The following is a 57,671-nucleotide window of genomic DNA, read 5'->3' on the forward strand; positions in this document are numbered from 1 at the left end:
TCAATCTTTGTCGGTAAGTCGATATATTTCAAAAATCGCTGATATATTTGAAGTTGTGGTCGATCTATTCAAAAAATCGCTCGTATAATTTCATTTACCAAGGTACAGTTCATCAAAAGAGAAGAGGATGTCGCCATTCAAATTTTTGAATAGGTGACATCCTTTTCTTTTTGTATATAAATTATCGTCCAAACTTCACAACGAAATCTCCATCCACTTTCTCCATCTCATATCCACGATACCCCTCCGAAAGTAACGCTTGCTTTTCACTAACATCACTCATCGGAATATCTTTAATATCCGTCCAATTTCTTTCTTTATCCTCACGCAATTCCTTCACAAAAACATACCGCATACTACCGCCATACTTCTCCTTCAGCGCAGCAATTTCCATCCCTTGCGCAAATTTATCCTTTAAACTAGGAATGTTAAAAGGTGCAACGGTGCAGCAAACGTAATCGTATTTGCCATCTTCTTTTTGTAACTTGTCCATGATGACGTTTGCTAATATTTTTTGCATCCCATTTCCTCGGCAGTTCGGATGAACGTTTGAGATTTCTTGATAGATGACGCGGTGTAGTTCACTTTCTGATAGGCCAATATCAAGTCCTAAATGTTCGTCGTCGATAGGAGGGACGAGTAGGGCACGAAATGCGATGAGTTCGTTTTCGATAAAAGCACCGATCATCATGCCGTTTCCTTCTAGAATGTATTGAAATTCTTCTTGTGAAAGTGGTTGTAAACGACCTTTATCTTCTAATGCTTCAACTATAACGTTTTGTAATGATAAAATTTGTTCCATATGTTCTAAAGATAGTAATGTAACGTGAAATGGATCGTTATTTTGTTTTAATGTTCCTTCGTATAGAACTGTCATGTGTTAGTCCTCCTTTAGCGTACAACGTCTTGAAAGACGGTTAGTTCTTGTAATGTATCTTCATTTATTTCAATGCCTAGTCCCGGCTTTTCGTTTAAGCGAATGAATGGTACGTCGTAATGTAAGTTTCCGATATCCTTCGTGAATTTTAACGGACCTGTAAGTTCAACACTTGTAATGATTTTTTTTGAGAAAGCGACGTGGAAACCAGCGGAAGAGGCAACGGATGATTCGACCATTGATCCAACTTGGCATTCAATTCCTGCCATTTCTGCTTGATGAGCGAGTTTTACTGCTGGATATATGCCGCCGCATTTCATCAGTTTTATATTTACTTTATCAGCTGCGTCTAATTTAATAATTTGGCGCATTTCACGAGAACCTTTTAATCCTTCATCAATCATAAGTGGAAGGTCTGCTTTAGAACGAATATGAGCCATTGCGTCAATATCGTCTGCGACCACAGGTTGTTCAATCCAATCGATGTTTAAATGTCCTAATGAACGAAGTGCTGTTAATGTGTTTGCGCTATTTTTCCAGCCTTGGTTTACATCGACGCGAATCGCGATATCATCCCCTACACGTTCACGTACAGCTTCAATTCGTTTTACATCTTCTTTTACATTTGTACCGACTTTCATTTTGAAAGATTGGTAACCTTTCTGAATCATAGAGGCAGCTTCCTCAGCCATGTCTTCAGGATCGGCGATACTTAAAACGTGAGTGACAGGGAACTCTTCATGATAGCGCCCGCCAATTAATTGATATACAGGTTGATTTAATTTTTTGCCCATTATATCAAAACAAGCGATATCAATTGCAGCTTTCGCTGTTGGAACACCGTAAATTGTATTGTCCATCATATCGTGTATTTTTTCGATATTCATTGGATTTTGTCCGATAAGAGTAGGAGCTAGCGTATGTTTTAAAGTATGGAAAGTACTTTCCCATGATTCGCCTGTAACGTGATCATCAGCAACACCTTCACCGTAACCGATAATGCCTTCGTCTGTTTCCATTTTGACGATAATAGAAGGCATATCAGAATAAGAACCATAACTAATAACAAACGGATTGCGAAGTGGTAAACGAATTGCGTAAAGATGAATAGCTGTAATTTTCATTGAATAAAGACCCCTTCCTGTTTACAATAGTTTTGTACATTTGATATAGTTGACGTTAAATAGTCGTTAATTAATAATAAGGAGTTAGAGAAAATGATGATAAAAATTGCAGTTGTCGGTTCAAAAGAGTTTATAAAGAATCTTTTACCTATTGCGCATAAACTAGAAGAAATAGAAATTGATCCATATATTTACCTTCATCCGGCAGAATCTTCTGAACTATTAAAGCGTTTAAAGCCTTGCGATGTCATCTTTTTCTCAGGTGCTTTACCTTATTATATGGCAAAAGAAATAAGAGAACAATTACGAATTCCAAGTACGTACTTGCAGCAAGACGAGACAACTGTCGCATCTTCACTTCTTTCTGTCATGTACCATCAAAGTATTCAGCCACATAAAATTTCAATCGATTTAGTAGACCGCTCGTTTATTACGAATGTGTTCCATGATATCGGTATAAAAGAAAGTCCACAAGTGTTGGATTATGAAAATATGCTGTGGAGTAAAGATGAAATAAATAGAGTCATTGATTTTCATGTAGCTAAATATCAATCTGGAGCAGCTCATTTAGCTTTAACTAGTATTCACGCTGTCTACGACGAACTTCAAAAAATAGGTGTTCCTTCAGAGCGTATGATAGATCCGACACAATCAATTATACAAGGGTTAAAAGGTGCAAAAATAAAAGCTGAGTTAGCAAAAAGCCATTCAGCTACTGTTGGTGCTTGTATTATATCCTTTATAGAGTTACAAGAAAGCTCGCTTGAACAATTAAATGTGATTTCGAAAGAATTACGTGGTTCATTTAAACAAGTTGACGAAATGACATTTATTTTGTATACAACTCGTGGTGATATTGAATCGAGTATAAAAACAAATATGATAGCTCGTTTATTTACGAATATAGAAGGAGCGGTATCTATTGGATTTGGTTACGGAAAAACAGTAAATGAAGCGGAACAAAATGCAAAAATCGCTAAAGGTTTCGCAAAGAATAATCCGATAGAACGCTGTTTTTATATACTAACAAGTGATAAAAAATTATTTGGTCCGTTCCCGAAAGAGCAGAGAGTACAAAGTTTGAAAAATGATAACCCTGAATTAATGAAAATAGCGAAGGAAACGAAGCTTAGTCCTGCAAACTTGTCAAAAATTATTCAATTTAGTCAATCACATCCGTCATTGAAGTTTACAGCGGCAGATCTTTCTGAATACTTACAAGTGACTCGGCGATCAACAGAAAGGTTATTAAAGAAACTAGTTGATTATGGGTATGCTCATATTTGCGGCGAGGAAATGCCCTATCAACAAGGACGTCCTCGCGCAATATATGAGCTGAATTTACCGATGTATTCGTTTCAAAAATTTTAAGCTTCTAGTTGAGCTTTCTGTTTTTTCAGTAGTTCTGCTTTTTCAATGTCTGATAGTTTCGTAATTGTGAGACCCGTTATACCGTAAATGATTGAGATAATAGGTACGATGAAATTCAATATAGCATAAGGAGCATATTCGAATGCGCCAACTCCAAGTGTTGCGAGTATAAATACACCACATGTATTCCAAGGTACGAAAACAGAAGTTAATGTTCCACCATCTTCTAATGCTCTGGATAAGTTTTTAGAATGTAGTCCTTTTTCTGTGTATGCATTTGCATACATTCTTGAAGGAACAACAATCGAAATATATTGTTCAGAGCAAGTAAGGTTTGTTGCAAAGCAAGATGCGATAGTAGAAGCGATAAGTCCTTTTGCTGATGTCGCTAATTTCAAAATTTGATTTACAATTGCACGGAGAATACCAGTATGTTCTAGTACTCCGCCGAACGTCATAGCGACAATGGTCATAGAAACTGTGTTCATCATCGAATCCAAGCCACCGCGGTTAAATAGTTCGTCTACTAGCTTGTTTCCAGTGTCTATGACAAATCCATTTTGGAGTGCGCCGACAGCTGATGAGACAGAACCACCTTGAATAAAGACTTGTGATAAAAATCCTAAAATAATACCGACGAGAATAGCTGGTATAGCAGGAACCTTTTTAGCGACCAATACCATAACGACTACGGGTATGATTAATAGGAAAGGCGAGATAACAAAATTTTGTTGCAATACTTGTAATGTTTGATCGATGCTTTTTGCATCAATATTGTTATCGCCGAAGTTTCTTCCTAAGAAAGCATAAACGATAAGAGTAATAATTAAACCTGGAATTGTAGTAAATAACATATGACGAATATGTGTGAATAAATCTGTATTTGTTAATCCTGCGGCTAAGTTTGTCGTGTCTGAAAGCGGTGACATTTTATCGCCGAAATAAGAACCGGAAATTATAGCACCGGCAACCATTGGAGCTGGAATTCCCATACTTAGACCAATTCCCATTCCTGCAACACCAATTGTCCCCATTGTAGACCAAGAGCTACCAATAGCTAATGCAACAATAGAACAAATAATTGTAATTGAAACTAAAAATAGTGATGGAGTTAAAAGATTTAAACCGTAATAAATCATTGTTGCGACGATTCCGCCGCCAATCCAAGCACCGATCGTTAAACCTACAAGAATAATGATAACGATAGCGGGTAATGCGAGGCGAATTCCTTTATACATTGCTTCTTCAATGTCGTTCCATTTATAACCGTAACGCCAGGCAACGATAGAAGCAACGGTTGTACCGATAATAAGTGGGACGTGAGGGCTTTGTTTTAATACAACAATTGTAACCATCATAACTGCAACTGTAACGATAACAGGGATCATTGCTACGCCAAAAGGTATTTCTTTTTTCATAAACTGCCTCCTCATTATGCATGTTTGTATTTTTAGAATTGTCGCAAAATAGACGTTATTAAATTATAATAACTAAAAACTGATATGAGCGTCAATAAAAAACAGAAAATAAGGAATGTTCTATCGTTATGAAGTGAGTGGAAATAAGTTGTCGATCGTATTTAAAAATAAACAATTGACTTTTTTCTTAAAATTCAATATGTTCATAAAAACATCTGTTTTTCATAAGTATAATTAACCTGAATGGTTTTGGAATTTGGGAAGGAGAATGTAGCTTTGAAAACATTAGAACTACAAGAGCGTTTAACTGAAATTTTTCAGCATTTACATGAAAACCCTGAAGTGAGTTGGAAAGAGTATGAAACGACAGCGTATATTACTAACTTTTTAAAAGAAGAAGGAATTTCATATAAAATATTTGATGATTGCCCAGGCGTGATTGCTGAAATCGGAAGCGGGAATCCAGTTATTGCGATTCGTGCCGATATGGATGCACTTTGGCAAGAAGTGGACGGAGAGTTTAAAGCGAATCATTCATGTGGTCACGATGCTCATATGACAATTGTGATGGGGCTTATTTTACAATTGAAAAATATGAGATGGGATAGCGGTACTGTTAGATTTATTTTTCAGCCGGCAGAGGAAAAAGGAAATGGTTCTTTAAAGATGGTAGAGAAGGGTGCTGTGGATGATGCGGATTTCCTATTCGGTGTTCATTTAAGGCCGATTGAAGAACTGCCTTTGAAACAAGCCGCCCCATCTATTCGTCACGGAGCAGCAGGATTTTTAGAAGGGGTGATTCACGGAGATGATGCACATGGGGCACGCCCGCATCAAGGGATAAATGCAATTGATGTCATCACGATGATTAATATTGGATTGAAAAATATATGGCTACCACCGCAGACGTCGTATTCTGTTAAGATGACGAGATGTCAAGCTGGTGGTGATAATCTAAATATTATTCCAGGTAACGGCCATTTTAGTTTAGATGTAAGAGCAGAAAATAACATATTACTAAATGAATTAAAGCAAAAAATAGAGCAAGTAATTCAGTCAGCTGAATCAATGGGATCTAAACTTTCTTATGAGTGGATTGATCTTGCACCAGGAGCTGAAGTGTCAGAAGAAGCTGAGCGCTTTATGCGTAAAGGTATTCTTGAAGTGTATGGGGAAGAGGGATGTACTGGACCATTGTATACGACAGGAAGCGATGATTTCCATTACTACACAGTGAAGAGACCACATTTAAAAGCTGTCATGCTTGGACTAGGGGCAAACCTACAACCTGGATTACACCATCCGTATATGAAGTTTGATCATTCTTGCATAATGGATGGAGTAGAAATATTGAAACAAACTGTATTGAAAGTATTAGAAAACAGGGGCTAGAAAGCTCCTGTTTTTTTGTAGGAATTTGTCGTTAAGTCAATATATTCGATTTTGCGACGATATAATTTCACGTACCAATCAATTTGATAAAAATGAGCATTCAGTACGTGGTGTATAATAATAGTAATATTTCTTAATGGGAGCAAACGAATGAACGAACAATATTACGATGCTGTATTACATATAAAAACTGTCGGTGAGCAAAAGGGCTTTAATAAATCTATGCATTATCACCGTTATGAACCGACGCCATATAGCGGATTAGATGAACTATTAAATCAATATGAAATAAGAAGTAGCGACCGAGTTGTAGACTTTGGATGCGGAAAAGGACGATTAAACTTTTACATGCATCATAAGTGTGGTGCTTCAGCGGTTGGAATTGAAATGAATGAAGAGTTTTATAAAGAAGCAATGGATAATCTAGAGCGCTATGCACGAAAGGTAAGAAACAGTAAGGATAAAATTGGGTTTGAATGTTGTTTAGCGCAGGAATATGAGATTGATCCACGTGATAATCGGTTTTATTTCTTCAATCCATTTTCTGTACAAGTATTTATGAACGTAGTAAATAATATTTTACTTTCGGTAGAAGAGGCGGAGAGAGAAGTCGATATTATTTTATACTATCCTTCTGAAGATTATATTTTCTTCTTAGAGAATCAGACAGCGTTTGAGCTGAAGAGGGAAGTAAGGTTGCCTGGGGCTTATGAGAAGAATGGGAATGAGAGGTTTTTAGTTTATAGATTGGAGTGTTAATGTATGGGGGCTTGGGGAGTAGCGATATTGTCAGATGATATTGCTAAAGATATTCAGTTAATTTATAAGGATTTGTTAGGAAATGAATATTCAAATGAAGAAGCAAGTAGGATTGTAATTGAGGAATACCAGACTGAACTAGATGATGAAGAGATTATTGTTTTTTGGCTAGCATTTGCTTGCATACAATGGAAGTTAGGAAGACTTCAAGAGAATGTTAAACTTGAGGCATTGCAAATAATAGAGAGTGGTGCAGATTTATCCCGCTGGGAGGATGAACCTAAATTACAGAGAAAACGTGAAGTAGTGTTAAATAAACTTAGAGAACAGTTACATTCTCCGCAGCCACAAGCTAAAAAAGTACCGAAGAGATTTATAGCGAATACTTCTTTAAAAGCAGGTGATGCTGTTAGTTACGAATTAGTATCGGGGAATTATATTATTCTGAAAGTCATTGAGATTATTGAGGAATGGTATGGGGATCGATATCCTCTATTTGAAATATGTGATTGGGAAGGGAAAGAGATTCCTTCAAAAGAACAAATTGAACAATTAGACTTAAAGAAAAGGATTTATGAAGATGGAAAGCAGGAAATAATGAAGCTAGCTATTTATCCTTCAGGAAAAAGAGATAACTCAGCCGAAAGAATACAAGTAGTAGCAGAAGATGTAAATATAGTATTGGATATAGAACCACCGTATGCTTTAATATGTTGGAAGGAATTTGACGACCATTTGCATACAATGTAATAAAAAAGAGGCGCTACCTATTGGTAGCGCCTCTTTTACTCATGTCTATATAATTAGTTACGGATTAAGTAATCAAATGCGCCTAAAGCTGCGTTTGCACCTGAACCCATAGAGATGATGATTTGTTTGTACGGATTATTTGTACAGTCACCTGCAGCAAACACTCCTGGTACGTTTGTAGCGCCGTGCTTGTCTGTTACGATTTCACCGCGAGCGCGTTCAACTGTTTCGCCTAACCAGTCTGTGTTTGGCACAAGACCGATTTGTACGAATACACCTTGTAATTCAACGTGATGAACTTCTTCAGTTTCACGATCGATGTAAGAAATACCGTTTACTTTATCAGTACCAGTGATTTCTTTCGTTTGAACGTTTTTCAGAACAGTTACGTTTGGTAAGCTGTTAAGACGCTCTTGTAATACAGCATCAGCTTTTAATTCTGGCATGAATTCAAGAACAGTTACGTGCTTAACAATACCTGCTAAGTCGATAGCTGCTTCAATACCAGAGTTACCTCCGCCGATAACTGCTACGTCTTTTCCGATGAATAATGGACCGTCACAGTGTGGGCAGTATGCTACACCTTTATTTTTGAACTCAGCTTCACCTGGTACGCCAACGTTACGCCAGCGAGCACCTGTAGAAACGATTACGCTCTTACTTTTCAGAATAGCGCCGTTTTCAAGTTCCACTTCAATAAGTTCTTTTTTCTCTAAACGTTTTGCACGTTGTAGATTCATTACATCGATGTCGTATTCTTTAACGTGCTCTTCAAGACTTGCTACTAGCTTAGGTCCTTCAGTGCGTTTTACGCTGATGAAGTTCTCAATGCCCATAGTATCCATTACTTGACCACCGAAGCGCTCAGCAACGATACCAGTGCGGATGCCTTTACGTGCTGCATAAATTGCTGCACTTGCACCAGCAGGGCCGCCACCAACAACAAGAACATCGTATGGATCTTTATCAGAAAGCTCTGATGCATCTGGACCGTTACCCATTTTAGCTAAAATTTCTTCAAGTGTCATACGACCGCTTCCGAAAGATTCGCCGTTTAGGAAAACTGTTGGTACTGCCATGATGTCTTTACTTTCTACTTCCTCTTTGAATGCAGCGCCATCAATCATAGTATGTGTAATACCAGAGTTTAGAACGCTCATTACGTTAAGAGCTTGTACAACATCAGGACAGTTATGACAACTTAGGCTGATATAAGACTCAAAATGATATTCGCCTTGAATGTTTTTAATTTGATCGATTAATTTTTGTTCAACTTTTGGAGCGCGTCCACTTACTTGTAGTAAAGCTAACACTAATGAAGTAAATTCGTGTCCTAATGGAATACCAGCGAATACGACACCAGTGTCTTCACCAGGGCGGTTTACGCTAAAGCTTGGTGTTCTCTCTAATTCAACTTTTTCTACTGTAATCTTAGATGACATAGTAGCTAATTCGTCTACTAGAGCTAACATATCTTTAGATACGTCGTCGTCTCCAGCGCTTACTTTAAGTAAAATATCGTTCTCCATTAACTGAAGGTATTGGGATAGTTGTGTTTTTATATCTGCATCTAGTATCATTTTGATCGAACTCCTTAGATTTTGCCTACAAGGTCAAGGCTTGGTTTAAGTGTTGCAGAACCCTCTTGCCATTTAGCTGGGCAAACTTCACCTGGGTTGTTACGTACGTATTGAGCAGCTTTAATTTTGTTAACAAGGATGCTTGCGTCACGGCCGATACCGTCAGCATTGATTTCCATAGATTGGATAACGCCGTCTGGATCGATGATGAATGTACCACGAGCAGCAAGACCTTCTTCTTCCATTAAAACGTTGAAGTTTGTAGTGATTGTGCGAGTTGGGTCACCAATCATAATGTATTCGATTTTGCCGATAGTTTCTGAGCTATCATGCCATGCTTTGTGAGTGAAGTGAGTGTCTGTAGATACAGAGTATACTTCAACGCCTAAATCTTTTAGAGTTGCATATTGGTTTTGTAAGTCTTCAAGTTCAGTTGGACAAACGAATGTGAAGTCTGCTGGGTAGAAACAAACTACGCTCCATTTTCCTTTTAAACTTTCGTCAGTAACTTGGATAAATTCTCCATTATGGTAAGCATTAGCTTTAAACGGTTTTACTTCTGTGCCGATTAATAACATATTAAAATTCCTCCTAAAGGTTGGTTTTGAGCATCGGAAATTAGTTTGCTCATAAAATATATTTTTTAATTAACTATAATAATTCTAATTCGATATTAATTATCATATAGAAGTGGTTATTTTGTCAAGAGAATAAACCAACTTTATACCAATTTAATTAATATTTATTCTCAATTAAGGCTGCTAGGGAATTAAAAGGTAATTTTTAAGTCATAAATTTTCAATGAGTGTTTGAAAGAGTAGTGTGTATGTTAGAGATATGGTGTAAGTATAAATTCTTAGGAAGGAAATATTTCTTAGAAGTTGTAGATTTGAAAAGGAACTGCTTACTTCTATTTTACAAAGAATTGTGCAATAAATAAAACAAAATGTATCGGAATCTTTGTGAACAATTATTGTCATCATAAATATATATAATAAGAAGTATATTGCAATGAGAAATAGAAACATTGACGCTCATTTCTAACAAGATATAATAAAAGCGAGATATGTATTGCAATAGAGAAGATATAGTATAGATTGAAAAAATTTCAGTCTATTATTTTTTTATGGATTTTAGAAAACGTTTACATTTAGTATGGAGGGGAAACCATGTCTAAGTTCACGAAGTATTTTTTAATGGAAGCTAAAGATGTGATTGCATATGTGCAAGAGAAATTACCTAAGTTCGAACATGCAAAGGGGCTAAAGTGTAAAGAAATAGGCGATGGTAATTTAAATTATGTATTCCGCGTTTGGGATGAACAGAAGAGCATTTCTGTCATTGTAAAACAAGCTGGGGATACAGCGCGTATTTCAGATGAGTTTAAGTTGTCGACGAATCGAATTCGTATAGAATCAGATGTTTTGCGACTAGAAGGAGAGTTAGCATCAGGACTCGTGCCAAATGTATATTTGTTTGATAGTGTGATGAATTGTTGCGTGATGGAAGATTTATCAGATCACACAATATTGCGTACAGCACTCATAAATCATCAAATGTTTCCGAGGCTTGCTGATGATTTAACTACTTTTATGGTAAACACTCTTCTATTAACATCAGATGTTGTAATGAATCATAAAGAGAAGAAGGAACTCGTGAAGAATTATATAAATCCTGAGTTATGTGAGATTACAGAGGACCTCGTATATTCAGAGCCGTTTACAAATCATAATAAACGCAACGAATTGTTTCAATTAAACGAAGGATGGATTAGAGAGCATATTTATATTGATAAAGAGCTTCGTATGGAAGTAGCAAAACTTAAGTTTTCTTTTATGACGAATGCACAAGCGCTGCTTCACGGTGATTTACATACTGGTTCTGTTTTTGTAAAAAGTGATTCTACAAAGGTTATTGATCCGGAGTTTGCTTTTTATGGACCTATGGGATATGACGTTGGGAATGTAATGGCGAATTTAATATTTGCATGGGTGAATGCAGATGCAGTGATGCAATTTGGTATGGAGAAAGATACATATATGAACTGGCTAGAATCTACCATGATAGATGTAATTGAGTTATTTAAGAAGAAGTTCTTAGATGCTTGGGATATTCATGTGACAGAGGTTATGGCGAAGGAAGAAGGATTTAACCAAGTTTATTTACAATTTGTATTAGAGGATACAGCTGCAGTGACGGGTCTTGAGTTAATTCGCCGTATTGTCGGTCTAGCGAAGGTAAAGGATATTACTTGTATTGAGAATGATGCAGCGCGTGCTAGAGCGGAGCGAATTTGTCTTCAGGCAGCGAAGAAGTTTATTTTACAAGCGAATCGATATAAAACAGGTAGCAGCTTTGTAGAAACGTTAAGAAAACAAATGCATAGTGCGCAGTAAGGGGAGAAGATGATGGCAGAGCAATTAATACCAATTCAGTGGAAAGATGATGCTTTAGTGTTGTTGGATCAAACGGTATTGCCGAACGAAGTAGTCTATGAATCTTTTAAAACGGCTGAGGGTGTTTGGGATGCGATTCAAGTAATGAAAGTACGAGGAGCTCCGGCAATAGGGGTTTCAGCAGCCTATGGTGTGTATTTAGGGGTAAAGGAAGTTGCTGAAAGTTCGGCGGAAGAATTCATAGAAGAAGTAAAAAAGGTATGTGCATATTTAGCAACATCAAGACCGACGGCAGTAAATTTATTTTGGGCACTTGAAAGAATGGAAAGTGTAGCGAAAGAGAATGCTCACTTATCAAATGCGCAGTTGAAAGATAGATTATTAGAAGAAGCAAAAGAGATTCATAGAGAAGATGAAGCAATTAACCGTCAAATTGGAGAACACGCATTAACATTATTCCGTGATGGCATGGGAGTATTAACGCATTGTAATGCAGGGGCGTTAGCAACGACGAAGTACGGTACTGCGACAGCTCCAATGTACTTAGCGAAAGAAAAAGGATGGGACTTAAAAATCTATTCGGATGAAACACGCCCTAGATTACAAGGTTCAACGTTAACAGCATTAGAACTACAGCGAGCGGGAATCGATGTAACGGTCATTACAGATAATATGGCAGCAATGGTCATGTCACAAGGGAAAATTGATGCGGTAATAGTTGGATGTGACCGCGTAGCAGCAAACGGTGATGTAGCAAATAAAATTGGAACATTAGGCGTATCTATTTTAGCTAAATACTACAACATTCCGTTTTATGTAGCAGCACCAACGCCGACAATTGATTTGAAAACATCGACAGGAAAAGAAATTCCAATTGAAGAAAGAGATGCTTCTGAAGTGATCAATCGTTTCGGACAATATTCTGCTCCGAAAGAAAGTAAAGTATATAATCCGGCATTTGATGTTACGCCATATGAAAATGTAACAGCGATTATTACGGAAAAAGGGATTGTGGAAGCACCGTTTACGGAGAACTTAAAAAAGCTATTTTAGTAAGTAGATATATAGTCAGTCATCATAAGCTTCATACTTAGGGGGATGTATATGTTATTACAAAACGAAAGAGAAGAAATTGTAGCGTATGGAAAGAAAATGATCTCCAGTGGTTTAACAAAGGGGACTGGGGGTAATATTAGTATTTTTAATCGTGAACAAGGGCTTGTTGCAATTAGCCCAAGCGGTTTAGATTATTATGAAACGAAGCCTGAAGATGTAGTTATATTGAATTTAGATGGTGAAGTGATAGAAGGAGAGAGAAGACCATCAAGCGAGCTCGATATGCACCTTATTTATTATAGAAATCGTGAAGATATAAATGCGCTTGTGCACACACATTCTCCTTATGCGAAGACAATTGCATCATTAGGATGGGAACTTCCTGCTGTGTCATATTTAATTGCTTTTGCAGGTCCGAATGTTCGCTGTGCACCGTATGAAACATTTGGTACGAAGCAATTAGCAGAGGCAGCTTTTGAAGGAATGATTGATCGTCGTGCAGTATTACTTGCGAATCATGGTTTAATGGCTGGTGCAAATAATATAAAAATGGCGTTTACTATTGCAGAAGAAATTGAGTTTTGTGCTCAAATTTATTATCAAACGAAAAGCGTCGGCGAACCAAAGCTACTGCCAGAAGACGAGATGGAGAATTTGGCGAAGAAGTTTGAAGGGTATGGGCAGCAGTAAAATGAAAACACCCTCAAGAAAAAATCTTGAGGGTGTTTCTTTACGCTTTCTTAAGCAACAAATACATAAAGTAAGGTGCACCAATTAAGGCGACGACAATGCCTGCTGGAATACCGCTAGGTTCGACGATGTTTCGTCCAATTGTGTCTGCTAGTAGTAATAGCCATCCGCCTATTAAAACGGCGATTGGCATGAATATTTGATGTCTTGGTCCGACTAAAGATTTTGCGATGTGAGGAGCCATTAGTCCAATAAAGCTAATTCCTCCTGTTACGGAAACTGCTGCAGCTGCAAGCGCAACGGCTGCAATTAATAAGTATCTTCGTTCTTTTTCAATTTCAATGCCGACACCAATTGCGACAGGTTCGTTTAATGCTAGAATGTTTAATCGATTTGCTTTATAGAAAACAAATGGGATTAATACGATTAACCATGGAAGCATTGCGTAAACGAAGATCCAATCATCTCCCCAAATGTTTCCGGCTATCCATTTTGCAATAAAGTCGACTTTCATACGATCTGCTGATGAAATAAGAACAATCATTGCTCCAGATAGTGCAAATGAAAATCCGATACCGGTTAATGTTAATCGTATTGGCTGAAGTCCTGTGGATTTGCTATATGAAAATACGTAAATTAGAACAGCGGTAAGGAAAGCACCGATAAACCCAACGACTGGTAGTAAGTAAAGAAACGAACCAACGTCAATTGGAAAATATAAAAAGAAGATGGAAACTGCAACACCAGCTCCAGCGTTGATTCCAAGAATACCAGGTTCAGCTAAATCGTTACGTGTAATACCTTGCAGGATAGCACCAGATAAAGCGAGCGCCATACCAGCTAATAATGTAATGACAATTCTAGGTAGTCGTAAAGAATATAAAACAAACTCCTCTTTAAATGTACCTTGTCCCATTAGTGTTGGGAGTAATCGATCATAAGATAAAGATGCTGAACCGAGCCCCATTCCAACTACAATGGTTGTAATGGTCAGTATAAGTAAAGCGAGTATGATAATACGTTGTTTTCTTAGAATAGATTGCATCATGAGAAAGTTCTTCCTCCTTTACGAACGATAAATAGGAAGACCGGTAATCCTACAATAGCGACAATTGCAGCAACTGGCGTTTCGTACGGAGCGTTAATTGTACGCCCAATTGTATCTGCGAGTAGCATAAAGGACGCACCAGCGATTGCTGACATCGGTATGACAAAACGATAGTCTGGTCCAACGATTGGACGAACCATATGAGGTATCATTAAGCCGATAAATGCCATGTTTCCGACAAGCGCTACGGAAGCACCTGCAAGCAAGATAATAATGATAAACAAAATTGTTTTAATAACAATAATTTTTTGACCGAGTCCAACAGCAACTTCTTCACTGAAACTAAGGACTGTCAATTTCCTTGCAAGTAAGATAGCGAGAAATATACTTATTGAAATAACCGGAATAATAATTTTTAATTGGCTCCAAGTAGTTCCAATTACGCCTCCAGCCGTCCAAAGTGATACATCTTGTGAAATTTTAAAGTAAATGCCAACACCTTCTGAGATTGCAAGTAGAAACGCTGAAACTGCAGCACCTGCTAATACAATTCGAAGAGGGGAAAGTCCACCTTTTTTCACCATGCCAATTCCAAATACCATAATTGCTCCTACCGCAGCCCCGATAAAACAAGCTAATGTTAAGTACAGATAGCTTATGGAAGGGTTGAAAGCAAGTGTTAGTGCAAGTGCAGCATTTGCGCCACCAGTTAAGCCTAGTAATCCAGGATCAGCAAGTGGATTTCGAGTTAATCCTTGCATAATTGCCCCAGAAACGGCAAGTCCAGCTCCGACAAATATGGCAGCAACTTCACGTGGCAAACGTATTTCGCGAATAATAGATATTTTGTCTCCTTTAGCGGAGGAAGTGAGTGCTAACCATACGTCTTTTATAGAAGTATCTGCAGCACCTAATACCATTGCAACCATAAAAATAAGAAAGAATGCAATTATGCTCAAAATTAGTTTGTATGTAAAAGCCATGGAACGTGGATTGTTGTGATCTTTCGTCATTTGTTTCACATCTTTTCTTTTCATAGAATAAAGGAAGAGGAATTCTTAAATTAAGAATTCCTCATGTTTGTATTATTGACCAAGAAAGCTCTTCTTGAAGAAGTCTAGTTGGAAATCTAATGTAAGTGGATCATTGAAATAGAATTCCATCATGTTTGCTTCATATACACGATTATTTTTTACTGCTGGAATGTTTTTATATGATTCTGTCTCTTGGAATGAGTTATCAGTATCTTTATTTTTACTTACGATTAAGTAATCACCAGCAAACTCAGGTAATACCTCAGTAGATAATGCGTAGTAACCTTCTTTTAATGCTTTTTCTTTTACTTTTTCAGGCATTTTTAATTTCATTTCTTGGTAAAGAATTTCTGTTCCACGGCCCCAGTTTTCGCCGTATACGTAAAGCTGTTTGTTGAAGTTTTCAACAACAGAAACTGTTGCATCTTCACCAATCTTCGCTTTAATGTCTTTTCCAGCTGTTTGTGCGCGTTTCTTGAAATCATCAACCCAAGTTTTTGCTTCTTTTTCTTTATTTAATAATTTACCGATTTCTAAGTGTTGTGTTAAGTAATCAACTTTTCCGTAAGTGTATGTTACAGTAGGAGCGATTTTCTTTAATTTATCAACATTTTTAATATTGGATAAACCAATGATTAAATCTGGATTTAATTCTGCAATCTTTTCAACATTCTCATCTGATACTTCCGCAACATTTTTAAGCTTGCTATCGAAACGTGGGTTTTGTTTAGACCATGAATCTACCCCAACAAGATTTACACCTAATGACATTACGTTACCAGCGAATGATGATAGGACAACAACACGTTGTGGATTTGCTGGAACTTCAACTTTACCATTTTCAGATTGGTATGTAATTGTTTCTGATTTCTTACCTTTTGCGTCGTTCTTCTTGTCTGTTGAACCATTGCTACAAGCACTCATAACAAGGACGAACAGAACTGTTAGTGAAATAAATAATTTTTTCATCGTCTTTCTCCTTTTGATAGATGATATGTGATATACAATAAATTGTTTAGCTTTGATCTTTTGAAAAAGTGGTAATACAAAGGTCGTATTAACAATCTTGAACTTGAGATTTTACCATATAGTATTCACCATAGTAATAGAAGAAGATGTAATCTCACAGTTACTAATAATTAACATATTGATAATGATTATCAATATTGATTCTTTAAATAATATAATTTTATATAGGTGTATTGTCAATAGTAATTTTGATTGTAAATTTCTTAAAAACAAGTTATATTTTATTGAGAATGATAATCAATTGTTAATAGCTGAGGAGTGGGCACGAATGAATCGAGAAGAATTATTTGATGTAACTGTGATAGGTGGAGGACCTGCAGGGCTTTATTCGGCTTTTTATAGTGGACTAAGAGAGATGAAAACGAAAATAATAGAATTTCAACCACAGTTAGGTGGTAAAATACATGTTTATCCGGAGAAAATGATCTGGGATATTGGCGGGTTATTACCGGTTACTGGCGAGAAATTAATCGAGCAACTTGTACAGCAAGGATTAACATTTCAGCCTGAAGTTGTATTGAATACAAAAATAGAATCAATTATTCGTAATGAAGATGGTATTTTTACGTTGAAAACAAGCAATGGAGAAGAACATTTTTCAAAAACAGTGATCGTCGCAACTGGGAGTGGTATATTGAATCCACAAAAGTTGTCAATTGAAGGTGCGGAGAGATTCGAAGTCTCGAATTTAAATTATACAGTTAAATCGTTAAAACGTTTCAAAGATAAAACGGTAATTATTTCAGGTGGAGGGAACTCTGCAATTGATTGGGCGAATGAATTAGAACCAATCGCGAAAAAAGTTTATTTAACATATAGAAAAGAAGAATTATCTGGTCACGAGGCACAAGTCAAACAACTTATGAATAGTTCAGCAGAATGTTTCTTTAATACATCGATTACAAAATTAATTGCTGGTGATAACCATGAAACGATTGAATATGTAGAATTAACAAATCATGAAACGGGAGAGGTTTCTCAGTTATCTATCGATGAAGTTATTATTAATCATGGATATGAACGTGACATTACATTATTGGAAAATAGTGAGCTAGATGTCGCAATTGTAGATAATTACTTTATTGCAGGGAATGCAAATAGTGAATCCTCGGTAGACGGATTATATGCTGCTGGAGATATTTTAAAGCATGACGGAAAATTACATTTAATTGCAGGGGCATTCCAAGATGCTGGAAATGCTGTGAATAAAGCGAAACAATTTATTCAACCAGATGCAAGTGAGTATGGTATGGTTTCTTCTCATAATGAGGTATTTAAGAAGAGAAATCGAGAATTGATTAAGCAGATGATGAAATAATAAGGTGAACTTTAATCAGCGGGGGATCCATCCCCCCACTGATTATTAGCCATCATCAATCGGGCTTTTACGGGCAGCCCGACTCCCACCTAACTCCCTCGCATTCGCTGGATTTTGAGATGGGAGTCTTACTGCCCACAAATAGCGGGATAAAGGAACAAGTATACCCCCATTCACTTCTCTATTCGTATGGACGAGAGAGGTAAATGGGGGTTTTCCTGTTTATTATATCTGCAATCATTATCATGACACCGGTTTCATTAGTTCATGTGACATGAACGTTTTATTTGTAATCTCTCTAGAAAACAATGAATCTAGGTTTGGTTTATGCTGTCCCTTTTGCCTGTTCATTCGGAAATGGCATATTTAGTATAGAAGCAATGTATTGTTTTCCATGTTTTCGAGCTAGTGATTCTAATATTTGGCGAACGCGTTTTGTAAGATGGCCTTGTTTTTTTATAGCTTCACAATATGCATCATAGAAAACGTATTTCGCCCAAAGGAAATCATCTTGTTGGAATAAGAAATGATTTTTGTACCATTCGCCAATTGTATGATAGCAATTGCTTTCATGTACTGCTGCACTTTGTGAAAGAATACGATCGGATAAAGACTTAGATAGATGAGAAATTGTGTTCTCTGTTTCAACTCGTAATGTTTTTTCTAACATTGTAATGATGTGACGAGTAGCCATATGTTAACTCTCCTTTGTGTAAATGGGTAATACCATTCTATATTTTTAAAAAATACTTACTATATTATTATACAATATATGGAATGCATCTACCTGCTTTTTAATTTGTATTTACAAAATCTTTTTTATTTGTTTACAAAAATAAAGTAAGATACAGTATATATATGAAAAAACTATAAAGGAATGAACACATTGTATATAACGATAGAAGAGGCTGCGGAATATTTGAATTTACCCAAATCGTATGTTGAAGATTTAATTCAGCAAAAGAAAGTTCGTGCACTGTTTGATGGAGAGCAATATTTATTAAACAAGGAACAGTTTAATACACATTTAGAACAAATGGAGAAATATAAGCAATTAGTGGAAGAAATATTAAATGAGCCAATTCCGGAAGATATGGATGTTAAAGACGAAGATTAAATTTATGAAAATCCCCCGTATTAAGATATGCAGAAATGTATCTTAATACGGGGGATTTTTGTATGAAGATATGAAAAAATCACCCAAAATCCTAGAGTTAATTTAAGGGAAAGAAGATTTTATAGGGATTCGTACTATTAGTTAAAAGCATATTTTTTCATAGCGGGGACAAACATAGCGAACATAACCTGTACAGATACATGTACTATCAGTGCAAAAGCTTATAAATTAATGGAAGGGGTTTTCTCGTGAGTTTATTTCATTGTGATTTTTTGCAAGATTTAATTGGATCTTATGTAAGAGTAAACAGAGGTGGACCAGAATCTCAAAAAGGGACAATAGTATCAGTATATTATGAGGAAGTTTTAATTTTAGGGAAAAACTTCAACATGGAAGTTGGTTTTCTTTATCGAATTAATGAGTATACAACAGATTTAATTAGACAGAACTTAGATAATGTAGAAGATTTATGGAACTGGAATCGTAAAGTATTCAATCCAGCGGAAGAAGAGATTGCAGGAGAAGGTCTAGTCGGTGTGTTACTCGTTTATGAAAATAACGAGACATACATGTATAATGTAATGAATAGTAGCCAAGTTTTTCAAAAATATAAAACAAATGCGACATACTTCCAAGTAGGGTGTGGAATTTATGCAGGCTTGTGTAGTTTATTGTTAGATACTTTTGGACAAGGCGCCTATTATGTTGAAGAATTATTATTAAATACTGAAAGTAAGTATGGGGAATATTTAAATTTATATATGAAGGATATTGTAGTAGGACATAATAATTTTACAGATGGATTGCTACACGATAGGGTAAGGTGGATATAAATTGTGATTGAAAAGGAAGGAGCTGTATCTTCTTCCTTTTAGTATTAGAAGGTTATATATTGCTCTGAAAGCAATTTCATACGTATAATTTAAGGGGATAACATGTGAAATGTCATTTTTGTATTGATCAAGAGGAGTTTTTATATGAACAAATACAAGAGCTTGATTTATGAAGAAAGAGAAGCTTTAAAAGTATTTATATTATTATTCTATATTATATTCTTTTTATATGACGCTATATATTATTTTGTATATCCTGCTATGAACATTAATGGAACAGCGGTAGGTTGGCCAAAAGGCAGCCTTGGGATAGGCGTATATATATTTGTAATAGCATTATTTCCTATTTCAATATATCTTCAAAAAAGAGGCTATGTATATTCTATAAAATATTTATTTTTATTTGGGTACATGTTCATTAATCTTATTAATAATTTAATGATTTATTTGCGAACGGATAGAGCTTTTGAACATGGTAGTATGGTAGAAATGTTATTAATTTTATTTGCACCAGTTTTCGTGAACAGAAAATATTTTTATTTAGTTTCCTTTAGTGTAATTGGAAAGTATGTACTTTTTACATTGATATTACAAGATTTAAAAGTTGTGATTCCGCTTGTCTTATGTATATTCTATTTCATTATTTCACATTCTTTGTTAAAACGATTTCAATCTTATGTAAGAACAGTGTTTGAAATGATGAACAATATGAAAGAGACGGAAAATTTAGCTGTAATTGGGACAATGTCTACAACAATTGCGCATGAAATCCGAAATCCATTAACGGCTTTGAAAGGGTTTACGCAAATGCAAAAAGAAAGAAACCCTGAAGATATGATTAGCTATGAAATAATGCTACAAGAGATTGAGAGAATCAACGGTTTTGTTAGCGAATTGATGTTATTAGGAAAACCGAAACCAACAAATTATGAATGGTGTAACATACGGGAAATCCTTTTATATGTTGTGCAGTTAATGGAAAGTTATGCGAGTCAATATAAGGTGAAAGTTTATTTGCAAGGAGATGGAAATTTACCCGTTATAAACGGTGATGATAAACAATTAAAACAAGTGTTGTTAAATATTATTAAAAACGGAATAGAATCAATGCCCGAAGGTGGGGACATTCATATTCGGGCATATGAAAAAACTAAGGGGTATTTGTGTATTTCTGTCGAGGATCAAGGTTTAGGGATAGAGAAGGAGAAGCTAGAGAAGATTGGAAAGGCTTTTTACACAACAAAGGAGAATGGTACAGGACTTGGTTTAATGATTACATATAAAATTATTAAAGAACATCAAGGGAGTATCACCGTTCAAAGTAGTATGGGTGTGGGAACGAAGGTGGAAATTTATTTACCGACAGTGTAGAGAAACAGAAGAAAGTATTTTTCAGAAAAGTGTTCTTGTTGTGTAAATATAAACATTTTATAAAATGTTTCAAGAAGGGTTTTTTTTATAAAATACTTCGTTTATAATGGAGGAAAATATCGACATGAGATTGGTTGCTCATGTAGCGGTTCGGTAGTGTTATGAAAAGAAAAGAAGGGGTGCACGCGCATCCTTTTTTCTATGCGGATATTATGAAAGAGGTGGTATGATGGAATTAACATTAAATTCGACTGTATGTTTACACACGATTCAATTTCGAAAAGAGAAATTGAATTATATTGTAAAAGATACAATTACAGGAGAAACATATGAAATGCCGCCACTTTGGATTGATGCACTAGCAATGATGCGTGACGGTTTTTTATTGGGAGAAATTGAGGAGAAATTAAAAGAAGAGTATCCGACCGAAGAAGTAAATATGGTAGCATTTACGAGGCAATTGTTAGAGCTAGAGCTGGTCGAAATGGTGGATGGAGAAGAGATAGCTTGTACAAAGAAGAAAGATAAAGATTATTTAGCTTGGTTACGCCCAAGAGTGGAACAATTCTTTTTAAACTTAAATAAAAAATATAAAAGCAAAGGTCAAAAATGATCTTTGCTTTTTTTGTAGGCGTGTTTAAAAAATAACAGCGAATGCTCTTGCGAAAGCACCGTCACTATCTTTAATTTTTAAAGGTGCTGCTGAGAAAAAGAAACGTTTCGCTTTAATAGCATCTAGATTTGTTAAGTTTTCAATTAAGTAAATGTTATTCCCTAGTAATATGTGGTGAATCGGTGATGTTTCTGTCGTTACCTCATCAGGAGAAATAAAATCTAAACCGACTGATTTTACTTTTAATTGAACCAGTTCTTCAGCTAATTCTTCGGAAAGATAAAACGCTTCTTTCTCATAAGCTGCTGTATTCCACTTATTAGATAGATTGGAATGGAAAATGACAATATCATCTTCTTTTATATCGGTATTATGCAATACTTCCTTAGGTAACTTTCTCTCTTGGATATGAGTTACATCGATAAGAACGGCCTCACCTACAAATTGTTTTAGGGGTAATTGATCAATGGTGGTTGCACCTGAAATGAAATGCGCAGGGGCATCGCAATGTGTACCTACATGAACGACAGAATGAAAATCTGTAACTTGATAGCCCGTCTCTTCAACGTTTGTAATTGCTTCTAGTTGGATTTTTGGTGTTCCAGGAAATTGAGACATATTGTTTTCAAATGTTTGTGATAGGTCGATTACTTTCATTTTAAATACCTCCAATATATGTTTTAAAATATAAAAAACTCATCTTTCATAATCAAGAAAGATGAGTTTTGCACACAATGGTTAAGTTTTATCTTTCAAAATGCATTGCATTTTGCAGGAATTAGCACCTATTCAGTTTGTATAAACTGAGGTTGCTGGGCTTCAAAGGGCCGGTCCCTCTGCCTCTCTTGATAAAGATATATTCAGTTTTAATATTTCGATTTTTTTAATAATTAAATTGTAATTCATTTCCTTTTTTAGTGCAATACAAAATAGGTATTCACCCAAATAAGGTGGCTCGCATATTGTAGCTTATGTAAATAGAATGCTGCGAAGGAGTGAGTGCAGTGACAGGTAATGTATTGAATTATTATGCTGGTGGAAATACAGCTAGGGGATTTCATAATTTATACGAAGAGAATTTAAAAGGGCTAGACAGGTTGTTTATTTTAAAGGGTGGTCCAGGAACTGGGAAATCTTCTTTAATAAAGGCAATAGGTCGTGAATGGGTTGAAAAGGGATATGATATTGAACTTTTACATTGTTCTTCTGATAATAAGTCAGTTGATGGAGTGATTATCCCAAAATTAAAAGTAGGAATTGTTGATGGAACATCACCGCATGTTATTGAGCCTAAAATGCCAGGGGTTGTGGAAGAGTATATTAATTTAGGAGTTGCTTGGGACTCAGATAAATTAAGAAAGCAGAAGTTAGAAATTGAACGATTTGTATCAGAAGCGAGCAAGGCTTTCCAATCTGCTTACGGATGTTTTCAAGAGGCATTAGTTATACACGATGAGTGGGAGAAAATATATATTAATAATATTGATTTTAACAAAGCAAATGGACTAACAGATCAATTGATTCAGAAATTATTTACAGATAAAAAGGGGAAACAATCGATTGTGAAACATCGGTTTTTAGGAGCTGCTACACCGAAAGGAGCAGTTGATTTCGTTCCTAATTTAACAGAAGGATTACCACATCGTTATTTTATAAAAGGACGCCCTGGCTCTGGAAAATCAACAATGCTCAAAAAGTTAGCGCAGGCAGCAGAAGAAAAAGGGTTTGAAGTTGAAGTATATCATTGCGGATTTGATCCGAATAGTCTTGATATGGTTATTGTAAGAGAATTAGGATTTGCAATTTTTGATAGTACCGCACCACATGAATATTTTCCAAGTCGCGTGGGTGATGAGATTATAGATATGTACGCTCTTATTGTTACACCGGGGACGGATGAAAAATATGCTAAAGAAATTCGTGACGTTTCCATTCAATATAAGGCAAAAATGAATGAGGCGATGTCTTTCTTGGCAAAAGCGAAATCAGTTCGTGATAAATTAGAACGAATTTATATTGCTGCTATGGATTTTTCAAAAGTGGATGCATATAAAGAGGAAATTCAAAAAGAGTTTGAACGAATTACCGCTACTGTAATTGAAAAGAGAAAGTAGGATTTATTGAACTGTCAGAAAATTTCTGACAGTTATTTTAGTATGTAGTAAAATTGGTAATATATTTGTCGAATTTCCAAGGAAATAATCAAAAAATGGGGATGGTATGAAATGAGAGGGAAAATTGAATTAGAGCTAGAAAGAATTGAGCAAGAGAATGATGTGAAAATTTTATTTGCAGTGGAATCAGGGAGTCGTGCTTGGGGATTTCCATCGAAAGATAGTGATTATGATGTTAGGTTTGTTTATATACATCCAGTAGAATGGTATTTATCAATTCATGATAAACGAGATGTAATTGAATATCCGATTAGTGATGATTTAGATATAAGTGGCTGGGATATTAAAAAGGCATTGCAACTATTCGCGAAGTCAAATCCAGCTTTACTTGAGTGGATTCGATCACCAATTTTTTATTCGAAAAACTCTAATTTTCCAGAGCAGCTTCAGCAAATGAGTGAAAAGAATTTTGATCCAAAGGCAACGATATATCATTACTTACATATGGCTTCAAAAAATTATCGTGAATTTTTGCAAGGCGAGAATGTAAAGTTGAAAAAGTACTTTTATGTATTACGTCCTATTTTAGCTTGTCAATGGCTAGAAGAGAAAGGGACATTACCTCCAGTAGAATTTGACCGATTAATTACAGAACTATCTATAGAACGTAGTGTATTGAATGAGATTGAGAAATTGTTAGTAAAGAAAAAAGCAGGTACGGAATTAGATGTTGGATTGAAAATTCAGGTGTTAAATCAATTTTTAGAAGAACAAATTGATTATTATCAGCAATACGTGAAAGGGATTGAAAAGGGGTTAGGGATTGATATTGAGAGTTTGAATACACTATTTAGAAACATGTTGTTTGAAGTATACCAAAAAGAGCACAAATAAATTTGTGCTCTTTTCTATCCCACGATTTGTGGGAGCCTACTGCCCGTAAACGCCTAATTGGTGTGGGCTAATAATCAGCTGGGGATGCACCCCACCACTGATTAAAGGTTCACTTTATTTTGTAGGAATAAAGAAAACAGATATAGCTGCGATAAGACCTGCAAAGGAGAATAAGTAAAAATTCCACGCCAAGTCATATTGCATTGTCATAATAATACCGACAAGAATAGGGCCAGCAATCGCACCAACTCGGCCAAGTCCAAGTCCCCATCCTAAGGAGGTAGCTCGTATATGTGATGGGAAGTATTGTGTTACATAAGCATTTAATATTTGAGTAATACCGACTGATCCAATTCCAGCAAGACCAATTAAAAGATAAATGATTGTAACAGATGGTTGAATTGTTAGCAGTCCAATACATATGGCTGCCATAAGATAGGAGATGCTAATAACAATTTTTGCTCCTATACGATCGGCAATTGCCCCGGCAAATAATGCGCCGATAGCTGCAGTAATATTTAGCATAAGTAGAAATGATAAACTAGATCCAAGAGGATATCCTGCCTGGCGCATCATCTGTGGTAGCCAAGTATTTAAACCATAGATTAAAAACATTCCCATTATATAAGTAATCCAAAAAAGTAGCGTTGCTTTTATGTATTCTTTTGAGAATAACGTAAGAAATCCATTTTTCTTTTGTATATTAGATGGTGTTTCAGGAATTTCATCTTTTACATGGAATTCAATTTGAAAGCGATTAAGAATTTTGTTCACTTCTTCTTGTCGATTCCGTGATAATAAAAATTGAATGGACTCAGGTAAATAACGAATAATGAAAGGAATGAGGAGTAGCGGAATCATTCCGATGCCAAACATAATTCTCCATCCGAAATTTTCTAGCATAAACATGGATAAAATAGCACCTAACACGATACCTAAAGGATAGCCGGTAAACATCAGAGCGTAAATAAAAGATTGCCGTTTTTTTGGTGAATATTCAACAGTAAGTGCTGAAGCCGTTGGGATAACACCGCCTAATCCGATTCCTCCGATAAATCGAGATAACCCAAATAATTCAGGAGAAGGAGCAATTGCAGCTAAGCCCATTGTGATAGAAAAAAGAGCTAAACAGCATATAAGTGTCCACTTTCGTCCAATTAAATCTGTAATGGTTCCGACTAGAATAGCGCCAATAAACATCCCAAATAGAGCATAGCTGGCCATTGTTCCAGCTTGAGCTGGTGATAGGGCCCAGCTGTTGTCTTCTAGAAGCTCTGGCAGAACAGCGCCGTAAATACCTAAATCATATCCGTCAGCTAGAATGGCGAGCCAACAAATAAAAACAACAAGTTTTGTAATAGAGCTTGAAAAGATAGTTTCTGTAGATTCTAGATGAGGTGGAGCAGAAGGTTGCATAGTATTCACCCCTTTTATTCGTAGATGAATATATTATTTTATTTAATGTTAATATTCCCCTGCTTGTGTCGAAATTTATATGAAAAGGTGTCATGAAAAACAAAGAAGTTCAACAGGATTCTTGTTGAACTTCTTTGTTTTTTTACTCGTTATCAACTCGTTTTAATGGTTGATCTGCTGGCCCTTCCATAACGTCGCCATCAATTGAAAAACGAGAACCGTGGCAAGGGCAATCCCAAGTACAATCACCATTATTCCATTCAACTTCACAGCCGAGGTGTGTACAAGTCGTGTCGACGATATGTAATTTTCCTTCTTTATCTTTATAGGCACCTGCTCGTTTGCCGTTGACATGTACAACAGATCCCTCACCAACTTCAAGATCTTCTGGTTTACGTAATGCGGTTTCAATTTTCCCTTCAATTAAATGTTTAGCAACATCAATGTTTTGAGAAAGGAATGTTTTTATATCTGGATTTGCATGAAAGCGTGAGGGTGCAAACAGCTCTTTATATGGGCTGTGGATTTTTAGAATGGAATCCTTCAGTAAATGAGCTGCAGCAGTTCCTGTTGTCATTCCCCATTTGCGATATCCAGTTGCAACAAATATATTTGGATTTCTTTCGTTAATATGTCCGATATAAGGGAGCTTGTCTAGCGTAATTAAATCTTGCGCTGACCATCTATAGGGAACTTCATCTACTCCAAAAGTTGCTTCAGCAAAAGAATAGAGTGCTCCATAATGAAGCATCGTATTTATTCCCTGTCCCGTTTTATGGCTCTCTCCGCCAATCAAAATCAACTTTTCTCCATTGTTTGTTATATAGCGTAAGGAGCGTTTTGGATCATCAATACTTAAATACATACCACCTAGATAATCTGTTTTTGCTTTTATTGCAAGAGCATAGGAGCGTTCTGCGTACATTCTCGTAAAGAAAAAGCTATTCGCATCATAAAAAGGAAAATGAGAACAAGAGACGACATATTCACAAGTGATGCGATGCCCCTCCTTTGTAATTACTTGTGGATAATCTCCTTTTTCCACATCCATAGCTGTTGTTTGTTCATAAACTTTGCCACCCATCTCCACAAACTTTTCTAAAAGTGTTTTCAAATAAAGGAGGGGATGGAATTGCGCTTGATTTTTCATTACAAGTGCAGATTGTACTGGAATAGGAATCGATAGAGATTGAACATAGTCACAAGGTATATTTAATTTTTGATAAGCTTCATATTCTTTCGATAAATTTCTTAAACCGTTATCAGTAGTTGTATATAAGTATGAATCTTCATTTGAAAAATTACAGTCGATTTTATATGTTTGCACAGTGTCATTTATGAATTGTAGAGCGTGATTATTTGATTCGTAGTAAAGCCTGGCTTTTTCCACACCGAAATGATTTATTAATTCGTCGTAAATAAGATCATGTTGTGCTGTTACTTTTGCTGTTGTATGCCCAGTTGTTCCATTTAAAATAAGACCAGAATCAATTAAAACAACGTCGATGCCTTCTTTTGCAAGTAAATAGGCAGTAGTAATACCTGTAATACCAGCACCGATAACAGCAACTGCTGTCTTTATATTTTCGGATAAATGAGGAAAAGTAGGAATTTGAGTAGATTCAATCCAATAGGATGATGGTAACTGCGGAAACGTGTCATCTATCATTTGTGAAACCTCCTAAATTAGAACAATTTTCCTTTTAATATTTCCATCTTATATGGAATTCATGTATGTTGTTTTAGTAGCGTTCTATTTTATTAAAAGAAAGATAAAATTATTTTAATATAATTATTTTGATGGGGCATTATGAAGAAGTGGGATTTATAGAAAACTAAATTCAAGTGATTCCGTTTGTTGATTACATAGAGAGTTTTTGAATAAGATAGTGTCCATGGCGTTTAAGAAGATGCATATATATAGTGGATAAATCCTTATGAAATCTATACTTTTTCTTTAGTGAAATAAAGTATGATTATAAAAATATAACCAACTTTTATTACTAGGTCATAAAAGTTGTTGACAATATAGAAATTCTATTGTTATGATTCATCATGTGGAAAGGTTGATAGAGAGTAAAAAGAGAAATGTTTTTCATTGATAATAAAAGCGGAAAAATAAGTGACGATAGAGTGAGTATATTTTCCTTATGAATAAATGCTTTTTTGATCACCTAGTAAAATCAATCTGGAAGCAAGAATTGATATATGCAAGTTTGCGCAGGGCGCGGCATAAGAAAGGGGCAAAAGGATGAAGGAGCTTCATACGTTTGGGTGGTATGCAGCGCGTGTATCACCACATTTGCCGAAAAAAGCATTTAAACCAGTTCCTACTCGTTTATTTGGTGGACTGGCTTATTTACTTGTGGCATTGGCTGGTTTAATAACGATCGGTGTATTTGAATTGAATGTGTGGGTAAATCTAGGAATTGCAATTGTTCTTGGATTATGTTTTGCTTCACTTGGATTTTTAGGACATGAAATTTTACACGGAACAGTTGTAAGAAAGGCATGGCTGCGTGATTTTTTAGGTGCGATAGCATTTATGCCATTATCAACTGGTCCAAAACTTTGGAGAAAGTGGCATAATGCAACGCATCATGTTCACACACAGCATGAAGAGAATGATCCAGATGCATGGCCAACACTTGAGAAACTTAAAAAGAGTAAGTTTTTGAGTTGGGTATATCGCATGCCTCTTCATGTACGTTCATTCTTTAGTTTTCTGTCACTAACAATTCAATTTACGTTACATTCGACTCGAATGTTCTTTCATTTTATAAAGGAATTTAAGTCATCCAATCAAAAATCTGTATGGCTACAACTTCTTTTGCCTTGGACAGTTTGGATTAGTTTATTATTTATTATGGGACCTGCAAAGTGGTTATTTGCATACGTGATTCCGTTGTTAATTGCTAACTTTATTGTAATGGCATATATCGCAACGAATCACCGCTTAAATCCAATTGTTCCAGTAAATGATCCTTTAGCAAACTGTTTATCAGTAACAGTGCCGCGCTGGGTAGATGTTTTGCATTTCAATTTCTCATACCATACGGAACATCATCTGTTTCCTGCTATGAGTTCTAAATACTATCCGTTAGTAAAAGAGAAAATTAAAGAAATGTGGCCGGAACGTTATCACGAAATGCCGATGACAAAAGCATTGGGAGCACTTTGGAATACACCACGTGTGTATTATCAAGGAAGTGAATTAGTTGATCCGCATAGGGAGCATTTCTATGGTTCTTTAGGAAATGGATTGGACCCTCATAATATTTCATATCGTGAGGATCATATAGAGGAAAAAGAGAGTGTTAAAAAAGTAAATCAGTAAAAGTTGATATATTTTGCAGTGAAAAAGCAAGCCATCTCAGGCTTGCTTTTTTTTATAAAGAAACTTCTTTTTTATTCTTTGTATGGACTTGGATAGAATTTGTCTCTTTGCGCTGTAATCGTTTTTCTAAAAGGTTAACAAAGTAAGTAAATAGGAGAACAAGTACGAGATAATATAAACCAACGATTACATAAGTATCTAATTGTTGAAAGTTACCTGCAGCAATGGATAAACTAGATCCCCATAATTCGGACATTCCTACGTAAGCAACAAGTGAGGAATCTTTCAATCCAATAATAAATTGATTACCTAGAGGAGGAAGAGATAGACGAAATGCTTGTGGTAATATAATTCGGCGCATTGCTAAAGGGTAAGGCATGCCTAAAGAGCGAGCAGCTTCTAATTGTCCACGGTCAACGGATTGAATGGATCCACGGAAAATTTCGGTAATATATGCACCGTTATGAATTGCTAAAGCAATTGCTCCTGCCCAAAAAGGGGTGAACACAACAACAGATGTAATACCAAAATAGAGAATTGCGATTTGAACAATTAAAGGTGTACCACGAATAATGGCGATGTAGACATGAGCGATACTATTTAGAATTTTATTGTTAGAGATTCGAAAGAAAGCAAATAGTAATCCAATTAATGAACCGAGTACTAGGGAAGTTAATGTTAATTGTAATGTGACAATAGTAGCTTTTAAGAGTGTGGGGTAGGTAGAGATAAAAATTTCAAACATGCGTTTCACCTCATAGTGTATAGATTTTAGTAGGGAATGAAATACCCCACATAAAAAGTGGGGCATGATCTATGGAATCTTTGAATAGTTAACCTACTTCGTTTTTGCCTCTTCTCCAAGAATATTACGTCCAAACCATTTTTTACTAATTTTTTCGTACGTACCATCTTTAATGATTTCATCTAAAGCTTTATTTACTTTCTCAACCATTTCTTTATCATCTTTGCGAATAGCAATTCCCATTTCATCAAGATTTAATGGTTTTCCAGCTTCTTTTATATTTGATCTACCTTCTTTAATCATTCGAAGACCAACCATTTGATCAGTGATTACTGCGTCAACACGCCCAGGCTCTAAGTCCATAAGAGCGGTAATATCACTATCGTATTCTGTAATTTGATCTGTATGTTTTGCAACAAGGGTTTTAAAGGTACTAGCTTTTACAACACCAATTTTCTTTCCTTTCAAATCTTCTGGAGAAGAGATAGATGTATTCTTTTTAGCTACGAAAATCTGGGCGCCAGAGCGATAATATGGGTTTGAGAAACTAACAGCTTTTAATCGTTCTTCTGTAATAGCCATACTTCCTAATATCACATCATATTTTTTTGATTGTAGACCTTGAATTAGCGTTTCCCATGGATTTGTAATAGGAGCGGGTTTCATTCCCATCTTTTTCGCGAGCGCCTCACCTATTTCTACATCAAATCCGACAAGTTTTCCGTCATTTTCTTTATAGTTAAAAGGTTTGTATAATCCACTCATCGCATAACGAAATTCCTTTTCACCATTTGATGAAGTAGTCGAGCTTTCCTTACTACAGGCTCCTAGTATGAAGGATGTACATAGTGTAATACTCGCAACAATGGTTAATAGTTTTCTTTTCATAAAACCCCTCCTATATATTGATCATACGGATGGTTTTAAGTATGTTATCGAGATATTTTATTTGGACAATTAGTTGTGCACCGTATGAATGTATTTCTTTACGTTTGAAATAGAAGTTACATTATAAAACGTTACGTAAAAATTGCTTTGCTCGTTCATGTGATGGAGCTGAAAAGAATTGCGCTGGCGGAGCATCCTCTACAATTTTCCCGTCATCCATAAAGATGACGCGATCAGCTACATCTCTTGCGAAATTCATTTCATGAGTAACAATAACCATTGTCATTCCTTCTTCAGCAAGTTCTTTCATAACTTGCAATACTTCTCCAACGAGTTCAGGGTCTAAGGCTGAGGTAGGTTCATCAAATAGCATAATTTTAGGATTCATAGCAAGAGCTCGCGCAATCGCAACGCGTTGTTTTTGACCACCTGAAAGTAGGTGAGGAGTTACATCCGCCTTATCTTGTAGGCCGACTTTTTGTAGGAGTTGATTACCAACATCCTTCGCGTCTGCTGTCTCCAATTTTTTTACGTGAATAGGTGCTTCTATGATGTTTTCTAGTGAGGTCATATGAGGAAAGAGGTTAAAGTGCTGAAAAACCATACCGACATTTTCACGGACTTTGTTTAAATTTGAATGCTTTGGATCAATTCGTTCACCTTGTAAATGAATTTCACCTTCATCGTACATTTCTAAAAAGTTAAGACAGCGAAGTAATGTACTTTTGCCGGAACCACTGGCACCGATTAAAACAACAACTTCTTTTTCTTTTACTTCTAAATCAATTCCTTTTAAAACATCAAGTGAACCAAATGATTTTACTAGATTTCGAACTTGAATCATACAACCCCCCCAGTCAAAAATATATTTACAAATGTTGCCCCTTATTTCTGTTATTAGTCATAAATTGTCAGAATCCTTTATTTTTTTGGCGAAATTTGATATTCAAGGAAATTATGATTTTAAAAATTTTTATATCTTTCTATAGCGAAAATATGGATAACATAGGTATTACTTATATTGCTTAAAATAAGGGGGAAAGAAGAGATGGAAAAAGAAAGGAAAACATTTTCCTTTGATTTACGTATACAGCTTATGCTATTTACGACATTTTTAGCTTTCATTACATATTCAACAAGCTTATTTTTTATTTACGTTATATATGATTATTTTTAAATTTATGTAAGTCTAACTGTTTATAATATTATCGTTATGTTATTAGGTATGGTCTGGAATTTTAGCATATGGAGCAGCGATCTTTTTAATTAAACCACTTCGGAAGTTGGAAGAAGCTGCAAGGAAAGCGGCTGAGGGTGATATTCGGGAAGATGTCACATTGCAAAAAACGGAAGATGAAATTAAGTCTTTAAGTGTTTCATTTAATAGGATGCTAGGAAATGTAAGAGGTATGGTAAAAAATATTGATACTACATTTCCGTATACAAATAATCAAGTTCAGCAAATTAGAAAACAAACAGGAGAAGTGACGAAGCAAGCGCAAGGTGTATCTGAGACACTTGCAGAAATTTCTTCCGGCGCTGAGCAATCGGCAGCATCGATTCATGCCATTGTTTCTACTTTAGATACAACGACTTCTATTGCGAGTGAAGTAGAAGAAAAAGCAAAGCGGTCTGACGGATTGTCTTCAGAAATGGTTCAAGCTTTAGGTCAAAGTACACGTGTCTTTACTTCTTTAATTCAAGGTATTCAAACATTGGCGAGAGAAAATGAAGATTCGATGGAAAATGTACAGAAATTAGAAGGGCGAATGAAACAAGTTGAACACATCGTTTCTGTTGTGAGTGAGATTGCTAGCCAAACAAATTTATTAGCACTCAACGCTTCTATTGAGGTAGCTCGAGCAGGAGAGCATGGAAGGGGTTTTGCGGTTGTAGCAGAAGAAGTAGGTAAACTTGCTGATGAAAGTGATCATTCTGCGAGAAACATATCGCAGTTATTACGGAATATGCAAGATGAAGTACAGCATACAGCAAGTCGCATTGAAAATGACAGAGCAGGTGAAGACAGCTAAAGAAGAGGTAAAACGCGGAGAAGCTACAGAATTAATTTTAAAAGAAATGTCATCAAGTGTTATGGAAGTAGCCGATGCAACTAAGCAAATTAGTAGTTACATGAATGAACAAGTGAATCACATTTATCAAACAGGAGCACAAACAAAGGCTGTAGCAGCAATTGCGGAAGAAACGTCAGCTGGTTCACAAGAAGTGGCACGTGTGATGGGGCAATAGTCTAAAAATATGATAGCAATCGATCAATTATTAAAAGACTTAGAGAAGCAATTAGCGGATTTAAAACAAACAATTGAACGGTTTTCAATGTAAAAGAGAAGAACAGAATGCTGTTCTTCTCTTTTTTTAGCTAGATTTAATATCTACAGTTAAAAAGTATAAACTATGAACGTTTCCGCAACATTCTTTTCTGTCCCTTTCGGATGAAAATTATAGCGAGCTATAATATTAAAAGGGGTGTCTTTTATGAAAAAAGAAAAAAGACAACGATTAATTAAACAATTTGTAAAGGAGTATGAAATAGAGAAGCAAGAAAGATTAGTAGAATTGTTAGCAAAAAAAGATGTATTAGTAACACAAGCTACAGTTTCTCGAGATATTCGTGAGTTGAATTTAACGAAGGTACCTTCTCAAGAAGGATTAATGATATATAAATTTTTCTCAGAAGAGCATTTACAAACCGATATAAAGTTAAAGAAAAAATTACGAGAGGTTGTTGTAAAAATTGATTGTGTAGATCAATTAATGGTTATTAAAACATTACCTGGTAATGCACATGTTATTGGTGTTTTGTTTGATGAGCTAGATTGGAAAGAAAAAATAGGATGTATATGTGGAAATGATACATGCCTTATAATTTCTCAGTCGAAATCAGATAGGGAGATTTTAGAAGAAAGGTTAAATTTAATTATGTAGATGCAAAATCCTGTTTTTAATAAAAATTAAAAACAGGATTTTTGTTTAAATACGGAAGTTAAATATTCAACATATATGCGTAATATATGTATTTTTTATTGAAAAATCGGGATGAAGTGTTATAAAAATACAAATTCATATGATTTTAAAAAAATAACTTGTTTAATATTTCACAATGATAATGTGGATGCTTTCACAAAGATAAAAGCGTGTAGCATTTATTATGTACTTGTAAGACATCAAACATATTTAAAAGGAGGTACAACAAATGAAGCATCCGATACATGTTACTTCAGAAATTGGGGAATTACAAACGGTTTTATTAAAACGACCTGGTAAAGAAGTGGAAAACTTAACGCCAGATTATTTGCAACAATTATTATTTGACGATATTCCATACTTACCAATTATTCAAAAAGAGCATGATTATTTTGCACAAACTTTACGCAATCGGGGTGTTGAAGTTCTTTATTTAGAAAAACTAGCTGCTGAGGCGTTAGTAGATAAAAAACTTCGAGAAGAATTTGTTGATCGTATTTTACAAGAAGGACAGGCTGACGTAAATGTAGCACATCAAACTTTAAAAGAATATTTACTTTCCTTTTCAAATGAAGAATTAATTCAAAAAATTATGGGTGGTGTACGGAAAAACGAAATTGAAACAAGTAAGAAAACACATTTATACGAGTTAATGGAAGATCACTATCCATTTTACTTAGACCCAATGCCTAATTTATATTTTACTCGTGATCCAGCAGCTGCCATGAGTGATGGCTTAACGATAAATAAGATGAGAGAACCGGCACGTAGACGTGAATCATTGTTCATGGAGTACATTATTAAATATCATCCAAGATTTGCAAATCACAATGTGCCAATTTGGCTAGATCGTGATTATAAGTTTCCAATTGAAGGTGGCGACGAGCTAATTTTAAATGAGGAAACAATTGCAATTGGAGTATCTGCCCGCACTTCAGCTAAAGCAATTGAACGTTTAGCTAAAAATCTCTTTAGTCGACAAAATAAAATTAAGAAAGTGTTAGCAATAGAAATTCCAAAATGCCGAGCATTTATGCATTTAGATACAGTATTTACAATGGTCGATTATGACAAATTTACAATTCATCCGGCCATTCAAGGACCGAAAGGAAATATGAATATTTATATTTTAGAAAAAGGCTCAGATGAAGAAACTCTTAAAATTACACATCGTACTTCTTTAATGGAAGCATTAAAAGAGGTATTAGGCTTAAGTGAATTAGTTCTTATCCCTTGTGGAGGAGGAGATGTAATTGCTTCTGCTCGTGAACAATGGAATGATGGATCGAATACATTAGCGATTGCGCCGGGAGTAGTTGTTACATATGATCGCAACTATGTATCCAATGCTTTATTACGGGAACATGGTATAGAAGTTATTGAGGTGCTAAGTTCGGAATTGTCTCGTGGTCGTGGGGGTCCACGTTGCATGAGTATGCCGATTGTTCGTAAAGATATTTAGTATAAATAACGGAGAAAGCAGGGATGAATTATGTTAACGACTAGACCTAATTTAAAAGGAAGAAGTTTTCTAGCTGAAAAAGATTTTACACAAGAAGAATTATTATATTTTCTAGATTTAGCAGCAGAATTAAAAGAGAAAAAGAAAAATGGTATCCCACATCGTTATTTAGAAGGAAAAAATGTAGCGCTCTTATTTGAAAAAACTTCAACTCGTACACGATGTGCATTTACAGTAGCATGTACAGATTTAGGTGCAAACCCTGAATATTTAGGGAAAGGTGATATTCAGCTTGGGAAGAAAGAATCTGTAGAAGATACAGCAAAAGTATTAGGGCGCATGTTTGACGGAATTGAGTTCCGTGGATTTACTCATGAAACTGTAGAATCTTTAGCAGAAAATTCTGGTGTGCCAGTGTGGAATGGTTTAACAGATATGTGGCATCCAACACAAACACTCGCAGATTTATTAACTATTAGAGAACATGTAGGAAAGTTAAAAAATGTAAAGCTTGTTTATGTTGGAGATGGACGAAATAATGTCGCTAATAGCTTACTAGTTGGTGGAGCAATTATTGGAATGGAAGTACGTATTTGTACACCAGAATCTTTATGGCCAGAACAGGAAGTAATTGATTTAGCAAAAAAATATAACGAACGGGTAATGGTAACAAGTAATGTTAAAGAAGCTGTTGAGGGTGCGGATGTAATCTATACAGATGTATGGGTATCTATGGGGGAAGAAGAAAAATTTGCTGAACGTGTTGAGTTATTGAAACCTTATCAAGTAAATATGCAAATGATTAAAGAAACAGGAAATGAAAATATGATTTTCTTACATTGTTTACCTGCATTCCATGATGTTGAAACGATGTATGGTGAGGAAGTTTATGAAAAGTATGGGTTGAAAGAAATGGAGGTAACTGACGAAGTATTCCGCAGTAAACATTCAAAAGTATTTGATCAGGCTGAAAATAGAATGCATACAATTAAAGCTGTTATGGCAGCTACTTTAGGAAACATGGAGTAGAGAAGAAAGGGGATTTTCCTTTCTTCTTTCCCCTCCTTTAGGCACTATCATTCACTATTGCGTTAGTATTGTTATTGCAATTAAAGAGAGGTGAGTGGAATGGGTGAAGATAAGAAATTAGGATTGTTTACTTTAACGGCTCTTGTAGTTGGTTCTATGATCGGTGGTGGGGCATTTAATTTAGCAAGTGATATGGCAAAAGGTGCTGGTGCCGGAGCGATTATTATTGGTTGGATTATAACAGGAATTGGAATGATTGCGCTTGGATTATCTTTTCAAAATCTAACTGTAAAACGGCCAGATTTAGATGGTGGTATTTTTAGTTATGCAAAAGCAGGATTTGGTAATTTCATGGGGTTTAATAGTGCGTGGGGATATTGGCTATCTGCTTGGCTTGGTAATGTAGCTTACGGCACATTATTGTTTTCTTCATTAGGGTATTTCTTCCCAATTTTTGAAGGCGGTCAAAATGTAGCATCAATTATTGGTGCAAGCGTATTATTATGGTGTGTTCACATGTTAATTTTACGTGGAGTTCAATCAGCAGCACTTGTGAATTTAGTAACTACAATCGCAAAATTAGTACCTGTATTTGTATTTATTGTTATAGGAATCTTTGCGTTTCATATTGATACGTTCCTAGATGGATTTTGGGGACAAGCTGGTTCTTTTTCATGGGGGGCGGTTGGCAGTCAAGTTAAAAGTACAATGCTTGTAACTCTGTGGGTGTTCATTGGGGTAGAAGGAGCTGTTGTTTTATCTAGTCGTGCAAAAAGTAGAAGTGATGTAGGAAAAGCGACGGTTATTGGCTTAATTGGTACACTCATCATTTACATTTTAATTACATTATTGTCTCTTGGACTTATGCAACAAGCAGATATTGCTAATTTGAAAAGTCCAGCTATGGCTTATTTATTTGAAAGCGTTGTTGGAAAATGGGGTGCTATCTTTATTAATTTAGGTTTAGTCATATCTGTATTAGGTGCTTGGTTAGGATGGACTTTACTTGCTTCTGAAATTCCGTATTTAGCTGCTAAAGACGGAGTATTTCCAAAATGGTTTGCAAAAGAAAATAAAAATAAGGCGCCCGTAAATTCATTATGGATAACAAATGGTTTGATTCAAATGTTCTTATTGACATTCGTTGTTTCCGATCAAGCTTATAATTTTGCATTTTCTCTAGCATCCTCTGCTATTTTAATCCCATATGCTTTTTCAGCATTTTATCAACTGAAGCATAGCTTAAAGTCTGAAGAAGTAGATCGAAATAAAAATATAATAATTGGTTTGATAGCAAGTATTTATGGCGTGTGGTTAGTTTATGCAGCTGGTTTAGATTATTTATTACTAACAATGACTTTATATGCACCAGGTATTTTTATTTTCTACAATGTTCAAAAGCAAAAGAGTTCGAAGCAAATATTTACTCGAGTGGAATTAGCATCGTCGGTAGCGATTGGTGCTTTAGCATTCTTTGCCATTTATGGATTGATTACAGGAAGTATTACTTTATAAAGCGCTGTGAAAATGAAATCAATTGGAGGGTTGAAATATGGCACGAAGAAAAATTGTAGTTGCACTAGGGGGAAATGCGATACAGTCTGGAAAAGCTACTGCGGGAGCACAGCAAGAAGCGTTAGAAAAAACAGCGGAACAACTTGTGAAAATAATGGAAAATGATGTAGATATAGTAATTGCGCATGGAAATGGCCCACAAGTGGGGAATATTTTATTACAGCAAAAAGCTGCAGAAACGGAAAAAACACCTGCAATGCCATTAGATACTTGTGGTGCAATGAGCCAAGGGATGATTGGATATTGGATGGAAAATGCGATTGAAAAGGCATTGAAAAAACGGAATATAAAAAAAGATGTAGCAACGGTTATAACACGCGTTGTCGTGGATGAAAAAGATGAGGCATTTAAAAATCCAACTAAACCAATTGGTCCTTTTTATACAGAAGAAGAGGCAAGAAGATTAATGGAAGAAACAAAAGCAGTGTTTAAAGAGGATGCTGGCAGAGGGTGGAGACGTGTTGTTCCATCACCGAAGCCTGTAAGTATTCATGAGCATAAAGTAATTAATTCTTTAGTTGAGGATGGAAATATAGTGATAGCTGTTGGTGGCGGTGGAATTCCAGTAATTGATTCCGAAGAAGGATTAAAAGGAACTGAAGCGGTTATCGATAAAGATTTCGCTGCGCAGAAATTAGCTGAATTAGTAGATGCCGATACGCTCGTAATTTTAACTGCAGTTGATCATGTGTATGTAAATTATAATCAACTGAATCAAAAGAAATTAGAGAATGTCACAGTGAATCAATTAGAAGAATACATGGAAGAACAGCAATTTGCTGCGGGAAGTATGCTTCCAAAAATTGAAGCTGCTATTAATTTTGTTAATACAAATCCAAAAAGAAAAACAATTATTACGTCTTTAGAAAAAGTATATGAAGCACTAGAAGAAAAATCTGGTACTATTATTTCTAAACAGAATGTATGCATGTATGTTTAAATAATTATGTACGCTATTTATTAGTAAAAAAAGAATGGAGTTAGTAACTTCATTCTTTTTATTTATTAATATTTTTTGTACTCATTGTTCATAAAGTTTTCATGATAAAATCTGAATATATGAGTTAGTTATGATAAAATTTAATTTGAATACGCTTTCTTGATTTTTCGCTCCAACATACAGCAAGAGAGAGGGAATCTTATGAATAGACGGAACGTAGTTAAAGATTTAAAGCAGTTTGAATTATTTGCTCATTTAACAGAAAAGAAATTGAAAGGTTTAACGGAGTTTGTCTATTGGCGAACTTATAAAAAGGGTCAATTTTTATTTTTAGAAGGGGATTCAAGAGAAAGAATTTACTTCATGTTAGATGGTTTTGTAAAGTTAGAGCGGGTAAATCAAAGTGGAAATTTATTATATGATGACTATGTAAAGCGGTATTCTATTTTTCCTTATGGTGGTATGTTTACAGACAGAGGATATAATTATACGGCAGAAGCGATGACAGATGTAGAGGTATATTATATTCCGACAGTAATTTTTGAAGATATGGTAAAATCTAGTAAGACGCAATTGATGTACGTTGTTCAGCAATTATCATCAATATTAAAACTAAACGAAAATCGAGTGCAAAATATTACGATTCCTAATGCACAAGATCGGGTCATTCAAACATTAAATTATTTAATGCAAGATTTAGGAGAACAGAGTGGCGAAACGATTGTAATTTCATGCCCACTTACAACAATTGAAATATCAAAAATATCTGGTACGTCTCGAGAGACGGTTAGCGGCGTATTAAAACAATTAAAAAACGATAGTATTGTTACAATTCTGGATAAAAAAATTACAATACATAATCCAACATATTTTGAGGAAATCTCTATGTGAAAATTTTATATGGATTTTCTAATTCATATTGTATATTAATAAAGTTCTTTATATATTTATAAGGAGCTTTTTTACGTTACCCTCTATAAAAAGATTGTAAAGTATGGTAATAATAGCTAAAATCGATAATAAAAAAGTAGGGGGAAGGAGAGAAAGAATGGTCCGAATTGAGTATGATCGATTAGTAGCTATTTGTTACAGTATAGGGGTTTTGTTATTATTAAAAATTCCAAACGATAATGAATTAATTGGGGAAAAACTATTCAATTTCTATAAGGTTCCGGTACATACATATATTTATATGGATTATAAAGTCTCAAATATATTAATCGTTTCTTTCGTACTACATGTAATCGCATTTATATTATTTGTAAAATGGCTAGTAAAAAAGAAATCTAGTACATTTAGAACAATGAATAAGATAAAAGTAGTAGGCATTAGTATTTTGATTTTAATGATGCCGTTTATGCTAAATAACATCCTTCAGACATTGAATAAAACGTGGTACTACGCAGGAAAAACAGGGGTAGAGGCGATAGAATATAAAAAAGAAGATAGTCAGTGTAGAATAGAGAAAAATGGAGAGGATATTGAACAAAAGTGTATTGTTACTTTAAAAAATTATCGTAATCATTCACAAGCATTAAAAGTTGTTTTATATGATAATGCAAAAGAGAATTCCAAAAGTTATCCAGTACCGAAACCAGTCTATTTACAAAAACATGAGACAAAGCAATTCGAATTTCAAATTCCTGTTGCTTATAATAGCGGTATTGAAAAAGATAAAGTACCAAATATTAAATTACATTCATTGCATAAAAATGATGAGAAATACAATTAATCCGTAACTGAAAGTTTATGAGTAGGAGCAATAATTTGAAACGATATAGAAAATCAACTTGAATCATCCAACATGCTGCGAGGTAACGGCATATTGGATGATTTTTTATTTTATCCCCTTTTTTACGTATGAAAGGGTGGGATACTTTGTTGAAAACGAAAAACATTGCAAGGATCATATATGGTTTTCACTTTACGTAATCTGTGAAAGTTAGATCCATAATAACTAGTTTGCCAATTTTTAATGTCGATATCGGGCCAATTGACATAATCACCTAGCGTATAAGGATCTAAGCTTTCTCTTAAATCTTTAACCCAGCGTATATTTTGATTTTCTTCATCATCGCATTTCCAAGAAGTAATGTATTCTTGTACAATAATTGCTTTGCGATGGAAATAAGCTGTTTCAGTAGGCGAAATATTTTCCACAGCACCTACGAGCGATTGGTGCCAAATGCTCGCATCTTTATTTGGTGCATGAGAAAGAAAATATTGCATGATTTGAATGCCTTTAAGAGGGATAGGTTTATATACATAGGAACCGGACCGCTTGAAGTTTTCAGGGATGTTACCACTGTTAAAAAATTCAACAGCCTTTATATAAGGAACTTCATCTATAAAGAGAGAGGGGGTACCAGTTTCAAGAAGAGGAGATAATAGGGAATGGAGTTCAGAGGGAGAGCCAACAAATTCACCTTTCACCTCAATCTTATTTCTTTGTTTGGAGAATAATTCGATAGATGAAGTGAGACGTTCATCTATATAAGGGGCCCAGTTTTGCCAAGCTTGAAATGCAGCAATAAAGTCTTTCCATTCCCATGTAAGTGAGAATATCGACACGTTTTGTATAGGATGTACTCGAAACGTTAAGGAAGTAACAATCCCAAAATTTCCACCGCCACCACCCTGGCATGCCCAAAACAGGTTAGGGTTTTCCTTTTCATTTGCACGAATGGTTTTTGCACCAAACTTTCCACATGCTTGTACCATTTCAACTTCTACTAATTGATCACATGTTAACCCAAATAAGCGTGAAAGCATACCGATGCCACCGCCAAGTGTTAATCCAACAATTCCAACGCTTGCACTTGTACCAGCCGGTATTGTAACGCCATGTTTCCAAAGCTTCTTATAAACGGTGCCTAGATTTGCACCAGCCTCAATTGTTGCTGTCAATTTCTCTGTATGAACAGTAATTCTATTCATTTCACTTACATCAATAATAAGTCCGCCATTTAAAAGGGAGAAATTTTCGTAACTATGACGTCCGCTTCTTAAGCGAAATGGTATATGACGTTCACGTGCCCATTTTAAGGCGTTACACACATCCTTTTTATTTTGGCAAAAAACAATAATACAAGGGAGTTTTGGAATACTTAAATTTAAATTTATTCGAGCTACGTCGTAGTCAGGATCTGAGGGAACAACGATACGACCTGTTAATTTTGTCTGCTTCATAGTATGGCTCCTTTTTTATAGAAGATTATTTTTACTATAATATATATATGAAAAAATTATTTAAGGGTGTTTGAATTGTATGCTAAGTGTAATGTAAAAGAGATAGAGCAATAATGTATATGTAGCATAGCTTTATATTGAGAAGGAGCATTGTTATTTTAAATTTTAGAAGTATGATGTATGCTGGTTTATTGGAAGTTTTTTTGAGGATTATTATGTGAAATAAAAAAATATAGTGGATAAATTTTTATTTTTTTTATAGAATAGTAATATTGGAATATCTTGGCACACTATTTGAAAGAATAGGTCGCAAAGCTTTGAGTCTAAGGTAATAAATCTTATTACTAGGATTGTCGGGTTGCAAATACAATTTGCAACCCGACAATCCTTTTTTATTTGCCAAATTATCAGATAATAAGATGTTTTGTTTTAAGATGGCACACTTTATTGTTCTTAAGCTGAAAGCGGATGGTATTCGAAAAAATAGCGAAGCTCCTTGTTGTTAAGGAGATTAATAGAGAGGTGTGAGTATGAAGAGTAAACAGATTAGTATATTTGTCATTTGTTTAATGGTAATGCAAATTCTTGTACAGCCATTTATACATATTGTAGCAGCAGAAACATATGACAAAGAAGCGAATGTCAGTTTAAAGCTTTCGGTTGAGGGCGGAGATGGCTCGCAAAAAGATGTAGATAAAGATTTTGTATATCAACTTGATTTAAGTACATTTGGTTTAGAAGGTGGGCATAAAGATGCAAAAGTCATTGTCAAACTACCACCTGAAGTTGAGTACGTAAGACATGGGAAAATTAGTGGTACGGATGCAGTATACGATAAAGAAACGCATTCAGTTATTTATACCTTTAAAGAGCCCCTTCCCAATGGAGATTCTAAAGCAGTCCCTATTACAGTGAAGTTTCCTAAAGGAACAAAAAATGGAACGAAAGCTACAGCTGTAGCGGATTTTGTATCTGATCAAGGAGGCAAAACTTCTAATGAAGTAACGGTTGTAGCATATGAAAAAGAAGTTCCGCCTGAACCACCTAAGAAACCAGAGTGGGAAATGCGTAAAACTCCTAATAAGTGGACGATTAAGCCAGGAGAAGAAGTCGAATACACGATTCGTGCTCAACATGTTAGTGGGCCTACTACACTTGATTCGCTTTCAATAAAAGACATACTACCGAAAGAAGCGCAGTTTATTTCAGCTAGTGATAACGGGAAATATGATGCAAATTCACATACAGTCGTATGGGATTTGAAAAATGTAGAAGGCGAGAAAGTTGTTAAAGTTAAGGTTAAGTTCCCTGAGGGGAATTTTGGTGAAGATCAAAATCAACAAGTTCTAAATAGAGTTGAGGCAAAACTAAAGCCAAAAGGGGAAGAAGAATTAACAAAGCAAACACATGCGTATGTTGAAGTATCAAATAAAAAACCTCCTGCTATTCCTCCAGAGCAAGCTTTTTCAGAGCTGAGGAAGGCTGCCCAAAAGTCTGAGTACAGTAAAGAAGAAGAAATTGCTTTTTCAATATCTAATATTCAGAATCAATATTCTAAGGAAATTGATAATTTTGTGCTTCAAGATGACCGTTTTGATGAGCAACTACATTTTACGAGAATGCATACAGGTGCATTTTCAGGTGTAAGTGAATATAAGATTTTATACAAAACGAAGAATAATCCAGAGTGGAAAGAATGGAAAATGATTCGTGGTAATACGAACGGAGAATGGTTAGATGTTTCTTCTTTATCATTAGTTGAAGGTGACAAAGTAACCGGAATCCGATATGAATTTGGTAAAGTGCCTGCAGATTTTAAAATGAGTTATGGGGCATGGTTAATGTTTAAAGTGGATGACCCGAACTTTAAAGAAGGTATTTTGAAAAATACAGCACATATTTCATATGATATTGATGGAAAAAACTATATAAAAGAAGCAACAGCGCAAGTAAAAGTAAAAGAAAATCCCGAATCAAAGGTTACTTTTAAGAAAAAGGCGTTAACGAAGCCTGGAGAAAAGTATATCAAGGGGGAAGAAGTGGAATTTGAATTAACTGGTAAAGTTGATTGGAGTTCTACGCCTTTAAAGCAACCAATAATTGTAGATTGGTTGCCAAAGGGATTAGAATATGTTCCAGGCTCGGAGACATTTAGTATCGTTAAAGATGAATGGGATAGAAAACCTTATGATGCAAAAAAAGTAAAGGTGGAAGCCATTCCAGATTATAAAGAAAAAGGGAGAACCCTTTTACGATGGACTTTCTCTGAATTAGACGTTTCACCGAGAGACGCTGTGACTGTTAAGTTTAAAGTAAAGGTTAATAACTTTGCGATGGCAGGAAAGTACTATAATAAGGCGGGCTTAATGTCTAATATCTCAACAATTACATCTGCAGATAAGTGGGGACAGCCAACAAGAAAAGATGAAAATGATCTTGATGGTGATGGTGATATAAATGACCCAATTATTGAAAGTCAAGATGCTATTGAGATTGAAGAAGAGCAATCTTTAAAATCAATTAAATATGTAAAAGGTGAACTAGACGATAGCTGGAAGGGTTCACCAGAAGTAGCAACGACAGTACCAGGTGGAGAAGTGAAGTATCGTTTGAAAATCGAGAATGGTGGGACTGTAGCGGTTAGGAATGGTGTTTTAATTGATATATTCCCTGCGGAGGGTGACCAGTCAGTTTTACAAACGAAGAATCATTCACAAGAGCGTGGTAGTAAATGGACTCCATACTTAACATCGCCAATTCAACTTACTGACGGTGACTTTATTAAGATTTATTATACGACTGTTTTAAAACCTAAGCGTGATGATTTAATTCAAGGAAATGATGCTTTTGTGAACCCGGAGGGTGCAAATGATCCGAATTGGTCTTTAGAGCCACCGGCGGATTTAACAAAGGTAACGGCAGTTAAATTTGAATTTGATAAGAATAAGCTTGTATATCCAGGCGAAGCAGCGACACTAGAATGGTCAATGCGTGCACCTGTTGATCTAGATGCTTCGGCGGGAATTGCATGGAATTCATTTGGATATAGTGCGATAAATGATGTAACAGGAAATTGGATTCAGCCAGCAGAGCCAAACAGAGTGGGTGTACAGTTACATGCCTCGAAAAAGAGTTCGTTAGGAGATTACGTCTGGCTAGATAAAAACAAAGATGGTATTCAAAACGACGGAAACACTGGTGTGAATGGTGTAGTCGTAGAATTGTTAGATAAAGATGGAAAAGTTATTAGTATGACGAGAACTGGTAATGACAAAAAAGGAAATCCTGGTTATTACAAGTTTGTAAATTTAGATCCGGGTGAATACCAAGTGAGATTTAAGTTGCCAGATGGTTACAAATGGACAAACAAAAACGTTGGTAACGATGAAAGAATTGATTCGAATGTTGATAAAGATGGATATTCAGAAATGATCAAACTTGGTGAAGATGAACATAATATGACAATCGATGCTGGACTAGTTGAAGATATAGTTGGTGCTGGAGAGTTAGAAGTTACGAAAGTAGAAAAAGGCAGCAACATTCCATTAAAAGGTGCTGTTTTCGAAGTCCGAGATAAAGATAATCATGTCATTCAAACAATTACATCGGGTGAAGATGGAAAAGCTAAGGCAATGGATTTACCAATTGGTGAATATAAGCTAGTTGAAGTCGAAGCTCCAGAAGGTTATAAACTAGATAATAAATCATACGACTTTGAAATAACGAAAGACACAAAAACGCCGATAGAGAAGACCGTTGAAAATGAATTGTTAGAAAAAGGTGTAATTGAAATTACGAAGGTCGAAGCTACAGATGTCAATCTGAAATTAAAAAATGCTGTGTTTCAGATTTTAGACAAAGATGGTAAAGAGATTGGGAAATTAACAACAGATGAAAATGGTAAGGCAGTTTCTAATCCATTACTGTTCGGAAAATATACAATTAAAGAAGTACATGCCCCAGATGGTTATATGCTTCTGAAAGAGCCAATTACAGTAGAAGTCGGATCATCAGTACACAAAATAACAATAGAAAATCAAAAGAGTCAGTGGGAAATCCCGAAAACGGGAGGTATAGGAACAGGCATTTTCTATTCCATCGGTGGGATTTTAATGTTACTAGTTGTGTTCTTATATGTTCGAAATAAAAGGAATAAGTAATAGAGTTTTAAATTGAAAAATTTATAGAGATAGTGAGGAAGAATAATATGAAAAAGATTTTTAGTATGTTGTTAATTTTAGCATTAACGTTTTCTATGTTGCCTAGTATGTTTGTGAGTGCAGCATCAAAAAATACGGGTTCTTTAACGATTCATAAGTACGAACAAGAAAAAAATGGGGAGCAAGGTGTAGAAGGTGATGGCTCTGCGAATCAAACAGTACCTGAAGACGTTAAGCCATTAAAAGGTGTAACATTTGAAATTAAGCAAATTGCGTCATTCGAAAAGATTTCAAATGATGGAAAGATTGCAAAGGAAAATGTAAAGCCTGTAACAAACGCAGAGTCAATTAAAATGATGACAACTGATAAAGGTGAGGCAGTATTTACAGATTTACCGTTAGGACGTTATGAAGTAAAAGAAGTTGCTGGACCAGAACATGTTAACTTAAATCCAAATACGTATACAGTCGACATTCCAATGACAAGTAAAACGGGTGATGTGTTGAACTACGATGTCCACATGTATCCAAAGAATGAAATCAAACGTGGAGCAGTAGAATTAACAAAAATAGGTGCGAAAGATAAAGTACTTAAAGATGTAAAATTCTCTTTATATAAAGAGGATGGTAAAGTAGTTAAAGAAGAGTTAGTAACAGGTACAGATGGTAAAATTCGTGTACAAGGTTTAGAGTATGGTAAATATTATTTCCAAGAGAAAGAAGCACCAAAAGGTTATGTTAAGGATCCAACAAAACATGCATTTTCAATTACTCAATCAGGTACAATTAATGAGGACGGCTCAATTACATCTGGTAAAGTAGAGACTGTGGAAGTAAAGAACTATGAGGAGCCAACGATTGACAAAAAGATTAATAAAGATTTAGAGTTCTTACCAATTAATACACAAACAGATTATAACTATGATATTAAAACATTAATTCCAGAAGATATTAAAGAATATAAACAGTATGTTGTAACGGATACGTTAGATAATCGATTAGTAATTCAAGGAAAACCAGTTGTGTACATCGATGGTGTAGAAGTAGATTCAAGTGTGGTAGAAGTAGTTGTAGAAGGTCAAAAGGTAACAGCGACTGTGAAAGATTTCTCAAAATTAAATGGAAAAAAAGAGTTGCATTTACAAATTAAATCACAGATTAAAGAAGACGTAGCAGCTGGAACGGAAATTCCAAATACAGCGGCAATCGATTTTGAAAATAATAATAATGTAACAGATAAAAAAGAATCTAAGCCGGTAATTGTTGTTCCAACAGCTGGTAGCATTGAGTTGACGAAAGTTGATGGTGCTGATAATAAGAAATTACAAGGTGCAGAATTCGAATTACAAGATAAAAAAGGTAATATGGTAGTAGTAGGAAAGCAAGAAGTAAAAGGTGTATCTGATGAAAATGGTATTATTACATGGAATAACCTCCCATACGGAGAATACCAAGTAGTTGAAACGAAAGCACCAATTTACGAAAAAGAAGATGGTACAAAAGCTTCTTATCAAAAATTAAGAGATCCAATTGATGTAACAATTAATGCGGAGCACAAAACTATTGAATTAAAAGTAGAGAATAATAAAAGTGGCTGGGTACTTCCTTCAACAGGTGGTATGGGAACAATGCTATTTACTGTAGTAGGTCTTGTGTTGATGGCTGTAGCAGCATTTGTTTTCTTCAGAAGAAATACAGCGAAAAATTAAGGTTTTAGAAAATGATAATGATATAGCATAAAAAGAGGAGAAGCGAATAGCTTTCCTCTTTTTAATATTTTTAAATACTTAAAGGGGGTACTATGAAACAAAATATCGTTTTTGGATGCATTTTTTTATTAGGAATGGGTATATTTTTGTATCCAACTGTAAGCGATTGGTTCGCGACAAGAACACATTATTCTCAAGTTAGTTCCTATGATAAAGCTGTAAAGTCCCTTCAAAAGAAAGAGCTCGAACGTCGAGAAAAAGAGGCGGATGAGCATAATAAGCAAGTTCAAAGCTCTGGGCAAACATTTGCAGATCCATTTGCTGAGCAACAAAAAGATGATCAAAATTCTTATGCAGATGCTTTAAATCTAGGCGATACAATGGGGTATATTGAGATACCTCAGATTAATGTGAAGCTTCCAATCTATCAAGGGACTTCGGAGGCAGCTTTGAGTCGCGGTGTAGGTCATTTAGATAAGTCTTCATTGCCAGTAGGTGGAACAAGCACACACACTGTTTTAACGGGGCATCGAGGTTTACCTTCTGCAGTATTATTTACTGATTTAGATAAAATGAAGGAATCGGATGTTTTTTATATTCATTCACTAGATAAGGTCCTCGCTTATAAAGTAGATCAAATTAAAGTTGTATTGCCGCATGAAGTAGATGATTTATTAATTGTGGAAAATAAGGATTACGCTACTTTAATTACATGTACTCCTTATGGTGTGAATACACATCGTTTGTTAATTAGGGGGCATCGAATTCCTTATGAAGTAAAAGAAAAAGAAATGATTTCAAAACCATCTACGTCCAAAGATTGGATGATGGCCGTTCCAATCTTTATTTTAGTTGTACTCTTACTTTCTGTTTATATGAGAAGAAGAAAGAAGAGGAAGCAGGGCAATTAAATTATATAGGTAATGGAATGAATTGGTTTGGAGAAGGAAGTTGAAATGTCACCCTTTTAAAGGGTACTAAACAAATAATGTAACTTTAAGAAGGTGATCTCTGTATGAAAACAGGAATCATCTTTTTTGAATTCAATCAGATACGCAATCGGTTAATGTGAAAAGTAAGAATTTTACATTAATGGATAATGATACTCGTACTTCAAAATCTAGTGAAAGCAAAGAAGATAAGTGGAAAGTGAAGACTCACACTTTATATTTTGGAAAGTAAGCTAATCAAGTCTGATAGTAATAAAACTTATGCGATCACAATGAAATAGGGGATGATTTCGTAATGGAATGTAGATATTTAATAGTAGTGTGAAAAATTCTCGTTGCAAACTCTCCATATTTTGTTATGATAGTGTTACGAAAACGTTTGCATAAAAAATCGAGATGCAAAAGGAGAGAGTTATTATGAAGAAAACATGGTGGAAAGAAGCAGTTGCTTATCAAATTTATCCACGAAGCTTTATGGATTCGAATGGTGATGGTATTGGAGATTTACAAGGTATTATTGCAAAGCTGGATTATTTAAAAGATTTAGGTATAGATGTAATTTGGATTTGTCCAATGTATAAGTCGCCTAATGATGATAATGGTTATGATATTAGTGATTATCAAGATATTATGGATGAGTTTGGTACAATGGCAGATTTTGATGCTTTACTAGATGAAGTTCATAAGCGTGACATGAAACTTATTATTGATTTAGTTATTAATCATACGAGTGATGAACATCCATGGTTTATTGAATCTCGTTCATCTAAAGACAATCCGAAGCGTGATTGGTACATTTGGCATGATGGTAAAGACGGCGTAGAACCAAACAACTGGGAAAGTATTTTTAATGGTTCGGCATGGGAGTATGATGAAGTAACAGAACAATATTATTTACATTTATTCTCACGTAAACAACCAGATTTAAACTGGGAGAATAAAGAAGTTCGTGAAGTGTTATATGATACAGTTAATTGGTGGCTTGATAAAGGGATTGATGGTTTCCGTGTTGATGCAATTAGTCATATTAAAAAAGAAGATGGCTTCAAGGATATGCCAAATCCAAAAGAATTAAAATATGTACCATCTTTTGATAAACATATGAATGTGGACGGTATTCAACCTTTATTAGAAGAGTTAAAAGAAAATACATTTTCTAAGTACGATATTATGACTGTTGGTGAAGCTAATGGCGTTAAGATTGAAGATGCTGAGCTTTGGGTTGGAGAAGAGCAAGGTAAATTCAATATGGTATTCCAGTTTGAACATTTAAGCTTATGGGATGCAGAAAAGAAGAAAGACCTTGATGTTGTAGGATTGAAAAAGGTATTAACGAAATGGCAAAAAGGATTAGAAAATAAGGGATGGAATGCTTTATATATCGAGAATCACGATAAGCCACGTATCGTTTCAACGTGGGGAGATGATAAACAATATTGGCGTGAAAGTGCAACAGCTCTAGGAGCGATGTATTTCTTTATGCACGGTACACCGTTTATTTATCAAGGACAAGAAATTGGTATGACAAATGTTCAGTTACCAAATATTGAAGATTACGATGATGTAGCAATTAAAAATTTATATCGAGAGAAAATTGCAGAGGGCGTATCACATCAAGATATGATGGAAATTATATGGGCTTCTTGCCGTGATAATTCACGTACACCTATGCAGTGGAACGATGAGATGAATGCTGGTTTCACAACAAGTGCACCTTGGTTTGGCATGAATCCAAATTACAAAGAAATTAATGTTGAAAAGCAAAAAAATGACGAAAAGTCTATTTTCAATTTCTATAAAAAAATGATTGCCTTGAAAAAAGAGCACGATGTATTGAATTATGGTACGTACGATTTACTTTTAGAGGACGATCCACAAATTTATGCGTATACACGTACGTTACAGGATGAAAAAGTCATTGTAATTAGTAATATCTCAAAAGAGGAAGCTGTGTATAACGAGCCTTTATTTGCACTAGAACGCAAACGTTTGCTTTTAAATAACTATGAAGTTACGGAAAATGAACAAGTAACTTCAATCACGTTAAAACCTTATGAAACAAGGGTTTATCGCATTTTATAATAAAAAAGGATGCTCTTTGAGCATCTTTTTTTATGAAAAAAAATAAATTTCTATTGCAATGTGAAAACGCTTTTATTAAAATAGATTTATGAAAACGGTTGCGCAATAAAAAAATAGGATATAAGGAATCGTTTTCATAAGAGAAACAGAAATTATAATTTAAATCATTATGTTGTTATAAATAAAGGGGAGGAAGAACAGATGAAAATTACGTCTTTTGATTTTTGGCAAAAGTTCGGGAAGGCATTATTAGTTGTTGTAGCTGTAATGCCAGCAGCGGGCTTAATGATTTCTATCGGGAAGTTAATTGGGATGTCTGCTGGGGATATTAACGCAGTTCATACAATTGCTCGCGTAATGGAAGACATCGGTTGGGCAATTATTACAAATCTACACATTTTATTCGCAGTAGCAATTGGGGGATCTTGGGCGAAGGATCGCGCAGGTGGTGCATTTGCAGCACTATTAGCATTCGTCTTAACCAATAGAATTACAGGAGCTATATTTGGCGTAAACGCTCAAATGTTAGCGGATTCAAAAGCGACAGTTTCTTCAGTATTAGCAGGAGATTTAGTTGTAAAAGATTACTTTACTTCTGTACTTGGTGCACCAGCATTAAACATGGGAGTTTTCGTAGGGATTATCACAGGTTTCTTAGGAGCTACTTTATATAACAAGTATTATAACTATAATAAATTGCCACAGGCATTAGCATTCTTTAATGGAAAACGATTCGTACCGTTCGTTGTAATTGTTTGGTCTACAGTCACTGCGATTGTATTATCACTTTTATGGCCATTTATCCAAAGTGGATTAAATGAATTTGGTCGTTGGATTGCAGCATCTAAAGATAGTGCGCCAGTTGTTGCGCCATTTGTATATGGAACATTAGAACGTTTATTATTACCATTTGGATTACATCATATGTTAACGATTCCGATGAACTACACAGAGCTAGGCGGAACATACACGATGTTAACTGGCTCAAAAGTTGGACAAATCGTAGCAGGACAAGATCCATTGTGGCTTGCATGGATTACAGATTTAAATAACTTATTAGCAAGTGGAGATACGAAAGCATATAACGATTTATTAAATAATGTCGTACCAGCTCGCTTCAAAGCGGGACAAGTTATTGGTTCATCAGCAGCTTTAATGGGTATCGCATTCGCGATGTTCCGTAACGTAGATAAAGATAAGCGTGCAAAATATAAACCAATGTTCTTATCAGCAGCATTAGCAGTATTCTTAACAGGTGTTACAGAACCAATTGAATTCATGTTCATGTTTATTGCACCAGTATTATATGTTGTATATGCAATTACAACAGGACTTGCATTCGCATTAGCAGATTTAATTCATTTACGTGTTCATGCATTTGGATTTATTGAGTTAATTACTCGTACACCAATGATGGTTAACGCAGGTTTAACAAGAGATTTAATCAATTTCGTTATCGTTTCATTAGTGTTCTTCGGTCTTAATTTTACATTATTCAACTTCTTAATTAAAAAGTTCAATTTACCAACACCAGGTCGTGCGGGTAACTATATTGATAATGAAGATGAGTCATCAGAAGGAACAGGAAACGTACAAGATGGTTCATTAGCAACAAAAGTTATCGATTTATTAGGTGGAAAAGAAAATATTGCTGACGTAGATGCTTGTATGACACGTTTACGTGTAACAGTAAAAGATTTAGATGTTGTTGCACCAGAAGCACAATGGAAACAAAATGGTGCTTTAGGACTTATCGTAAAAGATAAAGGTGTACAAGCAGTATATGGCCCGAAAGCTGACGTATTAAAGTCAGACATTCAAGATATGTTAGGTGCGTAATAATATGAAATTGCTAACTTTAAATTGTCACTCTTGGCAAGAAGAGAATCAAATTGAAAAAATAAAGTATCTTGCTAAAGTAATTCAAGAAGAAGATTATGATGTGATCGCATTGCAAGAAGTAAGTCAGTCTATACAAGCTGAAAATGTATGCGGTAACAAGAAAAAAGATAATTTTGGACTTTTACTGCTAGAAGAGTTAAGAGCATTAAATGTAAAAGAATACAATATTATTTGGGATTTCTCTCATATTGGATATGATGTGTACGAGGAAGGATTAGCAATTATAACAAAGCACAACATTGTAAAGGAAGATACGTTCTTTATCTCAGAAAATAAGGATACAACGTATTGGAAAACACGCAAAATTGTAAGTGCAACAATTGCTTATAATGATAAGAATATAACGTTTTATTCTTGCCATCTTGGCTGGTGGAATGATGAAGAAGAATCATTCAAAGGTCAAGTCAATCGTTTAATGGAGCGTGTAAATAGCAATGGACTTTCCTTCCTAATGGGTGATTTTAATAACAATGCTCGTTTGCAAGGAGAGGGTTATGAGTACATTATGCAAAAAGGCTTATACGACACATATGAACTAGCAATGGAGAAGGATGAAGGAACAACTGTCCAAGGTGAGATTGCTGGTTGGGATGAAAATAAACAAAACTTAAGAATCGACTTAATATTAAGTAATCAAAGTAAAATGGTTAGTTCTTCAAAAGTTATTTTTAATGGTACAAATCGAAATGTAATTTCAGATCATTTCGGTGTAGAGGTACAATTAGATATATAATAGAAGAAATCCTCACAGATAATAAAAAGCTGTGAGGATTTTTTTGATGAATACAAGTATTTCCAAGAGAAAATACTTGTATTTTTTATGACATTTCCTATATATTTGTTATTATTGAATGTAAAACTAATTTGGTCATTTTGTATGCATACTTTTTCTACTTCGTTATATAATGAAGTAGGTGAAATATTTAATGGAAAAATAGTGCGTTTTTGGTTAATCCACGATGTAGAAAGTGATATAATTGCAAAATGTATGTATCATTTTCTAAAGAAGGAAAAATATATAATTAGGTGATAACTTTTATGAAACAAATTTGGCGTATTTATAAGACAGATTTACGGAATGTAGCCAAACATTGGGCTGCAATTGTTATTGTTTTAGGGTTAATGATTTTACCATCGTTATATGCATGGTTTAACATTAAAGCTTCTTGGGATCCTTACGGAAATACGAAAGGAATCCAGATTGCAGTTTCTAACCAAGATGTTGGATCAAATTTAAGAGGGAAAGATATTAACATCGGAGAAGAAATTGTAGATTCACTTAAGAAGGACAAAAATTTCGGATGGAAGTTTGTTGATGAAAAGCAAGCAATTTATGGAGTAGAGCGTGGAGATTATTCCGCAAGTATTACTATTCCAAAAGATTTTTCTGAAAAGATTGCAACAGTCTTGAATGAAAATCCACAGAAACCAGAAATTGATTACTATGTAAATGAAAAGGTGAATGCCATTGCACCGAAGATTACAGCTAAAGGTGCATCGGGTCTTACAGAAGAGGTTAGTAAAAACTTTGTTAAAACAGCAAACGGTGAGATTTTTAAAATCTTCAATGACCTTGGAATCGATTTAGAAACTAACTTACCGAGTATTGAGAAGGTCAAGGATCTTGTCTTTAAGTTAGAAGCACAGTTCCCAGAAATGAATACACTTGTGGATAAGGCATTAGATGATGCGACTCGGGCAGAAGATGTTGTGAAAGTAGCGCAAAAAGAGTTACCAGTTGTAGAAAGTGTTATGAATGATGGGCAAGAAGCGTTAGGGAATTTAGATAAATTCTTTGCGAGAAATGATGAAACATTGAAACGTGCTCCAGGAACTATTAAGAATAATTTAATTGTAATGCAACAAGGTTTAGATAGTGCGGCAGCAATTACAGATTTCTTAAAAAATCCATCATTTGATTCTAATCTGACACTTCCAGATCCGGCTAAATTCCCAGTGTTGCCTAATATAACTATTCCGCACGTACCACAAATACCAGAAATTCCAGCGTTACCGCAAGTGAATGGTGAGGGGTATAAAAATATTGCTACAAATATTGATCAAACTGTAAACAATGTTTTCAATTCTACTCGTGTTGGAACGGCATATGTGAAAAGTGTTATGGATGGGCTTCAAAATAAGGGTGTGGACCCAGCTGTAGCTCAGAAAAACGTTCAGGATGCTTCAAAACTTCTCCAAGACCGTATTGATAGTGTTTCATATTTAATTGATTTCTTTACAACTTTTAAAGAATCAGCTTCAACGGACTTTGGTAAGCAGTTCTTTGGAAACAGAGCGGAAAGTCTAAAAGTGCTTAAAAATTCTATGGTGGATGTTAATAACAGAGTTAAGCATGTAGGAAATTTAATTAGTTCGGGACAAGAAGTTAAACAAGATGTGCGAGATGGTATTAATCAAAAACTAGACACAGTGAATAATTTAGTTAATCAGGCTGAGAAGGACTATAACGCAACATTTGTAGCAGATTTCGAAAAAGCAGTAAGCACAGCTGAGCAATTGAAAAACACAGCTGAAAATGTAAAAGAAGACGCTCAGCAGTTAAGAGGGAATTTAAATCAAGATATAAAAGCAGCAAATGATTTAGTAAACCAAACAAATGAAGCATTAGACAATGGTAGAGAAAAATATGATAAGGCTGTAAATGATTACAGCAGATTAAAAACGGAGCTTGAAAAAGCAAGAGAAGACTTAAGTAACAAAGGTGTTAATGGATTAGATTCTACAAAAGTAGCCTTAAATGATTTAAATGGACAGTTCAAAGCAGGATGGAATTTAGTTAATGATATGATTCCGGTTATGGAAAGTACAAATAAAGTTTTGGGCGATGTGAATAGTGATAAAAATCTTAATGGCACAATCGCTAAGTTAAATAAAGCAAAAGATGGTTTGCAAAAAGGAATGGATTTAACTGATAAAGGAATTGACGCTATTAATAAAGGTCAAAAACCAGCAGCAGATGTTATTGAAAGTATTAATCAAGTGTCTAAAAATGTTTCGGGCCAAATTGGTGACATTTTAGCTAAATATGACTCAGAAATCACTCCAAATTTCAATGCAGCAATTGCTCGTACAAAAGAGATGTCTAAAAATACATCTCAAATTTTAGGCGAGGCAGATAAGAAGCTTCCAGATGTGAAAAAATTACTTGAAGACTCATCAAAAGGCTTAGTAGATGGTCAAAAGAAAATTGCAGATATTAAAGCTGAAATGCCAGCTACTGAGAAAAAGATTAAAGAATTAGCAAATAAAATTCGTGATTTTGAATCAGAAGAGGATATAAAAGACATCATACGCTTATTAAAGAATGATGTTGAAAAGCAAAGTGATTACTTCGCGAATCCAGTAAATTTAAAAGAGAATAAATTATTTGCAATGCCGAACTACGGTTCAGCAATGTCACCATTCTATACAGTGCTTGCATTATGGGTAGGCGCATTATTAATGGTTTCGTTATTAACGGTAGAAGTACATGAAGAGGGCGCGAATTATAAGAGCCATGAAGTTTACTTCGGACGTTTATTAACATTCTTAACGATAGGTCTTTCACAAGCGTTTATCGTATCAATGGGAGATATATTCTTACTCGGTACGTACGTAGTCGATAAGTTCTGGTTTGTGTTATTTAGTTTATTTATCGGTGGAGTCTTTGTTTGTATCGTATACTCACTCGTTTCTATTTTCGGAAACGTTGGGAAATCGATGGCGATTATTTTACTTGTACTACAAGTAGCAGGATCGGGTGGTACGTTCCCAATTCAAATGACACCACCATTCTTCCAAGCGATTTATCCGTTCTTACCATTCACATATGCAATTAGTGCAATTCGTGAAACAGTTGGCGGAATGCTTTGGGATATAGTAATAAGAGATTTACTTGTGTTAAGTGTTTTCGTAGTAGTTATGATTATTGCTGCGTTATTACTGAAAACACCAATTAACAAATCGAGTGAAAAGTTTGTTGAGAACGCAAAAGGAAGTAAAATTATTCATTAAAAATAAAAGGTTCCTACCGATAGTGGTAGGAACCTTTTTGTTTAATCAAATTTTAATTTCTTTAATGCTTCTGCGAATGGATTGTTTAATGGTTCTTCTTCTTTGTTCTGTTGTTTCATATATTTTTGGACGTCACGTTTATCAGCTTTGCTGCCGGATTCTTTTTTACGTCTCTCTTGGAATGTAGAAAGTTTCTCACGATAGCCACATTTACATGCGAAAATTTGGCCCGCTCCTTCACCACGTAGTTCTAGTTTCTTCTTACATTGCGGACAACGAGCGTTTGTTGTACGAGATACATTTTTACGATGACCACACTCACGGTCTTGGCAAACGAGCATTTTACCTTTTTTGCCGTTTACTTCTAACATCGGTTTACCGCAGTCTGGACAAGACTTCGTTGAAATGTTGTCATGTTTATATTTTTTATCACTCGATTTAATTTCAGCAACAATTTCTTTCGTATAGTTCTTCATTTCTGAAATGAATACTTCTTTCTTTAAT

At 35.1% G+C, this 57,671-nt stretch carries 45 protein-coding genes, 2 pseudogenes and 2 riboswitches (1 of these 49 cut by a window edge); of the genes and pseudogenes, 30 read left to right on the forward strand and 17 right to left on the reverse strand.

All coding sequences use genetic code 11. The features are described from left to right. Positions 1 to 181 precede the first annotated feature (181 nt). Positions 182 to 877, reverse strand: coding sequence for an N-acetyltransferase (locus tag LUS72_RS01960; RefSeq protein WP_097828979.1), 696 nt, complete (start codon positions 875 to 877; stop codon positions 182 to 184). A 14-nt stretch (positions 878 to 891) separates the two neighbouring features. Next, positions 892 to 2,001 (reverse strand): mandelate racemase/muconate lactonizing enzyme family protein, encoded by a 1,110-nt coding sequence (locus LUS72_RS01965; protein WP_264448535.1) that lies wholly within the window; start codon positions 1,999 to 2,001, stop codon positions 892 to 894. A gap of 93 nt (positions 2,002 to 2,094) precedes the next feature. Between LUS72_RS01965 and LUS72_RS01970 the strand changes: the two genes are divergently transcribed. Continuing rightward, positions 2,095 to 3,372 (forward strand): transcriptional regulator, encoded by a 1,278-nt coding sequence (locus LUS72_RS01970; protein WP_097828977.1) that lies wholly within the window; start codon positions 2,095 to 2,097, stop codon positions 3,370 to 3,372. Here the strand turns inward: LUS72_RS01970 and nhaC are convergent. Further along, entirely contained in the window at positions 3,369 to 4,790 is a 1,422-nt protein-coding gene (nhaC, locus tag LUS72_RS01975; protein WP_097828976.1) for a Na+/H+ antiporter NhaC, read from the reverse strand. The two genes, LUS72_RS01970 and nhaC, sit on opposite strands and share 4 nt — an antisense overlap. 276 nt (positions 4,791 to 5,066) lie before the next feature. On the opposite strand from nhaC, the gene LUS72_RS01980 reads away from it, so the two are divergent. The 3 genes from LUS72_RS01980 to LUS72_RS01990 all read left to right on the forward strand — a co-directional run bounded on the left by LUS72_RS01980 (position 5,067) and on the right by LUS72_RS01990 (position 7,691). Next, positions 5,067 to 6,182, forward strand: coding sequence for a M20 peptidase aminoacylase family protein (locus LUS72_RS01980; RefSeq protein WP_070140683.1), 1,116 nt, complete (start codon positions 5,067 to 5,069; stop codon positions 6,180 to 6,182). Positions 6,183 to 6,332: 150 nt separating this feature from the next. After that, a complete protein-coding gene (locus tag LUS72_RS01985; RefSeq protein ID WP_264448536.1) occupies positions 6,333 to 6,941 on the forward strand; it encodes an SAM-dependent methyltransferase in 609 nt (202 codons plus the stop codon). A gap of 3 nt (positions 6,942 to 6,944) precedes the next feature. After that, entirely contained in the window at positions 6,945 to 7,691 is a 747-nt protein-coding gene (locus LUS72_RS01990; protein ID WP_264448537.1) for a hypothetical protein, read from the forward strand. A 53-nt stretch (positions 7,692 to 7,744) separates the two neighbouring features. Here LUS72_RS01990 and ahpF read toward each other — a convergent pair whose 3' ends face one another. Both ahpF and ahpC read right to left on the reverse strand, forming a co-directional pair. Further along, entirely contained in the window at positions 7,745 to 9,271 is a 1,527-nt protein-coding gene (ahpF, locus tag LUS72_RS01995; protein ID WP_000599491.1) for an alkyl hydroperoxide reductase subunit F, read from the reverse strand. A 14-nt stretch (positions 9,272 to 9,285) separates the two neighbouring features. Beyond that, entirely contained in the window at positions 9,286 to 9,849 is a 564-nt protein-coding gene (gene ahpC / locus LUS72_RS02000) for an alkyl hydroperoxide reductase subunit C (protein ID WP_000924420.1), read from the reverse strand. A 591-nt stretch (positions 9,850 to 10,440) separates the two neighbouring features. Here ahpC and mtnK point away from each other — a divergent pair. The 3 genes from mtnK to LUS72_RS02015 are packed head-to-tail and all read left to right on the forward strand — an operon-like array spanning position 10,441 to position 13,413. After that, a complete protein-coding gene (gene mtnK / locus LUS72_RS02005) occupies positions 10,441 to 11,667 on the forward strand; it encodes an S-methyl-5-thioribose kinase (RefSeq protein WP_097828973.1) in 1,227 nt (408 codons plus the stop codon). 12 nt (positions 11,668 to 11,679) lie between these two features. Further along, positions 11,680 to 12,720, forward strand: coding sequence for an S-methyl-5-thioribose-1-phosphate isomerase (gene mtnA / locus LUS72_RS02010; protein ID WP_141533369.1), 1,041 nt, complete (start codon positions 11,680 to 11,682; stop codon positions 12,718 to 12,720). A 51-nt stretch (positions 12,721 to 12,771) separates the two neighbouring features. Next, a complete protein-coding gene (locus LUS72_RS02015) occupies positions 12,772 to 13,413 on the forward strand; it encodes an L-fuculose-phosphate aldolase (RefSeq protein WP_097828971.1) in 642 nt (213 codons plus the stop codon). A 40-nt stretch (positions 13,414 to 13,453) separates the two neighbouring features. On the opposite strand, the gene LUS72_RS02020 is transcribed toward LUS72_RS02015, so the two are convergent. The 3 genes from LUS72_RS02020 to LUS72_RS02030 are packed head-to-tail and all read right to left on the reverse strand — an operon-like array spanning position 13,454 to position 16,464. Further along, positions 13,454 to 14,461, reverse strand: a complete 1,008-nt coding sequence (locus LUS72_RS02020) for a FecCD family ABC transporter permease (protein ID WP_098361705.1) — start codon at positions 14,459 to 14,461, stop codon at positions 13,454 to 13,456. Beyond that, on the reverse strand, positions 14,458 to 15,498 hold the full coding sequence (locus LUS72_RS02025; RefSeq protein WP_141533368.1) for a FecCD family ABC transporter permease: 1,041 nt from the start codon (positions 15,496 to 15,498) through the stop codon (positions 14,458 to 14,460). The genes LUS72_RS02020 and LUS72_RS02025 overlap by 4 nt, the downstream gene beginning before the upstream one ends. Positions 15,499 to 15,546: 48 nt before the next feature. After that, positions 15,547 to 16,464, reverse strand: a complete 918-nt coding sequence (locus LUS72_RS02030) for an iron-hydroxamate ABC transporter substrate-binding protein (protein WP_000732562.1) — start codon at positions 16,462 to 16,464, stop codon at positions 15,547 to 15,549. A gap of 328 nt (positions 16,465 to 16,792) precedes the next feature. Here LUS72_RS02030 and LUS72_RS02035 point away from each other — a divergent pair, with 328 nt between their 5' ends. After that, positions 16,793 to 17,842, forward strand: coding sequence for an NAD(P)/FAD-dependent oxidoreductase (locus LUS72_RS02035; protein WP_097829018.1), 1,050 nt, complete (start codon positions 16,793 to 16,795; stop codon positions 17,840 to 17,842). Between the two features lie 325 nt (positions 17,843 to 18,167). Here the strand turns inward: LUS72_RS02035 and LUS72_RS02040 are convergent, their stop codons facing one another. Beyond that, the gene (locus LUS72_RS02040; protein ID WP_071747242.1) at positions 18,168 to 18,536 is read right to left on the reverse strand and encodes a hypothetical protein; all 369 of its coding nucleotides are present in this window, start codon (positions 18,534 to 18,536) and stop codon (positions 18,168 to 18,170) included. Between the two features lie 183 nt (positions 18,537 to 18,719). Here LUS72_RS02040 and LUS72_RS02045 point away from each other — a divergent pair, with 183 nt between their 5' ends. From LUS72_RS02045 to LUS72_RS02060, 4 genes and pseudogenes are all read left to right on the forward strand, one after another. Beyond that, entirely contained in the window at positions 18,720 to 18,959 is a 240-nt protein-coding gene (locus LUS72_RS02045; protein ID WP_080018159.1) for a helix-turn-helix domain-containing protein, read from the forward strand. Between the two features lie 353 nt (positions 18,960 to 19,312). Then, positions 19,313 to 19,792, forward strand: a pseudogene (locus tag LUS72_RS02050) (S-adenosylmethionine decarboxylase related protein); the annotation flags it as partial. A 144-nt stretch (positions 19,793 to 19,936) separates the two neighbouring features. Next, entirely contained in the window at positions 19,937 to 21,163 is a 1,227-nt protein-coding gene (locus LUS72_RS02055) for an ATP-binding protein (protein ID WP_097828968.1), read from the forward strand. Between the two features lie 229 nt (positions 21,164 to 21,392). Continuing rightward, positions 21,393 to 21,776 carry a hypothetical protein gene (locus LUS72_RS02060; protein ID WP_097828967.1) on the forward strand — a complete coding sequence of 128 codons (384 nt, stop codon included), beginning with the start codon at positions 21,393 to 21,395 and terminating at the stop codon, positions 21,774 to 21,776. A 24-nt stretch (positions 21,777 to 21,800) separates the two neighbouring features. Here the strand turns inward: LUS72_RS02060 and LUS72_RS02065 are convergent, their stop codons facing one another. Next, positions 21,801 to 22,433, reverse strand: a complete 633-nt coding sequence (locus tag LUS72_RS02065; RefSeq protein ID WP_071735259.1) for a cyclase family protein — start codon at positions 22,431 to 22,433, stop codon at positions 21,801 to 21,803. A gap of 85 nt (positions 22,434 to 22,518) precedes the next feature. Continuing rightward, positions 22,519 to 22,631, reverse strand: a riboswitch (SAM riboswitch). Positions 22,632 to 22,780: 149 nt separating this feature from the next. On the opposite strand from LUS72_RS02065, the gene LUS72_RS02070 reads away from it, so the two are divergent. Both LUS72_RS02070 and LUS72_RS02075 read left to right on the forward strand, forming a co-directional pair. Further along, positions 22,781 to 23,890, forward strand: coding sequence for a PRK06851 family protein (locus LUS72_RS02070; protein ID WP_097828966.1), 1,110 nt, complete (start codon positions 22,781 to 22,783; stop codon positions 23,888 to 23,890). A 111-nt stretch (positions 23,891 to 24,001) separates the two neighbouring features. Further along, positions 24,002 to 24,784 (forward strand): nucleotidyltransferase domain-containing protein, encoded by a 783-nt coding sequence (locus tag LUS72_RS02075; RefSeq protein ID WP_097828965.1) that lies wholly within the window; start codon positions 24,002 to 24,004, stop codon positions 24,782 to 24,784. Positions 24,785 to 24,898: 114 nt separating this feature from the next. Here LUS72_RS02075 and LUS72_RS02080 read toward each other — a convergent pair whose 3' ends face one another. Together LUS72_RS02080 and LUS72_RS02085 are read right to left on the reverse strand one after the other, a co-directional pair. After that, complete coding sequence (locus LUS72_RS02080) at positions 24,899 to 26,200, reverse strand: MFS transporter (RefSeq protein ID WP_097828964.1); 1,302 nt, start codon at positions 26,198 to 26,200, stop codon at positions 24,899 to 24,901. Between the two features lie 142 nt (positions 26,201 to 26,342). Then, positions 26,343 to 27,869, reverse strand: a complete 1,527-nt coding sequence (locus LUS72_RS02085; protein ID WP_264448541.1) for an FAD-dependent oxidoreductase — start codon at positions 27,867 to 27,869, stop codon at positions 26,343 to 26,345. 582 nt (positions 27,870 to 28,451) lie between these two features. Between LUS72_RS02085 and LUS72_RS02090 the strand changes: the two genes are divergently transcribed. Further along, positions 28,452 to 29,537 carry a Delta(10) desaturase DesB gene (locus LUS72_RS02090; protein WP_097828962.1) on the forward strand — a complete coding sequence of 362 codons (1,086 nt, stop codon included), beginning with the start codon at positions 28,452 to 28,454 and terminating at the stop codon, positions 29,535 to 29,537. 52 nt (positions 29,538 to 29,589) lie between these two features. Here LUS72_RS02090 and LUS72_RS02095 read toward each other — a convergent pair whose 3' ends face one another. The 3 genes from LUS72_RS02095 to LUS72_RS02105 all read right to left on the reverse strand — a co-directional run bounded on the left by LUS72_RS02095 (position 29,590) and on the right by LUS72_RS02105 (position 32,014). Next, positions 29,590 to 30,282, reverse strand: coding sequence for an amino acid ABC transporter permease (locus tag LUS72_RS02095; protein WP_097828961.1), 693 nt, complete (start codon positions 30,280 to 30,282; stop codon positions 29,590 to 29,592). Positions 30,283 to 30,375: 93 nt separating this feature from the next. After that, complete coding sequence (locus LUS72_RS02100) at positions 30,376 to 31,170, reverse strand: ABC transporter substrate-binding protein (RefSeq protein ID WP_264448542.1); 795 nt, start codon at positions 31,168 to 31,170, stop codon at positions 30,376 to 30,378. 121 nt (positions 31,171 to 31,291) lie between these two features. Then, entirely contained in the window at positions 31,292 to 32,014 is a 723-nt protein-coding gene (locus LUS72_RS02105; RefSeq protein ID WP_000616929.1) for an amino acid ABC transporter ATP-binding protein, read from the reverse strand. 204 nt (positions 32,015 to 32,218) lie between these two features. On the opposite strand from LUS72_RS02105, the pseudogene LUS72_RS02110 reads away from it, so the two are divergent. The 8 genes and pseudogenes from LUS72_RS02110 to LUS72_RS02145 all read left to right on the forward strand — a co-directional run bounded on the left by LUS72_RS02110 (position 32,219) and on the right by LUS72_RS02145 (position 40,893). Beyond that, positions 32,219 to 33,513: pseudogene (locus tag LUS72_RS02110) on the forward strand (methyl-accepting chemotaxis protein). Positions 33,514 to 33,666: 153 nt separating this feature from the next. Further along, positions 33,667 to 34,116: an arginine repressor gene (gene argR, locus LUS72_RS02115; protein ID WP_071747256.1), complete on the forward strand. Its 450-nt coding sequence runs from the start codon at positions 33,667 to 33,669 to the stop codon at positions 34,114 to 34,116. Between the two features lie 268 nt (positions 34,117 to 34,384). Continuing rightward, complete coding sequence (gene arcA / locus LUS72_RS02120; RefSeq protein ID WP_071772383.1) at positions 34,385 to 35,617, forward strand: arginine deiminase; 1,233 nt, start codon at positions 34,385 to 34,387, stop codon at positions 35,615 to 35,617. A 30-nt stretch (positions 35,618 to 35,647) separates the two neighbouring features. Next, complete coding sequence (gene argF, locus LUS72_RS02125) at positions 35,648 to 36,646, forward strand: ornithine carbamoyltransferase (protein ID WP_098361704.1); 999 nt, start codon at positions 35,648 to 35,650, stop codon at positions 36,644 to 36,646. 99 nt (positions 36,647 to 36,745) lie between these two features. Further along, on the forward strand, positions 36,746 to 38,161 hold the full coding sequence (gene arcD / locus LUS72_RS02130) for an arginine-ornithine antiporter (protein WP_264448545.1): 1,416 nt from the start codon (positions 36,746 to 36,748) through the stop codon (positions 38,159 to 38,161). Between the two features lie 37 nt (positions 38,162 to 38,198). Next, positions 38,199 to 39,161 carry a carbamate kinase gene (gene arcC / locus LUS72_RS02135; RefSeq protein WP_097828957.1) on the forward strand — a complete coding sequence of 321 codons (963 nt, stop codon included), beginning with the start codon at positions 38,199 to 38,201 and terminating at the stop codon, positions 39,159 to 39,161. A gap of 201 nt (positions 39,162 to 39,362) precedes the next feature. Next, positions 39,363 to 40,052 (forward strand): Crp/Fnr family transcriptional regulator, encoded by a 690-nt coding sequence (locus LUS72_RS02140; RefSeq protein WP_097828956.1) that lies wholly within the window; start codon positions 39,363 to 39,365, stop codon positions 40,050 to 40,052. A gap of 157 nt (positions 40,053 to 40,209) precedes the next feature. Then, on the forward strand, positions 40,210 to 40,893 hold the full coding sequence (locus LUS72_RS02145; protein ID WP_097828955.1) for an ABC transporter permease: 684 nt from the start codon (positions 40,210 to 40,212) through the stop codon (positions 40,891 to 40,893). Between the two features lie 122 nt (positions 40,894 to 41,015). Here the strand turns inward: LUS72_RS02145 and LUS72_RS02150 are convergent, their stop codons facing one another. Then, positions 41,016 to 42,350 (reverse strand): FAD-binding oxidoreductase, encoded by a 1,335-nt coding sequence (locus LUS72_RS02150; protein WP_264448547.1) that lies wholly within the window; start codon positions 42,348 to 42,350, stop codon positions 41,016 to 41,018. A 274-nt stretch (positions 42,351 to 42,624) separates the two neighbouring features. After that, a riboswitch (cyclic di-GMP riboswitch) is annotated at positions 42,625 to 42,716 on the forward strand. Between the two features lie 164 nt (positions 42,717 to 42,880). Between LUS72_RS02150 and LUS72_RS02155 the strand changes: the two genes are divergently transcribed. The 7 genes from LUS72_RS02155 to LUS72_RS02185 all read left to right on the forward strand — a co-directional run bounded on the left by LUS72_RS02155 (position 42,881) and on the right by LUS72_RS02185 (position 57,167). Further along, the gene (locus tag LUS72_RS02155; RefSeq protein WP_264448548.1) at positions 42,881 to 46,510 is read left to right on the forward strand and encodes a SpaA isopeptide-forming pilin-related protein; all 3,630 of its coding nucleotides are present in this window, start codon (positions 42,881 to 42,883) and stop codon (positions 46,508 to 46,510) included. Between the two features lie 47 nt (positions 46,511 to 46,557). Next, entirely contained in the window at positions 46,558 to 48,219 is a 1,662-nt protein-coding gene (locus LUS72_RS02160) for a SpaH/EbpB family LPXTG-anchored major pilin (RefSeq protein ID WP_264448550.1), read from the forward strand. A gap of 92 nt (positions 48,220 to 48,311) precedes the next feature. After that, positions 48,312 to 49,130, forward strand: coding sequence for a class C sortase (locus LUS72_RS02165; RefSeq protein ID WP_264448552.1), 819 nt, complete (start codon positions 48,312 to 48,314; stop codon positions 49,128 to 49,130). Between the two features lie 456 nt (positions 49,131 to 49,586). Continuing rightward, a complete protein-coding gene (locus LUS72_RS02170) occupies positions 49,587 to 51,251 on the forward strand; it encodes a glycoside hydrolase family 13 protein (RefSeq protein ID WP_097828950.1) in 1,665 nt (554 codons plus the stop codon). Positions 51,252 to 51,452: 201 nt separating this feature from the next. Beyond that, positions 51,453 to 53,090, forward strand: a complete 1,638-nt coding sequence (locus tag LUS72_RS02175) for a PTS transporter subunit IIBC (RefSeq protein WP_097828949.1) — start codon at positions 51,453 to 51,455, stop codon at positions 53,088 to 53,090. A 4-nt stretch (positions 53,091 to 53,094) separates the two neighbouring features. Continuing rightward, complete coding sequence (locus LUS72_RS02180; RefSeq protein ID WP_097828948.1) at positions 53,095 to 53,886, forward strand: endonuclease/exonuclease/phosphatase family protein; 792 nt, start codon at positions 53,095 to 53,097, stop codon at positions 53,884 to 53,886. A gap of 305 nt (positions 53,887 to 54,191) precedes the next feature. Then, positions 54,192 to 57,167: a YhgE/Pip domain-containing protein gene (locus LUS72_RS02185; protein WP_264448555.1), complete on the forward strand. Its 2,976-nt coding sequence runs from the start codon at positions 54,192 to 54,194 to the stop codon at positions 57,165 to 57,167. A 41-nt stretch (positions 57,168 to 57,208) separates the two neighbouring features. On the opposite strand, the gene topB is transcribed toward LUS72_RS02185, so the two are convergent. Further along, positions 57,209 to 57,671: the end of a DNA topoisomerase III gene (topB, locus tag LUS72_RS02190; RefSeq protein ID WP_264448556.1), read on the reverse strand. 1,727 nt of this gene lie beyond the right edge of the window; 463 of the gene's 2,190 nt are visible here — the last part of the coding sequence; the start codon falls outside the window, past its right edge; it ends in the stop codon at positions 57,209 to 57,211.

Origin of the sequence: Bacillus cereus, assembly GCF_025917685.1 — a bacterium.
Lineage (GTDB): Bacteria > Bacillota > Bacilli > Bacillales > Bacillaceae_G > Bacillus_A > Bacillus_A cereus_AT.

Bases quoted from the DNA above. Each gene is read 5' to 3' on its own strand.
- LUS72_RS01960 (WP_097828979.1), bottom strand. From the start codon at position 877: ATGACAGTTCTATACGAAGGAACATTAAAACAAAATAACGATCCATTT.
- LUS72_RS01965 (WP_264448535.1), bottom strand. From the start codon at position 2,001: ATGAAAATTACAGCTATTCATCTTTACGCAATTCGTTTACCACTTCGC.
- LUS72_RS01970 (WP_097828977.1), top strand. From the start codon at position 2,095: ATGATGATAAAAATTGCAGTTGTCGGTTCAAAAGAGTTTATAAAGAAT.
- nhaC (WP_097828976.1), bottom strand. From the start codon at position 4,790: ATGAAAAAAGAAATACCTTTTGGCGTAGCAATGATCCCTGTTATCGTT.
- LUS72_RS01985 (WP_264448536.1), top strand. From the start codon at position 6,333: ATGAACGAACAATATTACGATGCTGTATTACATATAAAAACTGTCGGT.
- LUS72_RS01990 (WP_264448537.1), top strand. From the start codon at position 6,945: ATGGGGGCTTGGGGAGTAGCGATATTGTCAGATGATATTGCTAAAGAT.
- ahpF (WP_000599491.1), bottom strand. From the start codon at position 9,271: ATGATACTAGATGCAGATATAAAAACACAACTATCCCAATACCTTCAG.
- ahpC (WP_000924420.1), bottom strand. From the start codon at position 9,849: ATGTTATTAATCGGCACAGAAGTAAAACCGTTTAAAGCTAATGCTTAC.
- mtnK (WP_097828973.1), top strand. From the start codon at position 10,441: ATGTCTAAGTTCACGAAGTATTTTTTAATGGAAGCTAAAGATGTGATT.
- mtnA (WP_141533369.1), top strand. From the start codon at position 11,680: ATGGCAGAGCAATTAATACCAATTCAGTGGAAAGATGATGCTTTAGTG.
- LUS72_RS02015 (WP_097828971.1), top strand. From the start codon at position 12,772: ATGTTATTACAAAACGAAAGAGAAGAAATTGTAGCGTATGGAAAGAAA.
- LUS72_RS02020 (WP_098361705.1), bottom strand. From the start codon at position 14,461: ATGATGCAATCTATTCTAAGAAAACAACGTATTATCATACTCGCTTTA.
- LUS72_RS02025 (WP_141533368.1), bottom strand. From the start codon at position 15,498: ATGAAAAGAAAAGATGTGAAACAAATGACGAAAGATCACAACAATCCA.
- LUS72_RS02030 (WP_000732562.1), bottom strand. From the start codon at position 16,464: ATGAAAAAATTATTTATTTCACTAACAGTTCTGTTCGTCCTTGTTATG.
- LUS72_RS02035 (WP_097829018.1), top strand. From the start codon at position 16,793: ATGAATCGAGAAGAATTATTTGATGTAACTGTGATAGGTGGAGGACCT.
- LUS72_RS02040 (WP_071747242.1), bottom strand. From the start codon at position 18,536: ATGGCTACTCGTCACATCATTACAATGTTAGAAAAAACATTACGAGTT.
- LUS72_RS02045 (WP_080018159.1), top strand. From the start codon at position 18,720: ATGAACACATTGTATATAACGATAGAAGAGGCTGCGGAATATTTGAAT.
- LUS72_RS02055 (WP_097828968.1), top strand. From the start codon at position 19,937: ATGAACAAATACAAGAGCTTGATTTATGAAGAAAGAGAAGCTTTAAAA.
- LUS72_RS02060 (WP_097828967.1), top strand. From the start codon at position 21,393: ATGGAATTAACATTAAATTCGACTGTATGTTTACACACGATTCAATTT.
- LUS72_RS02065 (WP_071735259.1), bottom strand. From the start codon at position 22,433: ATGAAAGTAATCGACCTATCACAAACATTTGAAAACAATATGTCTCAA.
- LUS72_RS02075 (WP_097828965.1), top strand. From the start codon at position 24,002: ATGAGAGGGAAAATTGAATTAGAGCTAGAAAGAATTGAGCAAGAGAAT.
- LUS72_RS02080 (WP_097828964.1), bottom strand. From the start codon at position 26,200: ATGCAACCTTCTGCTCCACCTCATCTAGAATCTACAGAAACTATCTTT.
- LUS72_RS02085 (WP_264448541.1), bottom strand. From the start codon at position 27,869: ATGATAGATGACACGTTTCCGCAGTTACCATCATCCTATTGGATTGAA.
- LUS72_RS02090 (WP_097828962.1), top strand. From the start codon at position 28,452: ATGAAGGAGCTTCATACGTTTGGGTGGTATGCAGCGCGTGTATCACCA.
- LUS72_RS02095 (WP_097828961.1), bottom strand. From the start codon at position 30,282: ATGTTTGAAATTTTTATCTCTACCTACCCCACACTCTTAAAAGCTACT.
- LUS72_RS02100 (WP_264448542.1), bottom strand. From the start codon at position 31,170: ATGAAAAGAAAACTATTAACCATTGTTGCGAGTATTACACTATGTACA.
- LUS72_RS02105 (WP_000616929.1), bottom strand. From the start codon at position 32,014: ATGATTCAAGTTCGAAATCTAGTAAAATCATTTGGTTCACTTGATGTT.
- argR (WP_071747256.1), top strand. From the start codon at position 33,667: ATGAAAAAAGAAAAAAGACAACGATTAATTAAACAATTTGTAAAGGAG.
- arcA (WP_071772383.1), top strand. From the start codon at position 34,385: ATGAAGCATCCGATACATGTTACTTCAGAAATTGGGGAATTACAAACG.
- argF (WP_098361704.1), top strand. From the start codon at position 35,648: ATGTTAACGACTAGACCTAATTTAAAAGGAAGAAGTTTTCTAGCTGAA.
- arcD (WP_264448545.1), top strand. From the start codon at position 36,746: ATGGGTGAAGATAAGAAATTAGGATTGTTTACTTTAACGGCTCTTGTA.
- arcC (WP_097828957.1), top strand. From the start codon at position 38,199: ATGGCACGAAGAAAAATTGTAGTTGCACTAGGGGGAAATGCGATACAG.
- LUS72_RS02140 (WP_097828956.1), top strand. From the start codon at position 39,363: ATGAATAGACGGAACGTAGTTAAAGATTTAAAGCAGTTTGAATTATTT.
- LUS72_RS02145 (WP_097828955.1), top strand. From the start codon at position 40,210: ATGGTCCGAATTGAGTATGATCGATTAGTAGCTATTTGTTACAGTATA.
- LUS72_RS02150 (WP_264448547.1), bottom strand. From the start codon at position 42,350: ATGAAGCAGACAAAATTAACAGGTCGTATCGTTGTTCCCTCAGATCCT.
- LUS72_RS02155 (WP_264448548.1), top strand. From the start codon at position 42,881: ATGAAGAGTAAACAGATTAGTATATTTGTCATTTGTTTAATGGTAATG.
- LUS72_RS02160 (WP_264448550.1), top strand. From the start codon at position 46,558: ATGAAAAAGATTTTTAGTATGTTGTTAATTTTAGCATTAACGTTTTCT.
- LUS72_RS02165 (WP_264448552.1), top strand. From the start codon at position 48,312: ATGAAACAAAATATCGTTTTTGGATGCATTTTTTTATTAGGAATGGGT.
- LUS72_RS02170 (WP_097828950.1), top strand. From the start codon at position 49,587: ATGAAGAAAACATGGTGGAAAGAAGCAGTTGCTTATCAAATTTATCCA.
- LUS72_RS02175 (WP_097828949.1), top strand. From the start codon at position 51,453: ATGAAAATTACGTCTTTTGATTTTTGGCAAAAGTTCGGGAAGGCATTA.
- LUS72_RS02180 (WP_097828948.1), top strand. From the start codon at position 53,095: ATGAAATTGCTAACTTTAAATTGTCACTCTTGGCAAGAAGAGAATCAA.
- LUS72_RS02185 (WP_264448555.1), top strand. From the start codon at position 54,192: ATGAAACAAATTTGGCGTATTTATAAGACAGATTTACGGAATGTAGCC.